Source organism: Anaerococcus sp. Marseille-P3915, assembly GCF_900258475.1.
Taxonomy (GTDB): Bacteria; Bacillota; Clostridia; order Tissierellales; family Peptoniphilaceae; genus Anaerococcus; species Anaerococcus kampingae.
Genome location: NZ_LT984887.1, coordinates 57,672 through 115,342 on the forward strand (window position 1 = coordinate 57,672; position 57,671 = coordinate 115,342).

A 57,671-nucleotide genomic window follows, 5' to 3' on the forward strand; every position below is an offset into this window, starting at 1 on the left:
TCCTTAGTATTATTATTTGATCCACATCCTGTCATTAGTCCTGCTAATAGGACACCGATTAATAGTTTTTTCATTATAAATTCCTTTCTTTTTTGGGCATAAAAAAAGCTCCTCCCTCTAGGGACGAGTTTACCGTGTTGCCACCCAATTTCTCTTATTTCTCACAAAATAAGACTTAATAAGTACTATCATACCTTATGCTGTAAGGGGCACACCCCTAAGGCCCTACTCTTATTTCAGGTCTTAAGCTCAAAGACTCTCTTCATCTTACCCTTACCTGTCTTCTTCCACTGTACAAGACTCGCTAGAGGATTTATGTAAGATTACTCTTCCTATCATCGCTTGTTATGCTTTATTATATACCCTTTATTTTTCCTGTCAAGCTATTTAGATAAAGTATAGAAAAAATAATCATAAAGGATATAATAATTTTGAGGTATATATGATTAAAAAATGTTTTGCAAAAGTGAATCTAAGCCTTGATATTCTAAAGAAGAGAGCCGATGGCTATCATGATATAGATACAATCATGGCAAGGATTAGCTTATATGATAAGTTAGAAATTAAAAAGACAGGGACAAGTGAATTTGAGTACCAGTCTAATATAGATTTAGGTCATCTGACAGATAATTTGATCTACAAGGCTTACAAAAAATTAGCTCCTTTAGCTTATGAGAAGGGAGAAGACCTAGGAGTAGCTATCAAACTTAGGAAAAATATTCCCCTTGCAGCAGGCCTTGCGGGAGGGTCTACAGATTGTGCGGAAACCATTAAGGCCTTAAATGAGCTCTGGGACCTGGGTCTTTCAAAAAAAGAAATGGCTGAGCTTGGAAAAAGCCTAGGGGCTGATATTCCATTTTTCTTTGAAGAAAGCCTGGTAAGGGCTGAGGGAATTGGCGAGATAATAACACCTTTTACCAATAAAGTTAAGATGAAACTCCTCCTTATAAATGATGGGACAGAAATCGCATCATCTTATGTCTATAAGAGAACAAAAACCTATGGTCATATTGATAATGAGGCAATCATTTGTGGTTTAGAAAAGGGTAAGTCTGAGATAATCGATAGTTTTGAAAATGTGATGGAGGAAGTAGTCCTCAGAGATTTTCCTCACTTAAATACTATCAAAGAAAATATTTTGGCCAACGGAGCTTCTAGGGCCCTTGTTTCAGGTTCTGGAGCAACTGTATTTGGGATTTTCTTTGATGATGAGACTCTTGATAAGGCCTATGAGAATCTCAAAGATGTCTATGACTTTGTAGAAAAGGTGGACCTTATAGATGACTAATATAGGCGTGTTTGATTCAGGATTAGGCGGAATTGCTGTTTTAAATGAGCTAGCCAAGAAAAATGACGCCAATTTCTATTATCTAGGTGATAACCTAAGGGTCCCTTACGGCAATAGGCCAAAAGAAGAAATTAAAAAATTTGCTATAGAGCTTGTCACATTTTTAGAAAGATTTGATATAGACTTCTATATAATTGCTTGCAATACAATCTCAGTTACTTGCAAGGATTACCTTATAGAGCATTTCAAAAAGAAATTTATTGCCATTACAGATATGGCTGTTGAGGCAAGCCTTGAATATGAGGGAGATTACCTAGCCCTTGCCACCAAGGCCACAATATCAAGTCATTATATAAAAAATAAGATAGAGGCAAAAAAAGATGCCACAGTCTATGAAATGGCAGCTCTTAAGCTTGTAGATTTAATCGAAGAGGGATATCTTGAGGGACCTGACCTTGATGAGACACTTAGAGAATATTTATATCCTGCCAATGACAAGGCTCTTGAAAATATAATTCTAGGATGCACTCATTACCCGCTGATTAAAGACCAAATACAAAAAAATCTCACTTGCCAGGCAAATATCATAGATCCTGCAATTTATTTAGCAGATAAATTAGACCTAAGATCTGGCGAAAAAGGGGTAAATATATTTATGACAAAGAAATCAGCCAAGACAGAAAGACTGATTGACCAAATAATGGAAGTTGATTACAAATTAAATTACCTAGGAGATATCAAATGATTTATGCAATAATGGATATTGGTTCAAATACCGTAAGGCTATCAGTTTATAAGGAAAAAGATGGCGAAGCTATTAATCTATTTTCAGAAAAAGAGCAAGTTTCTCTAAAATCTTTCGTTAAAAAGGGCAGGCTTACAGAAAAGGGCATTTCAAGACTCTTACACACTTTAGGGAAATTTAAGGCAGTTGTGGATAATTTTGATGATATTGATGGTGTTTATCCTTTCGCCACAGCTACTGTAAGGGATGTGGCAAATAGGGCAGATGTCTTAAATCTGATCAAGGATAAGCTGGACCTAGATGTAGAAATACTTTCAGGCGAAGAAGAGGCTAAGCTTGCCTTTGTAGGTGCGGCTATTTCAACAGAAGTAGCAGAGGGTGTACTTACAGATATAGGTGGCGGTTCTTCAGAAATTGTCCTAATTGATCAAGGAAAGGTTATAAAATCAGTTTCCTTGTCAATTGGCTCTTTATCAGCCTTTAATGACTATGTCGATGGCTTATTTGCAGATAAATCTGATAAGAAAGAAATTGAAAAACGCATTGATCAGCTTCTTGAAGATAGCCTTATGTATGCAGAAGATCAAAAAATTCTTGCAGCAGTAGGTGGATCTGCTAGGGCTAGCTTAAAATTCTACAAGGAATATTATAAGCTTGATGATAGCGTTAGAAGCATGGATGCAAGCGAATTTAATAAGATGCTTAAGGAAATCTTAAAGGCAGATGACAGGTCTAAGCTAGATATGATTCTTGCTGTCAAACCTGATAGGGTTCACACTCTCTTGCCAGGAATGATAATTTTAAATAAAATTTGTAAATTTTTCTCAATCGATACAATAAATGTTAGCCAAACAGGTGTTAGGGAAGGGTATGTCTATAGCAAACTTTTAGGAAGGAAATAGCTATGACAGATATAAGCTTTACGCAAAATAGGGAGTTATCTTGGCTTGAATTTAACAAAAGAGTCATAGATGAAGCAAGGGATAAAAATGTGCCCCTACTTGAAAGGTTTAAGTTTTTATCCATATATGACAGTAACTTGGAAGAATTTTTTATGGTAAGGGTAGGATCTCTCACAGACCTATCTCACCTTAAAAAAGAACCTGTAGATGGCAAGTCAAAGATGACGGCCAGCCAGCAGATTGATGCGATTTTAGCAAAACTTGTACCAATGTATGAACAAAAGGATGATATCTACGAAGACCTTGTTTATGACTTGGCTGAAGAAGGGATAAAAATATCAAGAGTAAAAGATTTATCAGAAAGAGAGAAGAGTAGTTGTCAGATTTATTTTGATTCAAAAATCGAACCTATTCTTTCCTTTCAGATAATAGATAGGGTCCACCCAATGCCAAGACTCGCAAACTTAAGCCTTTCGGTAGTGTTTGATCTAGAAAAAAAGAAGGTTAAAAGTCAAAACCCAAAGGAAACAGTCGGAATAATTTACGTACCTGATAGGCTAGATAGGTTTGTTAGAATATCTGAATCAAATTATGTTTTTATCGAAGAGATAATCAAAGAATTTGGAAAAGAAGTCTTCGAAGGATACAAATGCCACAATTCCTATGTTATAAGCCTAACCCGCAATACCGATATAAGTTTTGATGATGATGATTACGATGTTGATATGGATTTTAGGTCCTATATGAAGGGAAAACTTAAAAAAAGAAAGAGGCTAGAACCAGTTAGGTTAGAGGTTGACAAGGACTTAAGTCTTCTAGATATAGATTTTTTATGCAAAAGCTTCGCTTTAGACAAAAAATCAATCTTCACATCAAGAACACCTATGCAATTAGGCTTTATCTATGATTTTATAAGTGCCCTTCCAGAAGATTTTCAAAAAGAACATTCATTTGAAGAATTTAGCCCACAAGCATCAGCCATGGTCGATCCTCAAAGGCCAATGATAGAACAAATTCTAGAAAAGGACCTAATTTTATCATATCCTTATGAGTCAATGGATCCTATGATAAGACTTTTAGAAGAGGCAGCAGAAGATCCAAGCGTTGATTCCATAAAGATAACCTTATATAGGATAGCCAAGGATTCAAAGATTGCAGCAGCTCTAATAAAGGCAGCAGAGGCAGGCAAGGAAGTCATCGCCCTAATGGAATTAAGGGCAAGATTTGATGAGAACAATAATATCTTGTGGTCATCAAGGCTAGAAGAGGCTGGTTGTAAGATTGTTTATGGCTTTGACCACTACAAGTGCCATTCAAAAGTATGTCTAATAACCAGGTATGAAAATGAAGAAATATCCTTTATTTCACAAATAGCTACAGGAAATTACAACGAAAAAACAGCCAAACTCTACACAGATTTTTCCTTCATGACAAGTGATATGGTAATTGGCCAAGATTGCAAAGATCTTTTTGATAATATCCTAATAGGAAATCTCGAAGGTACTTATAAAAAGCTCTTGGTTGCCCCAAAATCAATGCAAGTAGGACTATATGATCTAATAGATGATCAGATAGATAAGGCTCAAAGGGGAGAAGAAGCCTATATAAGGTTAAAAATGAATTCCATTTCTGATAGGGTTTTAATTAATAGGCTGGCAAGGGCATCTCAAGCAGGCGTTAAAATAGAAATGATGGTAAGGGGCATAACTTGCATCCTGCCAGGAATTGAAGGTAAAACTGACAATCTTGAAATTTACCAAGTAGTGGGAAGATTTCTAGAACATCATAGAATCTATCAATTTGGCAAGACTAATCCAAAAATTTATATATCATCAGCTGATTTTATGACAAGAAATATTAGAAATAGGATGGAAGTAGCTGTTCCAATAGAAGATTGTAGGATAAAGAAATATATATTAGACTTCACCAATCTAATGTTTTCTGATGATGTAAAGATGAGAAAAATGGATAGGTCAGGTTTTTATAAAAAGGTAGACAATATTAAAAATATTAATGCTCAAGAAGTTCTTATGATAAAATCCATTGAAGCTTCTAAAAATGTAAAAAATAAAAATCAATCAGACAATAATATAAATATAAATAAAAAGATTGATAAAAAATTGCAAGAGAAAAATATGAAAAACAGAAGCTTTTTAAGCTATATCGTATCAATTTTTAAGAAATAGTCAAAATAAAACTAAAAAATGTAAAAATCCGACAAATAAGTCGGATTTTTCTTATAAAACATCAAAAAATCCACATTTTGCCCTAGGTTTTTTTTCCAAAAGATGTTATAATGAATATAGCAAATGGTAAAACAGCGCTAAAGCTATGAATTGAAATATATTTATAATTATGCAAAATTTTACTTATCCAAAAGACTCACAAAAATATTGAAATAAATAGAGGATTGAAAATGTCAAACAAAGGAATAAGAGAGCTTAAGAGACGCAAAAGACGCGAAGCAAGAAAGAAAAGAAAAAGGGCGATTTTGCTTGGGGTAGGTGCACTACTTACAATCACCACCATCAAATTTGCCATACCTGAAAAAGATACCTACCAAATCAAAAGGCCAAGTGAATACAGAATGGCTTCAGGTGATCTTGTCAGAGAAACTAACGAAGATAAGAAAACGCAAGAACGTGATGTTCATGTAGCCACAGAGATTGGTTTTAAAGATACAGATATAGCAGATGAGCTAAAAATAGAAGATAGCTCATACCAAGATCAATTAATTGAATATGTAAAATGCATGCAAACCCAATATGCCTACCAATTTCCTAATGATTATTCAAAAACAGATAAATTCATTAAGGAAGGCGCATATTTAGGTTTTTATGGCTGTGAAAATGGCTTTGCCAAGGTAAAGATAGATGACACCTATTATTATGTAAATAAGTATGGACTTGCAAGGCTAGGTAAAAATGAACAGATAAAGGTTGTAAATGGCTTAGCTTATGTAAGTGAAGCCTACCCACTATCAGCTAATTTTGATCCAGGGGTAGATAAGACAGCCAGACGTGCTTTTGAGACAATGCGTCAAGATATGGCAAGGGAAAACCTAGACCTAAGGATAGCATCTGATTATAGAGGCTATGATCTTGAGCAAAAGATGTTTGAAGCAGGTGAGGTAGATGCCTCAAAACCTGGAACAAGTGAGCACCAACTAGGTGTGGCCTTCGATTTTTTTACCGAAGGCAGCAAATATAACGATAAATTTGAAGCGACAGCTCAATACAAGTGGCTAGCAGAAAATGCCTATAAATACGGCTTTATCGAGAGATATCCAAAAGGCAAAGAAAACATAACCCACCACAAGGCCCAACCATGGCACTTTAGATTTGTGGGTGTTGAAAATGCCAAAGAGATCTATGATAACAAGCTAACCCTTGAAGAATTCTTAAAAATTAACTAGGAGGAAATATGAAAGCAATCAATACAGAGAAAGCACCAGCAGCAGTAGGAGCATACGTACAAGCAATAGCAACAGATAATTTAATATTCACATCAGGCCAACTCCCATTAGATCCAGCAACAGGAGAACTTGAAAGTGATATCAAAAAGGCTACAAAAAGAGCTCTAGAAAATATCAAAGCTATAGTAGAAGAAGCAGGTTCATCAGTTGATAAAATAATAAAATGCAATGTATTTTTAGATAAAATCGAAGACTTCGCAGCCTTTAATGAAGTATACGAAGAATTCTTCGGTGACCACAAACCAGCAAGAAGCGCCCTAGAAGTAGCAAACATACCAAAAGGAGCAGTAATAGAAATCGAAGCTATAGCATTGTCCTAACGAGAACGAAGTTCGAGTTATGGAAATACTTATGCAGAGGTATGAACTTGTCCTCTTTTTCTGAAAGAAAATGAGCAGAAAGTTCCACCGATGCTATAGCCTTGTCCTAACGAGAACGAAGTTCGAGTTATGGAAATACTTATGTAGAGGTATGAACTTGTCCTCTTTTTCTGAAAGAAAATGAGCAGAAAGTTCCACCGATGCTATAGCCTTGTCCTAATTTGTCCTGAAGGAAAATTATGGAAAGACTTATGTAGAGGCATGAACTTATCTTTATTTTCTGAAATAAAATAATCAGAAAGTTCTGCCGATACTATAGCCTTGTCCTAGCGAGCACGAAGTGTGAGTTATGGAAAGACTTATGTGGAGGCATGAACTTGTCTTTATTTTCTGAAAGAAAATAAATAGAAAGTTCTGCCGACACTATAGCTTTAATTAAAAAAAGTTTTTGGCAAAAAGCAGTTGGTTGTGCCCAATTTTGAGCATATATTCTTAGAATTTGCGGATACATTTCAATAATTTTGTCAAAGCAATTTGAGTTTAAAAATACTTATAAAACGAGATTTTTAGCTTTTTTGATAATAAAATCATTTTATGATTTGTTTTATGATTCATTAAATAAATTGTTTAAAAATTCTCATTATATAAAAATCAAATCTAAGAAAAAACAAAGTTGACCCATCCGGGTCATTTTTGTTTTTGTGGAAATTGAAAATAGAGTTAGGGGAGATAGAGATGGATCAGGATTGTGGATTTAGAAAAGGTAATAAGCGGTTTAGGTATAGGGCGGCTGCCATTATAGTTGAAGAAGATTGCCTTTTGTTTGCGGGAAATGAAGTAGAGGACTATTACTATTCCGTTGGTGGCGGAGTACATCTGGGGGAAAGTTCTGAAGAAGCTGTAAAAAGAGAAGTATTCGAAGAAACAGGAATTAATTATGAAGTGGATTATTTGGCTATAATCCATGAGAATTTCTTTGTAGGAAGTTCTAATTTAGAAGGCGTCGATTGCCATGAGATTTGCTTTTATTACATGATGAAGCCTAAGGGCAATAAGAATCTTAAGAGTAATAGCTACACCATGGAGGGGCTTAAAGAATCTATGCACTGGATTCCAATTGATGAACTTGATAACTATAAAGCATATCCATCTTTTATTAAAGAATATCTTAAGTCAGATCATTGCGGCTTAGAACATATAATTACAGATGAGAGATCCTAAGATTTTTTGCCAATTTCTTAAGATATCCTCTTTATTTAGAAAAACTTTTCATTAATAAAAAAATTGATAAACTAAAAACTTATTTATAAGGAAAGTTTCGATTTTCATTGACAAAAAAATCATTTTATACTAACATAGGTATAGACAAGGGAGTTCTTTAAAGATCTGAGAGGAAGTTAATCTTCGACCTTAGCTGATTTGGATAATGCCAACGTAGCTAGTCGCAATCTTTTTTATGAGTTGATTCTTATCATGAATTTTTTTGAAACAGTCTTTGTGCTGTTTCTTTTTTTATTTCACTTTTATCTTTGATTAAACTTTCTTGTGAAGATCGTTTAGCGGTAGATCGGGCAGACCACTTTCTATCGCTTAAGAAAAGATGCTTACAAAGAAAGGTTGTAATTTAAAAAGAGATGAGCATTTACCACTTTAAATAATGCAGTGGAGGCGCTGGAATCTAAGTTTGTAGTTGACTTAGGTTTTTATAGGCTAGGTGGAGGATATAATTGTAGCAAGAATTTATTGCTATTTTTAATACCTTGCACCAAATTTCAAAGATATAGGAGGAGAATTTGTCGAGTCTATAGAAAAAATTAGCCAATTTATAAAAATTAGACCCAAACTCCTCAAAAGGAGAGTAAAATGAAAGAAAAAAACAAAACTTATATCATGATAACTTTATCCATGTTTGTAACAATTGGAGTAGTAATTTCACCCATCCTCAGATTTGAAGGCTTTGCGCCAACGGCTCACTTTGTAAATATAGTTTGTTCAGTCTTTATGGGACCTTGGTATAGCCTTGCAAATGCAATCCTCACTGCCTTTATCAGGATGACTTTTTTAAGTATTCCACCTCTTGCAGTGACTGGCCAAGTTTTTGGGGCGGTCCTTTCTGGAATTTTATATAGAAAGACTAAGGGTTCAATAATAGCAGCTGTAATAGGTGAGATTATAGGAACAGGAATAATCGGGGCAATAATATCAGCACCTGTAATGACCCTATTTTTGGGAAATAAAAATATTGCCTTATTCTACTATATTCCAAGCTTTTTTATAGCAACTCTCTTAGGAGGCTCAGTAGCTTTTATCTTCTTAAAGACCCTCCAAGGATCAAATATGCTGATAAAGATACAAAATTCTTTAGGAATCCAAGCTTATGAAAAATCTAAAAGACCTAGTAAAAATTAGGGCAGAGATAAGAAAAAAAGAACCCCTAATCCATGCCATTACCAATCCCATAGCCATAAATATGGTTGCAAATTCAATCTTATTTGTGGGTGCTAAGCCAATTTGCGCTGAGCATCCACAAGAGATGGAAGATATAACCCCAAAGGCAGATGCCCTATCAATAAATCTGGGCAATATCAACCAGCAAAGAATGGAAGCCATGGATAGGGCATCTTTTTTTGCAAGTAAGAAGGGTCTACCTATAGTAATAGACCTGGTAGGAATTGGGGCGAGCAAGTTAAGACTTAACTTTGCTAAAAATTTATTTGATAAATATAAATTTTCTTTACTCAAGGGTAATGCCTCAGAAATTATAGCCCTAGCTAAGGGAGCTTCTTCTGCCAAGGGAGTCGATGTTGGTAAAGATGATGAGGATAAGAGCCTAGAATATTTGATAAAAACTTGCCAAGCCTTAAGTAAGAAATACCAGGCGGCAGTTCTTCTTACTGGTAAGATTGATATTTTGGTAAAAGATAATAAGTATTACCTAATAGAAAATGGTTGTCCAGAACTATCTAATATAACTGCAACAGGCTGCATGCTTACAGGCTTAATTTCAGCCTTTATAGCGGTGACCGATGTCATAAATGCAAGCCTACTTGCCATGCTAATTATGGAAATCGGTGCAGAAATGTCGGATAAAGATAAGCCTTACAGCTTTTTTGTAGATCTTATGGATAAGATTGGGACAATAAGTGATGAAATTATAATTGATCATGCAAAAATCAAGGAGGGAGAAATTTGAAAAAATTATATCTGGTGACAAATTCTGATAAATACACAGAAGAAGAATTTCTTAGAAGAATAGAGGAGGCACTTAGGGGAGGAGTGGATATCCTCCAACTTAGGGAAAAGGAAAAAACTGATGGGGAAATACTTGACCTTGGCAAAAAGGTCAAGGCCCTTTGTGATAAGTATAAGGTCCCTATGCTAATAGATGATAAGCCACATTTAGCCTGGGCCCTGGCTTGTGGGGTCCATGTTGGAGAAGATGATATGCCAGTTGGCCTTTGCAGGAAGCTTTTAGGGCCTGATGCCCTAATAGGAGCAACAGCCAAGTCGGTAGAAAAGGCCAAAGAGGCAGAGGAAGCTGGTGCTGATTATTTGGGAGTGGGGGCGATTTTTGAAACCAAAACCCATGTCAAAACCAGAAGGACCTCTGTAGAAACTCTAAAAGAAATCAAGGAAAAAGTAGCTATAGATGTCTATGCTATAGGCGGCCTTAATTTTGATAATGTAGATGTTTTAGAAGGATCTGCTATCGATGGGATTTGTGTTGTAAGGGCTATAATGGATGCAGAAAATGTTTATGAAGAGACAAAGAAATTAAAGGGAAAAATAGAAGAAATTTTATAATAAGAACCCCAGGGCCAATCATTTTTAAGGATAGACCTGGGGTTTTGTTAATAAGAAAATATATTAGATTTCTGTATTTTTAATATCTTCAGCTATAACCTTAGCAAGTTCTTTAAGTTCTGCTATTTGTGGTTCTTTTACTGCTGAATTTATTTTTACATCTTCGCCGATGTATTTACATTTAGCCGGTTCTAAGATTTCTTTTGAAATCTCAAGGGATTTTCCGCCCCATGACCAGTTGTTTAAGAAAGAAACTGTTCTATTTTTATATCCTGTACCTACAAGCTCTCTTAGGAAGGCATCCATTTTGTAATAAAGACCAGCATTGTAGTTGATTGGTGCAAATACTTGGTGGCTGAATCTATGGCAATCTGCTATTGGATATGATGGGTCCCAATCACTTACATCATATAAAACTATGTCTTCTACACCAAGCTTAGCTAGCTCTGCGGCAAGGATATCACTTGCTTGTTCTGTATCTCCATACATTGATGAGAATACTATAGCAACACCCTTATTTTCTGGAATAAATCCTGCCCAACGGCTGTATTTTTCAAGGATAAATTCGATTGATTCCTTATCCTTATAAACAGGTCCGTGTAGTGGAAGGATAGTGTTGATTGGAAGTCCTTCAACCTTTTTAAATAGGTTTTGAACCATCTTGCCTTGTTTACCAACTATATTTATATAGTAACGTCTAGCTTGTTCTAGCCAGTCACCCTTGTGGATAACCTTGCTAGCTTCGATATTACCAGCTATAGCATTGAAAGCACCAAAGGCATCTGCTGAGAAGAAGAGTCCTTCGTTTGTTTCATAGGTCATAAATACTTCTGGCCAGTGAACCATTGGAGCAAAGACAAATTTAAGATTTCTCTTACCAATATTTAGCTCATCGCCATCTTTGATTTCATAATACCTATCTTTGAAATTATCATTATAGAATTGTTCGTATAATTTAAATGTTTTTGCATTACCAACAAATTTACAATTTGGGTATTCCTTTAGGACAAAGTCTATGTTTCTGCAGTGATCAGGTTCCATGTGGCTTATAACTATATAATCAAGATCTTCACCATCAAGGGCTGCCTTGATATTTTCTAGATATTGTCTAGTAAAGGCTCCCTCAACAGAATCCATTAGAACATTCTTCTCATCCTTGATTACAAAAGAGTTATATGAAACTCCATTTGGAACTTCAAACATATTCTCAAATCTTGCAATTCTGCGGTCATTTACTCCGACCCAGAATATATTATCAAGTACCTCTATTATATTGTACATACGCACTCCTTTATTATTATTTCAACTTAACTATACCTGTTTTTTGAGAAATAGAAACATTTTCTTGACAATAAATAAACAATTGCAAATAATTATCATTTTAATGTTTGGATTGATAAAATATGGGTATCATTTTATTAGGATATAAAAGTTATAATACTTTATACAATATAATTTATCTAATAAAAATAAAAGGAGATAATATGGCATTTAATTTACCAAGAGATCTAGAAGAATTTAGAAAAGTCGTTAGGGCTTTTGCTGAGGAAAAGGTTAAACCTATAGCCTTTCACTTAGACCAGACTAAAGAATTCCCTGCAGAAATTGTAAAGGAAATGGGTCAAATGGGCCTTATGGGAATACCTTTCGATGAAAAATACGGTGGAGCAGGCTTAACTAACGAACACTATTCTATAGCAGTCGAAGAACTATCAAGAGTAGATGGTGGCGTAGGTGTAATTTGTTCAGCTCATACCTCACTAGGTACATGGGGAATCAATGAATTTGGTACTGAAGAACAAAAAGAAAAATATCTAAGACCTCTTGTAGATGGAACTTATATCGGTGGTTTCGGTCTTACAGAAGACAATGCTGGTTCAGACTCAGCAGGAACAGAAACAACTGCAGTAGATAAGGGAGATTACTACCTATTAAATGGTAAGAAAATCTTTATAACAAACGCACCAGAAGCCCAAACCTATCTAGTAACAGCAGTTACAGAACCAGGCAAGGGTAATCACGGTATATCAATGTTTATAGTTGATAAGGACTTTGAAGGTTTTACCTTCTCAGAACCATACGACAAATTAGGTATTAGATCATCAATTACAGCTGAGCTTCACTTTAAAGATGTAAAAGTTCCAAAAGAAAACCTACTTGGTGAACTAAACAAGGGCTTTAAATACGCAATGATGATCCTTGATGGTGGTAGAATTGGTATAGCAAGTCAAGCCCTAGGTATAGCTCAAGGTGCTTATGAATCAGCTCTAGAATACTCAATGAATAGAATTCAATTTGGTAAGGCAGTAGGTCATTTCCAATACAACTCTTTCACCTTAGCACAAATGGCTACAGAGCTTAAGGCAGCTAGACTATTAGTTTATGATGCAGCTAAGAAGAAAGATGCTCACGTAAAAGGCTATGGTAAGGATGCTGCAATGGCTAAACTTTACGCATCAGACCTTGCTGAAAAACTTACATCTAAAGCCCTACAACTATATGGTGGTTCAGGCTTTATAAAAGGTGTAGATGTAGAAAGACACTACAGAGATGCTAAGATTACTCAAATTTATGAAGGAACAAATGAAATCATGAAACTTGTAATCTCAGGCTACATCCTTCCAAAAGATAAGACAGCTAAAAAGGTTGAAAAACCAGTAGCTCAAGAAGCAGAAAAGAAACAAGAAATCTTCACAGGAGATCCAAAAGAAGCAGCTAAGAAATTAGTAGCAGCTCTTGTAGCTGATGGTTATAAACTAAAGGCTGAACCAGTAGACCTAGAAGGCTCAGTTGAAGAAGCTGACAGAGTAGTAGCTATAGGTATGGGTATTGGTGAAGAAGGCAACGTAGAAATTGCTAAGAAGCTTGCAAATCTTACAGGTTCAGTTCTAAGCGGATCAAGACCAATAGCAGAAGTTAAAAAATATATACCACTTAGACAATATATCGGACTTTCTGGTAGGAAATTTAAGGGAGACCTATATATAGGAATCGGTATATCTGGAGCAATGCAACACTTAAAGGGAGTAGAAGAAGCTAAAACTGTTGTAGTAATAAACAATGATGAATCAGCTAAGTTCTTCAAACACGCTAAATACGGTATAGTTGGTGACTTCCACAAAGTTGTTCCTGCTCTAATCGAAGAAATAGAAAAACTATAAAAATCTTAAGATGGGCCCTCCGGGGTCCTCTTTTTTTGTCCACAAGGGGTAAAATAAGATTAGGTGATAAAATGAAAAGAAAAATAAAAATTACGGCTAAAAATTTCCCACTAGCTCTTGGAAATGTAAAAGCCAATCTTAAAAAAATAAAAGAAATAATTAAGAATTGTGAAGAAGAGAAAGTAAATATTCTATGTTTGCCAGAGCTTTGCCTAACAGGGGCAAGCCTTTACGACTCATATTTAGAAGGCGACCTTCTAGAGGCGGCTGAAAATGGCCTAAGGGACTTAGTAGAATTTAGTAAGAACTTTGATTTGGCCTTTACTATAGGTCTACCAATTAAGACAAAATTTGGTATTTACAATGCGGTAGCCCTAATTAAGGGTGGAGACCTACTTGGACTTGTGACTAAGTCTGAACTTAAAAATTATGAAAAATCCATATTTTCTGATAAGCCAGAGGGAACATTTAGGGCTTTTGACTACGAACTAGATTACGAACCTTTTGTAAATTTCATATCAGGCCTTAAAATAGGAATATCTGTAGGTGAAGATGACTTTGAATCCTACCCAAAAGCCTTTGACCTCAAAAAGATGGGAGCTGATATTATTCTGAACCCGTCAGCTTTTACTAGAACAATTGGCTCTGATGATGATCTTAGAAAGGATATAGAGTATTTATCAAAAGACCTTATATATGTTAACGCCTCAGCAGGCCCTGGTGAGTCTTCAACAGACTTTGTCTATAGTGGATCAAAAATTCTAGCCAAAGACGGTAAAATTTTAGAGGGTGATACAGGAATATTTCTCATGGACATCCAGGAAATAGAATATGAGCCAAACTTCCATAATTTTACAGAAGAGAAGGTAGATGTAGAAAAATTTCCATACCTACCTAAGGAAGAATTTTCTTATGAATTTATGAAGGAAACCCTAGAAATAGGTGCCCTTGGCCTAATAAAAAGACTTGAGGCAATAGGTGCTGATAGGGTATTTCTAGGCCTATCAGGCGGCCTTGATTCGACTATGACCCTCCTTATCATAAATAAGGCCTATGACCTAATGGGTCTTGATAAGGATAAAATAGGCATTTACACCATGCCAGCCTTTGGCACAAGTGATAGGACCAAGTCAAATGCCTATAAGCTTGCAAAAAGCCTAGGACTTGACCTAAAAGAAATAAATATTAGCAAGTCTGTAAGTGCGCACCTTGCTGACATTGGTCACGATGGGATAACAGCAGATACAGCCTATGAAAATGCCCAGGCCAGGATGCGTACCCAAGTCCTCTTTAACCTAGCCAATATGTATGGGGGTCTTGTAATAGGAACTGGAGACTTATCCGAGTGTATGCAGGGATTTGCCACCTACAATGGCGACCACATGTCAAATTATTCCTTAAATGCTACCCTAATGAAAACTGAGCTTAGGTATATAATTAAATCCTATGCCCACTTTACAGATAATAAGGACCTAGCAGAAGTCCTAACTGATATTTTAGAAACTCCAGTATCTCCAGAGCTTAAGAGCGAGGATAAGGGAGAAATAAGCCAAAAAACTGAAGAAATCATAGGGCCTTACGAGCTAATAGATTTCTTTATTTACCAACACTTGACCTACCATAAAAAGGCTAAGGAAATCCTAGCTGATGCAATAATTGCTTTTGCTGATAAATATGATGAAAAAACTATAAAAAAATGGTTGATATCATATTTTAAACGCTTTACAGCAAGCCAATTTAAAAGGTCATGTGCAGTAGATGGGCCAAATATCACAGGCAGGTCCTTTTCACCAAGAGCAGGCTTCAGGATAGCCTCAGATATGTCAGCTAAGATGTATTTGGAGGATTTAGCAGATGAAAACTAAAAATAAGGTAATTTTGGCAAGCCTTGCACTAGCGGCAGGGCTTGGCCTAAAATACAACCACGACCAGTGCTTTGTAGCCAGGGAAAAGACAGAAACTTTCTACTCTGATAAGGTCGAATCAGATATAAAAATAACCCATATAAGTGACTTCCACTCAAATGTCCTAGTGAATCTAGAGGAAGTTCTAGGAAATATAAAAAAATTTGACCCAGACTTAATATTTTTAACCGGGGATATGATAGATTATCCTACAGATTCTAAAATAGAAAGGACCATGTATTTTATCAACAAGCTAGATGAGCTTGGCATAAAAACATACTTTGTAAGCGGCAACCACGAAGAAGCAAGCCAAGATTCAGAAAAATTCTATGCCCAGATCCAGGATTTAGGCATAAGATTTTTGCAAAATGAGGGAGAAAAGATTAAAATAAGAGATAATGACCTATATATTTATGGGACAAGTTATTTTGGGGCAAATCTTGCAGCCTTTGATCCAAGTGAAAATTCCTTAAACCTAGTCTTATCTCATTTTTCAAAGAAAATCAGGGATAAGTATGACCCAAGAATTGATTTTATATTTTCAGGTCACACCCACGGAGGCCAGGTAAGAGCACCTTTTATAGGAGCACTAGTTGCGCCAGGTGAGGGTTATTTTCCAAAATACGATAGGGGAGAATTCAAATACGGCTCATCCACAATCTATATAGAAAGCGGCCTAGGCAACACCTTCTTGCCACTGAGGTTTCTAAACCCAATCTCCTACACAAACATCACAATCAAGCGTCCTTAGTTTAATGGCAAAATAGGGGTGTCCGAAGCCCAAGATCAGGGTTCGATTCCCTGAGGGCGTGCCAAAGAAAAAGAACTGCACAAAATGACCGAATCCCAAATCAGCAATACGGATGGGATTGGTCAGTTGATGCAGTTCTTTTATTTTGCTGGCCTAAAACCAGCTTTTTTTGCTTCTTCTTCGCTATCAAAAATTATGGCGTTTTTATCTTTCGTGTTTTTATAGCCATAACTTCCCTCTAGGTGGTAGAGGCCTGAGTTTTTGTTGGCTTTTACCTTTTTCTTGGTATTTTCCTCTCTACTTGACCAGATTCCTATAGCCTTATCCATGGCTTGATTTTCTAGGGCTTCTAGCTGGTCTTGGTATTTGGTATCTGGCTTATAAAAGTTTGAAAAGGCAAGGCCTTCCTTAACTAGGATTCCATTTAAAGTTTTTTTGCCAATATCATCTGTACTTGGGTTTACTACTGGCTCTTCTAGCCAGATATAACGCAAAAGTCTGTCGTACTTATCCCTGTCAGATATATCTTTTTCTAGGTAAATGTCCTTATCTTTTAGAGCTTTTTCTGTAAAATCTTTGGCTTCTGGCCCCATAAATTCATCTGGGTGGTCCCTATTTGCAATCTCGGGTGTATTAATTCCAACAAAGCGGACTTTTTCTATATTTCCGTTTATATTTACCCTGATTGTATCACCATCGATAATTTGAATGACCTGGGCTTTGACATAGGAACTTTGATTTTCTTCAACCTTGCTAGGTTGATTTTCTAAATCACAAGAACTAAGACTAAGCGCAAGGCAAAGGTATATTAATATCTTCCTAAGCATTTATCTTGGCCTGGCAGTCTGGGCAAATACCATAAAATTCGAAATTATGGCCTTCGATAATAAAGCCAGTTTCTCTTTCGATTTGGCCTTCAAGCTCATGAATTGGGCAATTTTCTATTGTAAATTTCTTATGGCAATGGCTGCAAGTTATAAAATGCTTGTGATTTTCCTTCTTTATTTGGTAATAATTTATTCCGTCAAGATCGCTTGTCTTAAAAAGAAGATTGCTCTCTTCTAAGATATTTAAGTTTCTGTAGATGGTAGAAAGGTCAATTGCAAGTTCATCTTTTATTCCGTCATAGATATTTTGGCTAGAAACAGGGCTATCAGCCTCTAAAATATATTCAAATATTATCCTCCTAGCCTTGGTAATTCTTAGGTTTTTGTCTTTTAAGAGTTCGTTAAGTTTCATATTATCACTCCTTAGGATATTATTATACTTTTTATTTGACAGAGGGGTAATTTATTATATAATACTTAATGCAAATAACTTGCATAAAGGAGAATTATATGAAAAATAAAAATATATTAATGTTAATGGCCCTAAGCTTAGCCTTCACAGCTTGTGGTAATCAATCACCAAAAGAAGCAGATACTAAGACTCAGGTAGAAGAGCCTCAAAAAACAGATAAGGAAGTAGCAAGCGATGAAATTTATGGATCTTTTTATCCAATCTATAATCTAACTAAACAAATAGCTGGAGATAAATTCAACGTAAAAGCTTTCAACTCTCTTACAAGCGAATCTCATGGCTGGGAGCCATCTGCTAAGGATATGGCAGAATTATCTGAAGCTAAATTGTTATTTATAAATGGTGCTGGCATGGAGGAATGGAAAGATTCTGTAGAAGAAAGTCTCGATATAGAAATGGTAGATACTTCTAAAGATTTAGATCTAATTAAGGCAAGTGAAGAAGACCACGACCATGACCATGACCACGAAGATGCAGACCACGATCACGACCATGAAGATGCCGACCATGACCACGAAGACGCAGACCACGATCATGATCATGAAGAAGGCGAAGAAGGTCACCATCACCACCATCATGGAGAATTTGACCCACACACCTGGCTATCTCCAGTAAATGTCAAAGCCCAAGCTAAGGTAATAGCTGATAAATTATCAGAAATTGACCCAGCAAATAAGGATTATTACCAAGAAAATTACGAAAAAATCGCAGCAGACCTTGATGGAATAATCGAAGAATACACAGACAAATTCTCTAAAGTAGAAAATAAGAAATTCATAGTTCCTCACCAAGCTTTCGGATATATAGCAAGAGACTTTGGCCTAGAACAAATTCCGCTTGCAAGCCTAACATCAACAGATGATCCAGATGCTAAGGCTATGAAGGAAGTTACAGACCTAGCTAAGGCAAATAAATTAAACACAGTATTTTATGAAGCAGGCGGTTCAGATAAAGCAGCAAAGACCATAGCTGATGAAATCGGCGCAAAAGTAGCTCCACTAAACACCATGGAATTTGCAAGCAAAGAAGAACTAGATAAGGAAGTTAAAATTCAGGATATAATCAAAGAAAACCTTGAAAATATCTACAAATCTCTAGCATAATCCTATATTAAAAGCATAATATATACATGAAGCTTATAGAAATAGAAAAACTAAAATTTGGATATAATGAAAATTTAATATTAAAAGATGTAAATTTAAGTCTTGAAAAAGGAGACTTTGCCGTAATTTCTGGAGAAAATGGATCAGGCAAGTCAACCCTCATCAAGCTAATTCTAGGTGGACTTAAAAAGGATGAGGGGTCCATTAGGCTTTTTGGTATAGACATAGAAGATTTTAAAAATTATAACAAGCTTGGCTATGTCCCACAGGTCAATGATTCTATAAAAATAGCCTTTCCTGTTACCTGCTGGGAATATGTAAGCCTAAACCTCTACAAGGATTTTAACATCTTTAAAAAACTTAAAAAATCTAACAAGGAAGATGTAGAAAATATCTTTACCAGCCTAAATATCAAAAACCTAATAGATAGGCCCTTCAACAAACTATCAGGAGGCCAAGCCCAAAGAGTAATGATAGCAAGGGCCCTAGTAGCAAACCCTGACCTTTTAGTCTTAGATGAACCAACAGTAGGTATTGACCAAAAGTCCAAAGACGACTTCCTAAAACTCTTAGTCCACCTAAACACCAATCACGGGATTTCAATTTTAATGATAACCCACGAGATGGAAATTTTAGGCGACTATGTGGATAAGATATTTAGATTAAGGGAGGGAGTCATATGTTAAACTATGATTTTATGAGAAGGGCCCTAGGGGTAGGAATAATGCTTGCCCTAATCATTCCCATGATAGGTATGGTCATGATAAATAGAAAGACATCCATGATAGGAGATGCCCTTTCTCACTCATCGCTAGCAGGTATAGCTATGGGATTAATTATGTCAATAAATCCCATGTGGACATCCCTTATAATCTGTATAATATCAGCCTTTGCAATAGAATTAATCAGGAAAAAATTTAAAGAATTTGGCGACATGGCCACAGCCATCATAATGAGCCTAGGCATAGGCCTTGCGGCAATCCTTTCAGACTTTGCCCCAGGAGGCAAATCCTTTGAATCATACCTATTTGGCTCAATAACAACAGTATCATCTAGTGATTTGATCATGGTTAGTATAATATTTGTCCTAGTAAGCCTAGCATCCTTCTACCTCTACAATGCCCTGCTTTATATATCAATCAACCCCCTAATGGCAAGGCTAGCAGGAGTAAGGGTGGCACTTATTAATTCAATATTTACAGCCCTAACAGCCCTAACAATTGCAATTTCAGCAAAGATAGTAGGAGCCTTGATGATCACATCCTTAATGGTAATACCGGTAGCAAATGCACTGATAATAGCCAAATCCTACAAGCAAACCTACATCATATCCCTAATATTTTCCCTAATATTCATGATTTTAGGAATTACCATATCCTACTACGGCGGCCTAAAACCAGGCGGAACCATAGTAGTACTCGCCATAATCTCATTAATGATTACAGGCCTAATAAAGTTAATAAGCGACAAGCTAAAGAAAAAGATCTCTAAATAAAAAGGGGTCTTTTTTGTGTCCTCATATGTTATAATATTAATATATAAAGAAAGGATTTTTATGAAGATTATTATTTCACCAGCCAAAAGTTTTAAACATTTTGATAATATAGATACAGAGGAACTGCTTTTTCCTAAGAAGACAAGGATTTTAGTTGATAAAATTAAGAAGCTTTCTATGAATGAGATGGGTAACCTCAATAGGACCAACGATAAATTGACCGAGAAGGCCTATTATGATTTCCAAGATTTTGATTTTGACAAGTTAAAAAATCCGGCACTTTTTTCCTATGATGGCCTTGTTTTTAAGCAATTTAAGATGGATGATTTTGATGATTTAGCTTATCTAAACGATCATGTTTATATCCTATCAGCTCTATATGGCCTTCTTAGGCCGATGACAGGGATTCGTGATTATAGGCTTTATTTTGACAATACTATGTATGACCTTTACGAATTTTGGGGCAAGGATCTTTATAATAAGCTTTTTGAAGATGATGACCTGGTTTTAAATCTGGCATCTAAGGAATATACCAAGACCATCAGGCCATTTCTTAAAGATGAGGATAAGTTTATCACTGTTGATTTTAAGGAAAATCGTGATGGCAAGCTTAAATCAATTGTCTCCTACATGAAGCAGGCTAGGGGAGTCATGCTTAGGGAGATTATTAAAAATAAAATCGAAGATATTAACCAGGTTAAAGAGCTTGTTATCAATGATTATAAGTATGACCCTTATTATTCTACGCCTGATACCCTTACTTTTGTGAGGGATAAGAGATGAAACTCCTCCACCTATCTGACCTTCATATTGGCAAAAGTCTGGGTAATTTTTCACTCTTGGAAGATCAGAAATATGTTCTTGATCAAATCTTAGAAATTATTGAAGAGAAAAAGGTCGAAGCTGTCATGATTGCAGGAGATATTTTTGATACAGCCCTTGCAAGTGCAGAGGCTCTAGACCTTTATAATTATTTTATAGAAAAAATCGTCTTTGATCTTGATATCCCAGTCCTTGCCATAGCAGGTAACCACGATTCAGCCAAAAGGCTTGATGTCAACAAAAGATTTTATAAGACTAATAAATATTACCTAGCAGGTGAATTTAATAGGGATAAGGTCACACTTTTTGATGATGAGGGCCCTCTTAATTTTTACCTTTTGCCTTTCATGTCCCTAGCCAAAGGAGAGGTTCTTTTTGGGGAAAAGCTTGATGATTTTACTAGGCTTTATGAGCTTGCACTTGAGGGGATAGATTATAATGATAGAAATGTCTTAATCACCCACTGCTATGCTTCTTATAGTGAAAGTACTCTAGAGACAGCCTATAATGAGGGCCAAAAGCCCCTAGTTATTGGCGGGTCTGACATGATGGATGCTAGTCTTTTTGATAGATTTGACTATGTGGCCCTAGGCCACCTTCATTCTGCCCACTTTGTTAAGGAAGAAAAAATAAGATATGCCGGGACCTTTATGCCTTATTCCTTTGATAAGAAGGATATTAATAAGTCTGTGACCCTAGTTGACCTAAAAAAAGATAGTCTAGAAATAGAAAAAATTCCTATAAAGCTTCTTAGAGAATTTGAAGTAAGGCAGGGGCTTTTTGATGATTTGATTAGAGAAGATCCGTCAGATTCTTATATCAAATTCATCCTAGATGATGAGGCGACAGTTGAAAATGCCATGGCAAAATTTAAGGCCAAATTTCCAAATGCAGTCCTTATAAATTATGCAAATAAGTCTGTCTTTGACCTTGACGGGGAAAGTCTTGATATAGACCTAGACAATAAAAACCCCCTAGAGCTTTTTGCTGACTTTGTTGACTTTAAAGACAGCAGAAAGCTTACAGAGGCAGAAGTTGAAATCTTGAAAGAAGTGATTGGAGAAGATTTTGAAGGCTAAGAGACTAAAAATGCGAGGTTTTCTGACCTACAAAAATGAAATAGAAATAGATTTTACCAAGTTTTTTGATAAGAAAATCTTTCTAATATCAGGCCCTACAGGGTCAGGTAAGACTACGATATTTGATGCCATATCCTTTGCCCTTTATGGGTCTATTCCAAGAGAAATAAGCCAAGAAAATATGAGGAGTGACTATCTTAAGGAATATGATCCGGACACTTTCGTTGAATTTGAATTTGAAATTGGGTCAAAGACTTATCTTATAGAAAGATACCCAAATCAAAGGTCCATGGGAGCTAGGGGTCCAAGGAATTTAAGCCATAAGGCAAGTCTTTTTGATATAAGCGATGAGAAGAAGCTTTTAGCAGATAAGCCAAGAGATGTAGAGCCCATGGTTAAGGAGATAGTGGGTCTTGATGTAGACCAATTCTCAAAGGTAATGCTCCTAGCCCAGGGCAAGTTCCAGGAGTTTTTATCAGCTAAATCAGATGTAAAGGCAGCCCTACTTTCTGATATTTTCAAAACCAAAAAATACAGGGATATTACAGGTAGGCTCAAGGAAAGGGCCAAGACAAGCAAGAATAAAATTAAGGAAATTGATGATAAATTATTAAATATTATCTCCTATGATGAAATCTTAAAAGAATCGATCAATGAGGATTATATACTAGCTCTTGATTTTAAAAATATCCAAAAAATTATAGAGGACAATGAAAATGACCTTGGACTTAAGCTAGATGAGTTAAAGAAGGAAGAAGAAAGACTAGATAAAAATATAAAAAATTCTTATAGGAACTTGGAGAAGTCTAAAAATACTAATGAGAATATAAGCTCTTATCAAAAATCACAAGCGGCTTACAATCTTTTGTATAAGAATTTTGAAGAAAAATCTAAAGAAAAATCTGACCTAGACCTAGCTAGCTTTGCCAAATCAATCAAAATCTATGAGGAAAGAATAGAAAAGACTCAGGATTCTGTAGAAAATTTGACCAAAAACCTAGAGGCAGATAAAAATCTTTTGGAAGAGAAAAATGCTGAAGCAAAAAATCTAGAAAAAGACTTGGCAAAGATAGACGACCTTGCCAAAAATTTAGATAAAAACAAACTTGCCCTAGCAGAAAAGGAAAAGACCTACCAAGCTCTTGGTGAATTTTTATCAAATAAAAAAGCCTACGAATCTATAAAAACTATTGAAAAAGAAAAGCAAGACTTAGAGGAAAAGATAAAAAATATAGATGAGAATCTAGAAAACTTAAGAAAAACCTATGGACAAGCCCGTGAAGATAAGGCGAAACTTAAGGAAGAGGGCCTAGAACTTAAGGAAAAATTAAGGGCCAGAGAAGATAAGCTTCTTAGCCTTAAGAAAGACCAGGCAAGGCTTCTAGAAAACAAGGCCTATGAGAAAGATATTGAAAGCTTAAGCAAGGAAAGAGAAAATTATCTTAACTTAAAAGATAAAGCGAGCCTAGATAGGGAAATTGACCAGCTGAATTATTTTATTGAAAGGCTAAATAAAGATGGGATATGCCCTGTTTGTGGGACTAGGCATGAAGAAAAATTCCCCCTTCACAAGTCAGAGGGCTTAGATTTTGATAAGATAGTTGAAAAGCTAAATGACCTTAACCTATCCTTTGAAAAGATTAGGCTACTTATTGATAAAAATATCAAAGATTTGGAAATGGACGATAGTCTTGAAAATATAAGGGGTCTTATAAAGGAAAATGAGGACCTTATCAAATCTTATGGGGATCTATTAGCTAAAAATCAAAAGGAGATTGACCTTAAAGATAAGTTATTACAAAAGACAGAGGAAGAGGGGAAGACCTTGGGCCTTGAAAAAGAAAATCTAGGCCAAGCTTTAAAAGAAATAAATATTAAGCTAGACCGACTCCAAGAGTTAAAAATCGCCTACCTTAGCCAGAAGGAGAAAATGGAGGGCCTTAAAGAAGAAGCCCTATTAGCTGAAATAAAGTCATTTGAAAAAAATATAAAAGAAGCAAGTGATTTTATAGAAAAGACTAAGTCCCATGATCAAGAAATAAAACTTGCCCTTTCAAGTCTTAAGGCAGAAATTGGATCTTTTGAAAAAACTCTTTCAGAAAATAAAGAAAATCTCACAGCCTACAAAAAAGAATTTAAGGACAAAGTATCTGAAAAATTTGAAAATGAGGATGTCTACAAGGGTTATCTTGATAAATTTGATGAGTTCGACCTTTTAAAAAGAGCAAACGAAGAATATTTTAAAAATCTTGATAGACTAAAGGCTAATCTTGATAATCTAAAGGATTTTAAAGACCTTGAAATCATAGATTTAGAAATCTTTAAAGAAAAAATTATAGATCTTGAAGAAAAGGCAAAATCTCTGGCTGATAGAAAACTATCTCTAAATCAAGGCTTATCTTCCTTTAAAAGGGCGGGCCTTGAGATAAAGGCCATAAGCCATGAATTTGAAAAGGAAAAGAATAAGTCTCTTAGTCTTACAAGACTTGCTGATCTTGCAAGCGGGACAAGTGGAGCCAATAAGGGAAGGGAGAGGATTGATTTTGAAACCTACATCCTAAGTGTCTACTTTGATAGGGTTCTTAACTTTGCCAATAAGAGGTTTAATAAGATGACAGATGGTCAATTTACTATGATAAGGAAAAAGGAAGCGACCGATAATAGGTCCAAGGCAGGTCTTGATATAGAAATCCTAGATTCAAATACAGGTAAGCGCCGCCCAGCCACAAGTCTTTCAGGTGGGGAATCCTTCCTTGCAAGCCTATCCCTTGCCCTTGGCCTTTCTGATGAAATTGGAGCAGAAAATGGGGGAATCAGGATAGATACCCTATTTATAGACGAGGGATTTGGAACCCTTTCTAAGGAATTTCTGGATAATGCCATAAGGGCTATTGAAGAAATTTCTAAGGATGACAGGTTTGTTGGCCTAATTTCTCACGTGGATGAATTAAAAGATGCCATTGATGCCAAGATTTTGATAAGTTACGAGCCAAGCGATGGATCAAAGATAGAGGTGAAAGCATGATTTCATTAATACTAGCAAAAAAAGAACAGGATAAGAGCCTATATATTTACAAGGAAATAGAAAAAAGGCTTGAAGCTGGTCAAAAATCAATTCTTATAGTTCCTGAGCAATACACCCTAGAAACTGATATAGACTTCATAAACAATATCAGATTTTCTTCAGTAATGGATGCTAAGGTCCTTTCCTTTTCATCCTTTGCTGCATTTTTCCTAGATAGGGCGGGCCTTGATAAGCTTAAATTCCTAAATAAGGAAGGCAAGCTCATGATCCTTACAAATATAATGCACGATTTAAATGATAAGCTCACTCTTTTCAAAAATTCCTATGGAAATATCGACTTCATCAATTCGATTACAGATTTGATTGCAAGTTTTAAGGATAATAATTTTGACCAAGATTTTTTTGAAAGTATTAAGGATGCTGAAATAGATGAGGCCAGCAGGATAAAATTTGAGGAAATAAGGCTAATCCTTGATGCCTACCAGGAAGCTCTTTCAGGCAAATTCATTGATGGTGAGGATATGACCTCTCTTTTAGCAGAATCCATTAAGGATGCAGACTTTCTAAAGGACTATCACTTTTATTTTGATAAGTTTGACTATATGGAAGAAAGGAAACTTGAGCTTATATCTGCCCTTGTAAGGGAAGAAATTGACATCACTATTGGCCTTAATCTAGATCCTAAAAATCTAAATGAAGCCCTTCCAAGAGCAGAAATATTTGACCCAGCCTTTGGCTTTTATAAAAAACTTAGATCTAATTTTAATTGTGAAATTATAGAAATGGAAAATACGGAAAATAAGGCAGACCTTGACCACTTCTTAGATAACTTTGATATTTTTAACCCAAGGCCATATCTAGATAAGCCTAATAATATTAGGGTTTTAGAGTCTATATCGACAAGGACTGAGGTGGAAAATATTGCCCTTCTTATCAATAAATTAATAAAAAGTAAGGACCTAAGATATAATGATTTTGCCATCTACATGACAGAAAATAGCGAATATGAAAATATCCTAGCTAAGACCTTTGATAGGTATGACATCCCTATATTTTTGGATAAGCGTAGGAAGATGAGTGATAATCACATTATAAAGACCTTTCTTGCCCTCCTTAGGCTTAGGGTTAATAAATACAGAAAAGAAGACCTCTATTATATCCTAAATTCTAAGCTAATTGATTTTGGTGAAACTTACGAGGAAGATTGCCACATCTTCATCAAATTTATTGGCAAAAGAAATATAGCGGGTGCCATGTTTGAAGATGATAAGTATTTTATTCTGGATTATGATTTCTATGAAAAGTTTTTGGAAAATGATCCAAAAAGAGAAGAAAAGCTTAAGAAAAAGGAAGAAGAATACCAGGCCATAAATAGGGTAAGGGATAAGATTTTAGACCTTTTAGGAAATTTAGCTAATGAAGGGAAGATACGAGACCTTGTTGAAGGTATCTATAAGATGATTTCTGATTCATCAATAAGACTTGCCATTACAAGTTTTCAGGAAGAATTAAAGGACCTTGCAGCCCTTGATGATTATAGAGAAAATGAGCAAATTTGGGATAAATTTATAGAGATTTTAGACCAATTAGTTTTAATTATGGGTGAGAGAGATACAAGTCTTTCTAGGATTTATAGCCTAATAGAAGCAGTGACTAAGGATATTAAAATTGGCCTAATTCCACCATCTAAGGACCATCTTATAGTAAGTGATTTTAAGAGGGAGAGGGTTTCAAATAAAAAGATAAATATAATTTTAGGCCTTAATGATGCCTATTTTCCATCGGGAGAGTCTAGGGATTTTATCATAAATGATGATGAGAAGGAAGACCTAAAAAAGCGTGGGATTGACCTTAAATTATACGATAAAGATAATGAAAGTCTTGAAAAGCTAAGTCTTTATAAGATAATTGTAGGATCTGACAAGCTAATATTTTCCTACGCTCTTTCTGATAAGTCAGGAAAAGAACTCAAGAAAAGCTTGGTTTTAAATGATATTTTAAATATTTTCCCTCAGATGCAAGTAAAATCAATTACAAAACTTGAGCCTAATCTTGCCGCTTATTCTAAGGAAGGCCTTAAGAAATTTGCCCTAGAAAATCTAGAAAAGATTAAGAAAAACGAAAAAATAAGCAAGGAAGATTTGGACTTAAGCCTAGATTTCATCAAGTATTTAAAAGATAATTTAGAAAAAAACGACAATCAGAAAATCTATGATTCAATTTTCAAGGGACTCTTTTTTACCAATGACAAGGCTCCGCTTAATTTAGACCTTGCTGGCAAGCTTTATGGGAAAAGGGCATATTCAGTTTCAGAAATTGAAACTTATTCACGTTGTCCTTACAAATATTTTATCTCCTACGGCCTAAGACCTGACGTGGAAAATGATTTTGACATTGACCAGATGGAAATAGGAAATATCGTCCACAAGTCACTTGAAGAGCTTTCAAGATTATTAAAAGAAGAAAATATCGACGATATCACAGATGAAAAACTAGATACGCTTTTAGAAGAAAATTTCAAAGAAGGCATAGATTTAAACCTGGAAGCTTTGAGAAAAGATTCGCCTAAAAATGCCTATATCCTTGAAAATATGCTAAATTCTGCTAAGAGAAATGCAAGGGAAATCAAAAGAGGTCTTAAAAGGTCAGACTTTAAGCTCTTTGCCTTTGAGGAAAGCTTTGATAAGGGAGGATTTTTTGACCAGGTCGATATAGATGGGGAAAACTACCTAAGGGGTAGGATTGACAGGATAGATAAGGCAGGAGATTTAATTAGGATTATAGATTATAAGACAGGGGCCAAGAGCTTTAAACTTGTAAATGTCCTAAATGGTCTTGATCTCCAGCTTATTGTCTACATGATGGCAGCAAGTGATAAAGATTTTAAACCTGTAGCCTCTTTCTACTTGCCACTTAGGGATGAGATTGAAAAGATGGATAAGGTTTCACTTACAGATCAAGAAAATCTCAAGGAAATCCTAGCAGATAAGTTCCAGATGACAGGCCTTTTGCTTAAGGTTAATGAAGAAGTTATAAGGCTTATGGATAGGGATTATGACAAGGATAAGCTTGCTGTCTTTGACCCAAAGAAAAATGAAATTGTAAATCCTGAAGACTTTGAGGTTTTGACACACTTTACCAAGGATTTGATAAAACAAATAATTGAAAATATCAAAAATGGCCTAATCGACCTAAGGCCTGTCAGGGAAGATAAGCAAAGAAAAGAATGCACCTATTGCGATTATAGGGGCATATGCAAGTTTGATGAGATAATTGATTCAGATAGGTTTAGGGATATAGACAAGTCCCTAAAGATAGAAGATGTAAAGAGGGATGCTTATGACAGAGATTAAAAAAACCAAGGCCCAAGAAGCTGCCATAGACACAGAAGATAAAAATATAATAGTTTCAGCTGCAGCAGGATCCGGCAAGACCTTTGTCCTAGTTGAAAGAATCATCAGCCTAATGAAGAAATATCATATAGATATTGATAAGATGATAATTGTAACCTTCACCAACAAATCTGCAATCGATATGAAAAATAAGATAAGGGCAAGGCTAGAAGAGGCGGCAGATGACTTTGATCCAGATTTTCTTAGAAGACAGATAAGGCTCTTAAAGACTGCCCAAATTAAAACCCTCCATGCTTTTTGCTCTGATATGATTAGGGAAAATTTCTATTATTTTGATAAGTTAAGTCCTAATTTTAAGGTCCTAACAGAAAATACATCTATTATTATGAGGGCAAATGCCATAGATGAAATATTTGATGAAGAATATGAAAAGATGACAGATGGCTTTAGGATCTTTTTAGAAAATTTCGCCCAAAATAGAAATGATTCTCCTGCCAAAGGTCTTATTCAAGATACTTACAACATGATAATCGGCCAAATTGACCCACTTGCTTGGCTTGATAAAAATACAAGGTCAGCAAATATCGGTGACAAGCTTAAGGAGATTTCAAAAAAATCTCTGAGGGACATGAAAGATAAGGCTTTTAAGCTAACAGTCATGGCCAATGAAAATGACATGAGAGAAAAACTCCAAGAGCTTGTGACAGAAGATTATTCAATATTTTTAGACCTTGAAAATAATCTTGACTCTTGGGATGAATTTTTAGAAAAAATAGAAAAGGTAAAGTTTGGCAGACTTTCTTCATCCAAAAATGATGATAAATTCCTTTACAATATCCTAAGAACTGACAGAAATTCCTATAAAAATTCTCTGGATAAGCTCAAAAATCTGGTAAGAAATACATCTTCTGACCTTATAAGCCTTACAAGCCATAAGGAAGAAATCCTCTTAGGAGAAATTAATAGGCTTACAAGGCGTTTTATGGAAGTTTTTGATCAGAAGAAAAAGGCCAAATCTTATCTAGATTTCAACGACCTCGAGCAATATTTTATAAGGCTATTAGATAATGAAACTGCAAGAAATAAGCTTGTTGATAAATTTGAATATATCTTCTTCGATGAATACCAAGATTCAAATGAAATTCAAAACTATATAATAGAAAAGCTTAAAAGGGAAAGAAGGCTATTTTTCGTAGGAGACGTCAAGCAATCAATCTATGGTTTTAGGAGGGCAAGGCCTGACTTATTCCTAGAAAAGCTTGATATATACGAAAGGGAAGAAGATTCTGTTAGGATAAATCTAAATGAGAACTTCAGAACTGATAGGCTACTCTTAGATTTTAATAACTATATCTTTGATAGGATAATGACCAAAGAGACAAGTGGCATTGACTATAAAAACGGCGGCCACAGGTTAAATTTCGGAAGAGATAAGGAAAATCCAAATGCCAAAGTAGGCCTTACAGTTCTTGATAAGGCAGTAAATGAGGAAGATTACCTAGTTAGACTCATAAGAGATTTAGTAGGGGAAGGCTATGCCTATAAGGATATAGCAATCCTTTTAAGAAGCGGAAATAAGTCATATGTATATGAAGAAGCCTTCAAAAGAGCAGATATTCCTTATTTTAACGACATATCAAAGGTATCATTTTTGGCAGCAGAGGTTAATTTTTTCATAAATCTTTTAAAATATCTGGCCAATCCAAATGATGACATTGTTCTGCTTTCTGTCCTTAGAAGCGAAATTTTTAATTTCAGCGAAGATGACCTGGTAGAAATAAAGCTTTATTCTGATTCCTTTAGGTTTTATGATTGCTTTGATAATTATGATGGGAATGAGCAAATAAAGGCAAAAATTGATAATTTTAAGCTGGTCATAAAGGATTTAAAAAATAAACTCGCCATCTACTCTCTTTTCGATTTTGCTAACTACCTTTTTGAAAAAACTGGCCTTTACGACTTCCTCATGGCAAGGGATTTGGGAGCTGATAGGATAAATAATATAGAATCCCTAATCGACCTCATGGCAGAATACGACTCAGCCAATGACAATGGTCTTTATGGATTTTTAACCTATTATGAAAATATTTCAAAGACCCAAAAAGATAGCATAGACCAGTCAAGAGATTTATCTGAAGAAGAGGACCTGGTAAGGATAATGACCATCCACAAGTCAAAAGGGCTTGAATTTAAGGTGGTAATCCTTGCAGATTCATCAAGATTAATAAGAAATATGCATTCGAGAAATCTTGCAATATTTGATGATAAGCTTGGCATTGGAATCGATGTTGCAGATTATGATAGAAAGGTCAAGGTCTCATCAATAAATAAAAAGTTAATTGAAAATAAGCTTGTAGAGGAAGATAAGAAAGAAGAGATGAGAATCCTCTATGTAGGTCTAACCAGGGCTGAGGAAAGGCTATATATAACAGGAACTAAGTCACAAAGCTCTTTAGCAAAGCTTTATCAAAATGTAGATTATCTTGAAATGTCAAGCCACCTAGACTGGATCCTCTCAAGCCTATCCTTCGATAAGATAGGTGAGGAAATTTTTGCTAAAGACTACTTTACAGATGATTTTGATAAGCGAGTAGATATATCATATCTTGAAAGCCTAGAAGAAGAAAAAGTCAGGGAAAGTAGGGATATAGGTAAAATATTTGAGGATATCAAACCTAGTGCAAATTATAAAAAAATAGAAGACCTAATGGATTTTACCTACAAGGGGGTAGATGATATAGGCGAAAGCCTTAAAAAATCAGTAACAGAGATAGCAAAAGACTTCAACAAAGAAGAGGAAGGCTACGAAAGATCATCTTTTGGGGAAAATTATTCAAATATAGACTTCAAGAAACCAGCCTTCATAGAAGAAGAAAAAACCTACTCAGCCACAGACAAGGGAAGCCTAATCCACAAAGTCTTTCAGAAACTCCCAATGAAAGAATATGATAGAGAGAGTCTTAAAGCAGAAATAGAAATCTTAATAGAGAACCAAATAATAGAAAAAGAAGGGGCAAAACTTTTAGAAGTGGATAAATTTTTAGGATTTTTCCAAAATGATCTGATAAAAGAATTAATCAAGGAAGAAACACCTTACAGAAAAGAAGAATCCTTCCTAATGCAGTATGAGGATTACTACGTAAATGGTCAGATAGACCTAATCTTTGAAAAAGAAAACGAAATAATCCTAATAGACTTCAAGACAGATAGGATAAAAAGAGAAGAAGCCTACAAAAAGCAGTTAGAAATCTACAAAAAAGCTTTAGAAGAAGCCTTGGGCAAAAAGGTAAGCATGGGGCTTATATATTGGTATAATAGTGGGGAGATTAGTGTTTACAATAAATAATGGGTATTTTAGGGGAGCTTCCCCTAAAACCCCTTTTTTTATTATCCAAGATAATAGTATTTTAGACTTTGATTCTTCGTAACTTAACCATTTAATATTTAATTTCTATTTACTATTGAATCTTCGTAATAAGGGGAGGCCCAAGGACCCTTTCGCATGGGTCCTCATCGGCCTCCCCTTAAACCCCTCCCCGTTACACCCCACAAGCGACTCCTTAGCGGAGTGCGAACAGAGAAGATTGCCTAACGGCAATCCTATCTTGGTAGACAAATCTCTTTGTTTTAGATTTCCTTATTCTTACTGATTTTGACATTCTGATGCCTAAAAATCTCAATCTAGTCCAAATATTTATTTTGTATACACTCTACATCTCAGCACTTACAAAATTTAATTTGTACTCGTGCGTCAGGAGATTTTCTTAACGGCATCTCCATTTACAAAATATTCCGACCATGGGAGAATTATTCTGTATTCTGAGAGGATATTGACATCTAAGTAAGTATTGGTCTCGTTTGCCATTGGCAAACATTGCTATTGGTGGGTCTAAGTAAGAGAGCTTTGATATTTACTGAATTAAAATCGTCAATTATTTTAAATAGAGGAAGCGTTAAGAAAATTTTGTTGAGCGTAACGAAGTGAAGCGAATCTAAATTTTTAGCTGACGAGATTTGAAATAATAGATTTTGAACCAGGATGAATAGCCGTCAGGTCTAATATAGAAGATTGCTAGAAGCAATCTTCAGTTTGCCCTCTGCAAGAGTCGCTTGCGGGGTGTAACGAAGAGGGGGTGTAAGGGGGAGGGCGATGAGGACCCATGCGAAAGGGTCCTTGGCCCTCCCCCTTTGGCGAAGTCATCAGCTTGATGACAATTATTTATTATGAGATAAAATTACAAGAATAAAAGTAAATAATAATTTTATCTTGGATAAAAAACCCCTAATAACTAGTATATCAATTACTGTAATTAATAAAACCCCCCATTTATATGAATAATATCCCCAGTTATATAAGAAGCCTCATCAGAGATCAAGTACCTCACTAGGCCTGCGATTTCTTCTGGCTTTGCTAGTCTTTTTATGCCTACTTCTTCTTTTAACTGATTTATTTCTTCTGGGCTAAAGTCTCTTTTCATCATGTCTGTATCTACCATGCCTGGGGCTATGGCGTTTACTCTTATATTTGATGGGGCTAATTCTTTGGCCATGGCCTTGGTGAAGGTATTTATGGCGCCCTTGCTTGTAGAGTAGGAAGATTCCATGCTTGCTCCGAAGTCTCCCCAGATTGAGCTGATATTTATGATTACTCCCTCTTTTTTCTCAATCATTTTTGGTATGGCTCTTTTGGAGTTTAGAAAGACCGAATTAAGGTTGGTATTTATTACATCCAGCCACTTGTCAAAGGGAGTGTCTTGGATTAGGCCAAAGTAGGATATACCTGCGTTATTTATTAGGATGTCGACATTTTTGAAATTGTCTTCAATGATTTTAAACATCGCTTCTACCTGGTCTTCATCTGATACATCTGCCCCTATGGCTATTACCATGGGATTTATTTCTCTTAATTCTTTTAGAAGGTTCATGGCTTCATCTTTGCTCTTATTATAATTTATTACGATTTGATAATCTTTTGCGAGGTTTTTGGCAATTGCAGCACCTATTCCCCTGGAAGATCCTGTTATTAATACTGTTTTCATAACTTTATTATAACATATTTGTTAAATAGGGTATAAATTTATTGATGGTATGATGATTAGAATTCTAAGGAGTAGATATGAAATATTTTAAATTAAATGATGGAACTAAGGTTCCTGCAATTGGTTTTGGTACTTTTAAGATTACTGAAGAAGCTGATATGGAAAGGTCCATTGGCTCTGCAATAGAAGCAGGCTATAGGTATTTTGATACTGCAAAATACTATGAAAATGAAGACTTAGTTGGTAAATACCTTAAGGGTTCTGGTCTTAAAAGGGAAGAAATACAAGTAGCTACAAAGGTTTGGCCTGTAGATTTTGATCCAGAGGCTTGCAAAAGATCAATTGAAAATTCTCTAAAAAAGCTTGACCTCGATTATATAGATGTTTTATTGCTTCACTGGTATGGAGAAGATTTTGATAAGGCTTGGAAAGTTTTTCAGGCCTATAGGGACCAAGGCCTTGTTAAATCTATAGGTGTGTGTAATTTTACAATTCCACAGCTTACAGAACTTATAAGTCTTGGCGAAAAGCCAGTCCTTGACCAATTAGAAAGTCATTTATATTTACAAGATACAGATAATAAGAATTTCCTAATGGAAAATGGCATCCTCCACCAAGCTTGGGGACCACTTTCTCAAGGTAAGTCCAATCTTTTGGATGAGCAAATCCTAAAAGAAATAGGGGATAAGTACGGAAAAACTCCTGCCCAAATTGCCCTTAAATGGAATATAGAAAGGGATACTATGGTCCTTGTAAAATCTTCAAATGAGGGAAGGATTAAGGAAAATATTTCGATTTTTGACTTTGACCTTAGCGAAGAAGACATGAACGCCCTTGCCAGCCTTGATAGGAAGGAAAGATTTTCAAATGACCCAGAAAATAAGGAGTGGCTTGATAAGATAAGAAGAGGATAGGAAAATATATTTAAGGAATCGGCGATTATACTTGCCGGGTTTTTAATAAATATAAAAGGAAGAAATATGATTTACAAAAATGATCTAGCAATTTTGGAGTTTGACGATAATATCGAATCGGTGATTATGCCGAATCACGAAAATCTAGACATAAATTTACCTGTTAAATGCGTTTATGCTTTTTTGGAAGATGAGATTGACAGATATGTCGTGAGAAATGAAGGGGAGATTTTAGGTCATTTTGAATCGGCAACAAAGACTTATCCTATTTATAAAATTAATCATAAGGGCCATGACCTTTGTCTTGCTCAAGCCCCAGTTGGCTCTGCTCCAGCAGCCCAACTTTTGGATTGGCTTATTGGCTATGGTGTAAGGGAAATAATTTCCACTGGAACCTGCGGATCTCTAATAGATATAGCAGAGTCGACTTTTCTTGTTCCTGTGAGGGCCTTAAGGCAGGAAGGGACAAGCTTTCATTATGTTTTGCCATCTAGGTATATTGACATAAATCCTAGAGCAGTTTCAGCTATAGAAAGAGTATTTAGACAAAGAGGACTCAAATATAAGGAAGTCATGACCCGGACTACTGATGGATTTTATAGGGAGACAAAAGATTTGGTAAATTATAGAGTTGATGAAGGCTGTGCTGTTGTTGAGATGGAATGTTCTGCCCTTGCAGCTGTTAGTCAAATGAGAAAGGCTATCTGGGGAGAAATTCTTTTTACTGCTGATACCTTGGCAGATGTAGAAAATTATGATCAGAGAAACTGGGCTAGAAATTCCTTTTCCTATGCTTTAGAGCTTGCTATGGATGCAGTGATTGAAATTTAAATAAGGATTATTCCAATTAAAAAGGCGAGGATTTTAGTCCTTGCCTTTTCAGATGTTTAATTTTATTAGTCTATAAATTTTTTAGCAAAGTCTACGAAAGCATCGCATGCGCTCTTTACAAATGGTCTAGTTTCTTCGATTAGTTTGCCGTCTTTATCAAATAATTCGTTAATCTTAGCTAGGTATACTTCTGGTTTACTCATGGCTATGAGGTCTACACAGGTGAAAGATTGCTTTAGGGCAAGGTTACTTGATACACCGCCCATTGTACCTATGGTTGAGCTAAATACTGTAGCAGGTTTTCCTGCCCAAAGATTACCTTCTGGTCCACGAGATGCTATATCGATTGCATTTTTTAAAACTGGGGCAAGGGATCTGTTGTATTCTGGTGTGATAAAGATAAAGGCATCACATTTTTTGACATCTTCTCTAAGTTTGATGTAGGCTGGGTGAATTTCGCCCATGTCTAGGTCTTGGTTATAAAAAGGTGTCTCGCTTAGGTCGATCTTATATGTTTCAACATCAAGCAGTTCTGCTACTTCCTTGGCAAGTTTTTTATTCCATGAAATTGTCTAAGTGATCCTACTAATAATCCTATTTTCATTGATAAATCCTTTCTTTTTTCTTTAATTAAATTATACCCTAAAGTATAAATTATAAGCAAAAAGAGCCAGCTAAAGCTAGCTCTAATGTTTAATCATTTTTATTTCTTATATATTTGTCAATATTAGCTGCAGCTTTTTTACCTGCTCCCATGGCAAGGATTACTGTAGCTGCGCCGCTTACAGCATCACCACCTGCAAAGACCCCGTCTTTTGTGGTCATGGTTGTATCATCAATTATGATTCCGCCCCAAGATTCTGTTTCTATGTCTGGGTTGGTGTGTTTGATAAGTGGGTTTGGAGATTGGCCAATTGAAATTATCACTGATTCAAATGGGACTTCTTCATATTCTCCAGTTGGAAGTGGTCTACGTCTACCTGATGCATCTGGCTCACCTAGGACCATTTTTTCTACCTTAACAGCCTTTACCCAACCATTTTCGCCCATAATTTCTACTGGATTGTGGAGGTTCATGAAGTTGATGCCTTCTTCAATGGCGTGATGGCTTTCTTCAGCCCTTGCTGGCATTTCTTCAAAGCTTCTACGATATACTACTGTCACATCTGCCCCAAGTCTTTTGGCTGATCTTGCAGCATCCATTGCCACGTTTCCACCACCTACTACACAGACTTTTTTGCCTACATGGACTGGTGTGTCGTATTCTGGGAACTTGTAGGCCTTCATGAGGTTCATACGGGTTAGAAATTCATTTGCTGAGTAGACTCCATTGTAATTTTCTCCTGGAATGCCTAAAAATGAAGGAAGACCTGCACCTGTCGAGATATAAATTGCTTCATAGCCCTTTTCCTTTAGGTCATCAAGGGAGAGGGTTCTACCGACTATGACATTTGTCCTAAGCTTAACACCTAGGCCAATTACGTTTTTAAGTTCTGTATTTACAAGATTTTTAGGAAGTCTAAATTCTGGTATACCATACATCAATACTCCTCCAGCTGTGTGGAAGGCATCAAAGAGGGTTACCTTGTAGCCAAGTTTGGCAAGGTCTGCTGCAGCAGTTAGGCCAGAAGGTCCAGCACCTACAACAGCTACCTTTTCCTTGTTAGCATAGACTTCTACTGGTTTTTTATATTTTAAATTATTGTGATAGTCTGCGACAAATCTTTCAAGCCTACCGATTGCAACAGGTTCGCCTTTTTTGCCTCTAGTACATACTCCCTCGCATTGGTTTTCTTGAGGGCAGACCCTACCGCAGATAGCTGGGAGGTTGTTGGTTTCAGAAATTTTTTGGTAGGCTGCCTCTATATCTCCTTCTGTGATGAGGTGGATAAATTCTGGAATCTTTACAGAAACTGGACAGCCATCCATACAAGGTTTGTTCTTGCATTGAACACAGCGCATGGCTTCTTCTTGAGCCATTTCAAGAGTATAACCTTGGGCTACTTCTTCAAAGTTTTTGTTACGAACATTTGGGTCTTGTTCTGGCATTTTGACTTTTTCTTGACTCATATTAAATTTGGCCATTTCTTACCTCCCCAGTCAGGTTGCAGATGTGTTCTCTTTCTTCTGTAGCATAGTTTCTGGCTCTATTCATAGCTTCATCAAAGTCTACTAAAAATCCGTCAAAGTCAGGTCCATCTACGCAGGCAAATTTCATTTCTCCGCCTACAGTTAGCCTGCAACAGCCACACATGCCAGTTCCATCTACCATTATAGAGTTCATTGAAACTGTTGTAGGAATATCGTGTGGTCTTGTAACAGCTACAACATTTTTCATCATAATAGCAGGGCCAATGGTTAGGACGTGGTCGTATTTTTTGCCTTCATTTATAAGATCTTCGAGCACTTGGGTTACAAAACCTTGTCTGCCATAAGATCCATCGTCTGTTGTTATGTATAAATTATCAGAACAAGCCTTTAGCTCGTCTTCTAGTATGATTATGTCCTTATTTTTAAAACCCATTATTACATCGACATTAGCTCCGACCTCGTGAAGGTATTTAGCTTGTGGATAGGCTATAGCTGTACCAAGTCCTCCGCCCACAACGCATACATTTTTGCCCTTAAGGGAATCTAGGTCTGTTGGCACACCAAGTGGTCCTACAAAGTCTAAAAATCCATCGCCAGCCTTAAGATTATCCATCCTCATAGTTGTACCACCGATAATTTGTACAATGATAGTTACGTTTTCTTCGTCAGTTGATGATATGGTAAAAGGCACTCTTTCGCCCTTTTCATCAAGCCTTAGGATAATAAATTGGCCTGGGAGAGCTTTTCTTGCAATCTCTGGGGCTTTAACAACAAATTTGATAGTGTTAGCATTCAAATTTGTCTTTTCAATAATTCTTGCCATTATTCCTCCTCAAATTGAAATTAAAAGCTAGTAGATATAAGCTTTTCTTTACTGATAATATACTATTTTGACAAGGATTAAGCAATGAGCCTGTAAAAAGCAATTTGAGGTGATATATTTATAAAATATAGTATTATAAAGCTATTGTTAATAATAAAAGAAGGGAGTTTTATGGAAAAGCAAAAGAGAAAATACACAACCAAATACCTTTTGAAACGCTTCATACCATATTATAAGCCATATAAAAAGGTACTTATACAAGATTTAATAGCGGCAAGCCTTACAACCCTATCAGAGCTAATCCTTCCAATTTTATTATCCTACCTTACAGATTGGGCACAAATTGGGATTTTGGATGGGCCAAGGATAGTAAAGGTTGCTATAATATATGCCATAACTAAGTCAATATCAGTAATAGCCAGATACTTCATGCAATCAAGGGGCCACATAATGGGAGCCTTCATCGAAAAGGACATGAGAAGGGACATTTTTAACCACCTCCTAGAGATGGATACAGAATTTTTCAACGAATCAAAGGTCGGTCAGCTAATGACTAGACTTACCTCAGATTTGTTTGAAATAACAGAATTTTCCCACCACGTCCCAGAAGAATTCTTAGTCGGGGCAATCAAACTAATTATATCCTTTATAGTATTGATAAATATTGATATCAAGCTATCTTTAATAATATATTTGATGATTCCAATCATGTATATCATGTCAAGAAGGTCCAGGGAAAAATTTAGACAGGCTACATTTGAGACCAAACGTCAAATAGGGGCAATCAATGCAGGAGTAGAGGATACTTTGCTTGGCATAAGCGTAGTAAAGTCTTTTGCCAACGAAGGAGTCGAAAAGGGTAAATTTGCCAAGGAAAATTCCAAATTTGCCGATATAAAATCTGATAGATACTATGCTATGGCTAGATTTTTCATGGTCAAGGATTCTTTTTCAGGAATTATGTATCTACTTTTGATAAGTTTTGGTGGCTACTTTGTAGTAAGTGGAGAGATAAGTCCTGGAGATTTAATAGCTTTTACCATGTATCTAAACATGCTAATTGCAACAATTGAAAGGCTAATTAACTTCACCGACACCTTTGAAGCAGGAACTACAGGAATAGAAAGATTTGTAGAAGTAATGAGCCTAGATAAGGATATATTTGATAAGGAAAATCCAGAAAATCTTGATGATGTGAAGGGTAAGATTGAATTTGAAAATGTCTACTTCAAATATCCAAACACGCCAGATGAGGACCCTTATGTATTAGAAGATATGTCATTTAAGATAAATGTCGGCGAAAACATAGCCCTAGTAGGCCCATCAGGAGCTGGAAAGACAACTATCTCAAAATTAATCCCAAGATTTTATGATGTTGATAAGGGGTCTATAAAAATCGACAATACTGATATTAAGGACCTATCAATTGAGTCACTTAGAAATAATATAGGAATCGTCCAACAAGATGTCTACCTATTTTCAGGCACAGTTAGGGAAAATATCGCCTATGGTAAGGATGATGCTACTGAGGCTGAAATAATAGAGGCTGCTAGACTTGCTGGGGCAGATGAATTTATAAAAGATTTGCCAGATGGCCTTGATACCTATATAGGAGAACGTGGAGTGAAATTATCCGGCGGTCAGAAACAAAGGATATCAATTGCCAGGGTATTTTTGAAAAATCCACCAATCTTAATCCTAGATGAGGCTACAAGTGCTCTAGATAATAAGAGCGAGGCAATTGTACAAGCTTCCCTTGAAAAATTATCTAAGGGTAGGACAACCCTCACCATAGCCCACAGGTTATCAACCATAATTAATGCTGATGAAATCCTAGTTTTAACTTATGATGGCATAGTTGAAAGAGGAAACCACAAGAATCTTTTAGAGAAAAAAGGCGTCTATTATAATCTATATAATTCCAATAACACAGACTTATTTGGATAAAATTGGCGGAAGGAAGCTTCCGTCTTTTTATTGGTAAAAATCCTTTAAGATGTATAATAAAGGGAGAAAGGGTGACTTATGAAGAAATTTTTTGGAAAGTTCCTTCACGGACTTGCAACATTAATCGGGACTATTTTTACAGTCCTTATAAATTTTATGAATATTTTAGTAATGACCTTTGAGGGCATCAGATCTCTCCTTGCAGTCGTATTTATGCTGGGTTGTTCAACTTTTATATTTTTGCCAACCTTGCTCTTATTTTTACCATCAAAGGTGTGGATGGCAATTTTTGTAATCATGATAATACCAGTTCTTGGACCAAGTTTTATATCATTTTTAAGATATGGCAACTATGTCCTAACTGAATGGATGTATGACAGAGCCAACTCCCTAATTACAGGAGAAAAGCAAGGATTTGACTCTCTTGGTGATTATTCAGAAAAATATATAAATGATAGGCAAAAGGAAAGACAAAGAGCTGCCGAAGAAGAGGCTAGGGCACGCCAAGAGAGGATGAATGATTACTTTGAAGATATATTCGGTAACTTCACCTACTATGAAACAAGAGATTTTGGCCAAGGAGATTTTTCTGGCTTTGGTAACTATCAAAACCAAGGCGGATATCAAGGTGGATATCAGAATTATGGAGTAAATGACCTAGGTTTTAAGGAAAAATACGAAAAATCTTGTCAAACCTTAGACCTACCTTTAAATACAGACATTTACCAGGTTAAGCTTAATTATAGAAAGCTTGCAAAAAAATACCATCCTGATCTAAATAAAGAGCCAGGAGCTAAGGAGAAATTCCAAGAGGTAAATGCAGCCTATGAGTTTTTGAGTGAAGATAATATCAAAAAGTATAAGAATACTTACCTATAGGAAAAATTATGCATGATCAGATAAGAAATGAAGAATCAGCTGTCCTATTATCAGAAATAGCCAGCGATGCTGGTGCCATCATGCTTGAAAATGGTGCTGAAGTTTATAGGGTAGAAGATACAATTGAAAGAATTATAAGAAGTAAGAAAAATACTAAGGATGTGGATGTTTACTCAACTACCAATGTTATAATCCTAAGCTTTTCTTACAAAAATGAAGTCCATACCAATGTTAGGAGGGTCAAAGCTAGGTCAAATAACCTTTATTATATAGATAAGGTCAATAGCTTTTCCAGGTCCTTCTGTAGGGGAGAGATGAGCCTTGAAAATGCCCTAAGGGAGCTTAAAAACATTAAGGAATCACCAGATAAACCCCTAATTTTTAAGATTGTCGGTGCAGGAATTGCAGCTGCTGCTTATTCACTCCTTTTAAAGGGTGGTATAAAAGAGATGCTAATTTCCTTTATTGTAGGAAGCTTATCCTACTATTTTGCTCATTTTCTTGAAGAAAATAGCTTGGGATATTTTGTTGTTAATTACCTCTACGGAGTAATGGTTTCACTGGTAACTATCCTTGCCCTTAACTTTATTGGAGGGATTGAGTCATCTAAGGTTATAATTTCTTCAATGATGGCCTTTGTTCCTGGAATAATGCTTACAAATTCCATGAGAGACTTGATGAGTGGGGATTCAACCTCTGGTCTAACTGGAGCGGTTATTGCAATTTTAATTTCAACAGCCCTTGCCATGGGCGTAGGTACACCGATTACTATTATGAAGCTTTGGAGTTAAGATGTTATATATAAAAGAATTTATAATTTCAACTATATCTGCCTTTGGATTTTCATATGTGTTTAATTCGCCAAAAAAGTCAGTCTTAGTTTCAGGACTTAATGCGGGCTTTGGCTGGGTGATATTTAGGCTTGTTGAGCAATTTAGCGAATCTGTCTATATAGCTTCTTTTATGTCAGCCTTATTTATAGCCATAAGTTCAGAAGTTTTGGCAAGAATTTTTCATTATCCAGCCAGCATATTTATCTTCCCTGGCATAATAAATCTTTGCCCAGGAGAAGCAATTTACAATACTATGAGATATTTTATAGCAAATGAGACACCTATGGCTATAATTTCACTTTATAAGGCCCTTGGTATAGCAGCAGCCATTGCCTTTGGAGTCTTATTGTCATCATCATTTTCCTTATCTTTAAGGACTTATAAGGAAAGAAGCCACAGGAGAACAGATTTTTTAAGCATATTATTAGGGAGAAAAAAATGATAGAAGTATATTTAGCAGGTGGGTGCTTTTGGGGAGTTGAAGCCTACTTTTCAAATCTTGTTGGAGTAATTAAGACAGAAGTAGGCTATGCCAATGGTAAAACTGCCACAACAACCTATGAAGAGTTAAAAGTTACTGGTTTTGCAGAAACAGTCAAAGTCACTTTTGATGAAGAAATTATAAGTTTAAATGAAATATTTGAACATTTTTACTATATAATTGACCCAACTAGCCTTAACAAACAGGGCAATGATGTTGGAAGCCAATATAGGACTGGAATTTATTCTAGGTCTGAAGCAATTTTAAAGGCAGCAAGAAACTTTTTAAATATTAAGCAAGAAAAAGAAAAAGAGAAAATTATGGTGGAAGTTAAGGTCCTAAATAATTATATCAGGGCTGAAGAATACCACCAAGACTATTTAAAGAAAAACCCAGCTGGCTATTGCCATATAAATCTGGATGATGTATTGGAGATATAAAATGAAAATTAGAAAAATATTAGGCCTAGGCCTGGCCCTCCTTTTAGCTGGACCAAGTATTGCTTTTGCAGATGAAATAGTTTATTACGATAATAGCAATTTGGATAAGGTCTTAGTAGAAAATGGAATAAAGGTTGATACAAATAAAATTTCAGCAAGACGTCAAGCAGAAATAGCCAAAAATAATGATCAGGGCAGGCAAAATCTTACAAAAGAGACTAAAGAAGCAATTAAAGAAGTCAAAGAAGAAAAAGCTCCAGTTCTTTATCCAAAGACAGCAGTTTACTCAAATGTAGTAGATATTTCAGAGCACCAAAAGCCAAGTGCTATAAATTACGATAAGTTTGCCAAAGACATAGAGGGAGCCATCCTCCGTTCATCAATAACAACCTTTAAGGAAGATGAAAAAACTAAGGAAAAGACCTATTATCTTAGAAAAGATTTCACCGTGGATACCCATTATGATAATCTTAACAGAAGGGGAGTTCCAATTGGATTTTATCACTATTCAAGGGCTACAAACGAAGAAGAAGCTAGAAAAGAAGCCAACTTCGTCCTAGATTTTGTTAAAGGCAAAAATGTATCTCTTCCAATCTATATAGATATAGAAGATAATCTAAGGCAGGCCAAGGCAGGCAGGGAAAACTTATCAAGGGCAGCAGATGCTTTTATAAATACAATGAAAGCCAAAGGATATCTTGCAGGAATTTATTCCTATCCACACTTTGCCAAAAACCACCTAACAAGAGAAGTTAGAAATAATAATGAATTTTGGATAGCTGATTATAAGGCGAAAAATTATACAGGCTATACAGATACAGACTTTGATGTATGGCAATATGCCCACACAGGCAGGGTAAATGGCTACAATGGTAACATTGATAAAAATATCCTATACAGAGATTATCCATTAATAATCAAAGGCAGATCATATAAGGATATGGATAAGCTTGTCCAAGAAATTATGGATGGCTATTGGTCCTATGGTAAGGAAAGAGAAAGACGCTTGACTTATGCAGGCTACGACTATAATATAATACAAAAAGAAGTAAACAAAAGATTGAGAGGTTAATTATGGCAATTAAATATGATATAGTAGAAAATATCGGAGTATTATCGACAAATGCTAAGGGTTGGACCAAGGAGCTTAACCTAGTAAGCTGGAATGAAAGAGATCCAAAATACGATATCAGAGATTGGAATGAAGATCACACAAGAATGAGCAAGGGTATAACTCTAAGTGCTGAAGAAGCGGAAGTACTTAAAAATATCCTAGCTGACGAATTTGAAGACTAAAAGCCTCTCCCTAGCTGGGAGAGTTTTTCTATAAGGAGAAAAAATGGCATATTTTTACGCTTTAATATCAGCAATATTTGCTGCTCTCACATCAATCCTCGCCAAGGTTGGCATAGGAGATATTAATTCAAACCTAGCCACAGCCATAAGGACCTGCGTAGTCCTAGTATTTTCCTGGATAATGGTTTTTGTTGTAGGTGGCCAGCATGACCTAAGTCAAATATCCAAAAAATCCCTCATATTTTTGATTCTTTCAGGTCTTGCTACAGGCATTTCCTGGCTAGCCTTCTATAAGGCAATCCAACTAGGAGATGTATCAAAGGTTGTACCGATTGATAAGTTAAGTGTTGTCTTTACCATAATATTTGCCTTTTTATTTTTAGGAGAAGTAGCCAGCAAAAAGGCTATAATTGGGACAATTTTTATCACCATAGGCACGCTTGTCATGGTTTTATAAAAATTGGGTAAAAATAAAATAAAGGAGATTTTATGGAAAAAGAATTAAAAAATAAAAAAATATATTTACAAGTAAACACAAATGGGGCCTACATAGAAAAATTCACCTATGATGAGAAAGATGTATTTTACCCAAAATTTCAAAGGGAAATTAATGGCAAAAATAAAACAAGAGGTGGCAGTCATCCATGCCTTCCATCCTTTGGTCCAAGCGAGATAAACGACCTTAAAGATCATGGCTACGGAAGAGATTGCGAGTGGGAAATTAAGGAAATAGGTGAAGATACAATTGAGTTATATCTTGCAGGAAGGTGTGGCTATGAAGGAGTAGATTCCTTTATAAAGTATGCATTGGGAGATGACTATTTATTTGCAGAAATAAAGATGGTAAATAATTCTGACAAAGACCAGCCAGTAGCACCAGGCTTTCACCCATATTTTAAAGCAGGAGAAAGCTTTAAAGTAGAGGGCCTAGATTTTGGCGACTTTAACCTAGAAGATACTTACTTTTTGGATGCTAGTGAAGTAAAATTCAGGGCAGAAAATTTTAATATAAAAATCACAAGCGATAATTTCCACAAATTTGCCATCTGGACAGATTTCCTAGAAGATTATAGATGTGTAGAACCTTGCTACAATGGCAAGTCTTTCATCAAGGGCGGTGACCCATTTATCCTTAAATCTGGCCAAACTTTTAAGGCATCAATGAAAATTAAAATCGAAGAATAAGCAAAATATCCAGGCTCAGGCTTGGATATTTTAAAATCAGTAAATATTTTTTGTAAGAAATTTATGAAAAATCAAAGTAGAAAATGCCGCCTTAGGGCGGTTTTCATTTGTCTTAAAATCTTGATATCAAGCTTTATAAAAGTATATTGAGAGAATGAAGAAGATATATTTTGACTATGCTGCAACTAGCATTAAAAGAAAGAAAATTTTAGAAAAAATATTAGAAAATGCTGATAAGTTTGACGGCAACCCTGATTCAAGCCACAGCTTTGGCAGAGAGGCTAAGAAGATTTTGGAAGAATCAAGAGGGAAAATTGCAAAAAGTATAAATGCAAATCCATCTCAAATTATTTTCACATCAGGGGCAAGTGAGTCAAATAATACAGTTTTATCAGCCTTTGCTGATAAGAAAATCATTACAACAAATATAGAGCATGACTCTATAGAAAATACTTATAATCCAGAAAAAACCATCCTCTTGAAGATCGGTGAAGATACCAACATCCTTGATCAGCTTAAGGAAAAGCTTACTGATGAGGTTAAGCTTGTATCAATAATGATGGTTAATAACGAAACTGGTTTGATTTTTCCTATCAAGGAAATTGGAGAATTTTTAAAAGATAGGGATGTGTATTTTCATGTAGATTGCGTTCAAGCCTATGGCCACCTTGATATAGATGTTAATGATATGAACATTGATTTTTTATCTCTTTCTGGCCATAAGATTGGTGGGATAAATGGTTTTGGAGTGCTTTTTGCAAGAGAAAGTATCCCTTCTTTTATAAAAGGCGGCGAGCAGGAAAAATACCGCAGGGCTGGCACTTCCTTTGTAATGGGGGCTTATTCCATGGCCAAGTCTTTCCCTTATATGGTTGAAGAAAGGGAAATGATAAGAGAATTAAAGAAATATTTGATAGAAAGTCTTGGTAAAACTGGATTGGCTTTTGAAATAAATGGCAATCCAGAAAAAGATGTCGATCATATTATAAATATTTATTTTAAGGACTACAGGGCAGATTTTCTCCTTACCTATTTGGATATGCATGGTATAGGGGTTTCTGCAGGTTCTGCTTGCAGGGCTGGTGCTGTGATTCCTTCAAAGGTTGTTGAAAGAATTTATGGGCCAGAAAGGGCGAAAAAATCCCTTAGGATAAGCCTGGGTTTTGAAAATTCTAGAGAAGATATAGACAAACTCATAGAAGTGTTAGGAGCTTTGAGATGACAGATAAAAAAGATATAAAGGTAATAGTAGGTATCTCAGGTGGGGTGGATTCTTCTGTTGCAGCCCTTCTTTTAAAGGAAAAGGGATATGATGTGACAGGAATCTTTATGAAAAACTGGGATGATACCGATGAGAATGGCTTTTGTACTGCCGAAGAAGACTTTGAAGATGCGGTAGCTGTTTGCAATCAAATCGGTATTCCCTACTACTCAATAAATTTTGAAAAAGAATACTATGATAGGGTATTTTCCTATTTTCTGGAAGAATACAAGAAGGGTAGGACTCCAAACCCTGATATCATGTGCAATAAGGAAATTAAATTTAAGGCCTTTTTGGACTTTGCCAAAAATCTAGGAGCTGACTACCTAGCTACAGGACATTATGCCAGAGTTGATAGGTCAAGCGGAGAAACTAAGATGCTTAGGGGTCTAGATTCTAATAAGGACCAAACCTATTTTCTAAGCCAACTTTCCCAAGAACAGATAAAGGATGTTTTATTTCCTGTAGGAGATTTGCAAAAATCTGAGGTTAGAGAAATAGCTCAAAGAGCAGGCCTTGCTACAGCTAATAAAAAGGATTCGACAGGTATTTGCTTTATAGGTGAAAGAGACTTTAATGAATTTTTATCCCATTATTTGCCAGCTCAACCAGGAAATATTGTTGATACCAAGGGTAAGGTTTTGGGTAAACACGATGGCCTTATGTATCACACCATAGGCCAAAGACGTGGACTTGGTATAGGTGGAGAAGGTGAAGCTTGGTTTGTTTATGGCAAGGATTTAGAGAAAAACGAACTTTTAGTTTGCCAAGGCAAGAAAAATCCTCTCTTATTTTCAAATAAGCTTTTAGCTTCAGAATTTTCTACGATTTCTGATAAAGAATGTCCAAAAGAATTTGACTGTACTGCTAAATTTAGGTACAGACAAGCAGATATCAAGGCTCATGTAAAAGTTCTTGGAGATGGCAAGGTAGAGGTGACCTATGATGAAACCAAGGCAGTTACACCAGGCCAAGCTGCAGTTTTCTATGACGGGGAAGTGTGTTTGGGATCTGCAATAATCGACGAAGTATATATGAATGATAAGAAGTTAAGAGTATAAAAATAAACCTTGAAGGCCATTTTAAAATGGATGCTTCAAGGTTTTTTCTTATATGTTGATTTCTAGAACAATAGGTGTGTGGTCTTGCCTATCACCTGAGTTAATCATATCAGAATCTGTGATTAAATCCTTTATTCTATCAGAAACTAGGAAATAATCAATCCTCCAGCCTGAGTTGTTGATTTTACTTGTCTTTACCCTTTGGGCCCACCAGGTGTACTTGCCTTCGACATTGCCGTGGATGTGCCTAAAGGTGTCTGTAAAGCCCTTTGCTAAGAGGTTAGTAAAGCCTTCCCTCTCCTCGTCTGTAAAACCAGCTGACATGTGGTTGTTTTCTGGGTGGGCTAGGTCAATTTCCTCGTGGGCCACATTGTAGTCGCCACAGGCAATTACTGGTTTATTTTTGTCAAGACTAGATAGATAATCTGCATAAAGCTTGTCCCATTCTTGTCTTTCAGATAGTCTTGCAAGCTCACCACCCGCATTTGGTGTATAGACATGGGTGAAGTAATAATTTTCAAACTCTAAAGTAATAATCCTACCTTCTAAATCCATAGTAGATGGGGCCCCGATTACAGGAAAGTCTACCTCAGGCTTTAGTCCTTTTTTATAAAGGGTCATGGTACCTGCATAGGATTTGCGAGCGCCTTCCTGGCTTGATAGCCAAACATAATCATAATCAGGGAAATATTCGGCAAGTTTTTCCTTATGTTTCTTGCTAGGGCCTCCGTGAGGAAGTTTAGTCTCTTGAATGGCGATTATATCCGCATCTTCCTTGACGATAGTATCTAATACTAAACGGCTCATTACAGCCCTAGCTGAATCGCTTGTAAGGGCTGCATTTAGTGAATCTATATTCCATGAAATAAATTTCATTTAAATCTCCTTTGCTATTTTCTTCTTATATTAGTATACAACTTAAAAAAAACTTTCAAAATTTCTACAAAATTAACACAAATTTAACACCCTATTGGGTATTATATAATTAAGAAAGATACCAATATATTTTAAGGAGGGTGTCATGAAAAAATCTAAATTATTACTAGCCCTAGCAATCTCAGCTATGTTAATTAACACTGCTTTCGCTAGCGAACAAATCCAAAATCAAAAAGTAAATGAAATCGAAGCAGAAGACTCAATTACAAATCCAAAAGTAGCAGAATATAAGATTAAAAAGATTTATGAGGAAGGTGTTGACCTTGCAGCAGTTAATAACGAAGCAGAAGTCTACAATGTGCCAAAATCTTATTTTAAGGGAATGGACCTTAAGGAAGGAAAAGTATTTACCCTTTACACATCTTGGGAAATTCTAGAATCTGATCCTGCAAAATTTGCAAAAGTATATAGGGTCATAGAAGGTAAAGAAAGCCACGTAATAACTGACACTTATGTAATTAAAAAAATAAATGCAGAAGGGGTAGACTTATATAAAAAATCTAATCCAGATGATTTATATAATGTTCCTAAGAGTGAATTCAAAAATATTGACCTTGTAGAAGGTAAAGAAGTTGAAATAACAGCCGATGATATTCTAACAGCCTCTGACCCTGCAAAATTTATTAAAATACATCAAATAAAAGAAGTGAAATCTGAAGAAGAAAAAATTGTAAAAGATTATGTAGTAAAAGAAATTCACGAAGAAGGTGTAGATCTTTATGAACTAGGAAATGAAGCAAATGTCTACAATGTTCCTAAAAAAGAATTTAAGGACATGAAGCTTGAAAAAGGCAAAGTCTTTACAATTACAACTAACGATGTAGTTATGACTTCTAATCCAGCCCAATTTGGTAAAATCTATTCAATAGTTGAAAAAGAACAAGCTAAAAAAATGACCAAAGAATATGTAGTAGAAAAAATAAATGGAGACTTTGTAACAGTCTATGAAAAAGGAAACAAAGAAGACAAATACAATCTAAATAAAAAAGATTTTGGAAAAGTAAATCCAGAAGTAGGCAAAACTTACAAGATAGAAACATCTGAAGAAATCCTAACATCAAATCCAGCTCAATTTGCAGCTGTATATAAGGTTGAAGAAGTAAAAGAAAAACAAAAAAAGGAAGAGAAAAAAGAAAAAGCTAAAGAAACTATGCTTACAGACACCTTTGTAATAGAAAAAATCGATGAGGAAGGAGTCACAGTAGCTAGAAAATCAAATAAGGAAGATAAGTATTTAGTCCCTAAAAAAGAATTTGGCAAAAGCGAATTAAAAGTAGGAAAAGTCTATAAAATCACGACAGATGATGTAATCCTAACTTCTTATCCAGCCCAATTTGGCAAAATCTTTAAGATAGAAGAAGTAGAGGCAAAAGATAATAAAAAGGAAGATAAAAATTCTAAAAAAGAAAACAAGTCTTCTGCTAAAAACCCAAAGACAGGTCTAATCGGCTCATCAATGGCCCTAATTGGACTAATCGGTGCAGGTCTTGCTTATAAAAAAACTAAATAAGAGATAAATGTTTAACTTTATTACAATCCATTCCTCAGGGGTGGATTGTTTTTTTGCTTATTTACGATAAAGTTATCTTAAAAGAAGGGCTAGGCAATGAAAAAATCACTTAAAATTTTTATAATAATATTTATAAGCATCATTGGTCTAATTGCGATTTTCAACCTAGCTTTAAATATACTTAGGGAAAATTCTCAGCTTAAAGACCTAAAAGAAATAGGAGATAGGTTGTCTTCTTATAAGTTAGAATATTATAGTGAGCGTGGCTTTGGAAATGATAGGGAGGATGTATATTCCTTTAGCCTAAAAGATGCAGATGATATAAAAGATTTTAAGGAAGTTAATGAATTTTTTGAAAAACGCTATGAAAATCTCACTGACCTTATAAAAAGAGAAAATCCTGACCACCATATCCTCAATGACCTTGAGAAATTTAGGCAAAATTACGATATTTATTATATGGACCTAGATCTAATGAGTGAAGAAAAATTATATTTTTATTCTCCAAAGACTAATAAGGGCTTCCTAATTATTTTCACTATCTAGACTTTGATAAGCATAATGTGATAAGATTAGTAATAAGGAGAATATATGAAAAAGATTTTAAAACTAAGTCTACTAATACTGGGACTTTTTATAAGTTTTGGGACAAGGGCCTTTGCAGATGAAAATACTTTAAAAAATGACATTTACGATGCAATATATAAAAACATTGATGGAAAGCTTACTTATGACATAAATATAAAATCAATCGGTGGAGAAAGTGATGTTGATATAAGGATGTCAAATGCTGATACGCCTTATCTTCCATCAGCATCGACTATAAAAATTTTCATAGGTCTTGCCATGAGAGATGCCATATATGATGGAGATTTTTCTTATACTGATGATATAAAAGAAGACCTTGACCTAGCCTTAAGAAATTCAGATAATGATGCAACAAACCGCCTCATAGAAAAATTAGGTTTTGATAGGATAAATAGAGCGATTTTTAAATATACTTTGTCAGATAAAACTAGGCTTAATAGGCTAATGCTTGGCCAAGGAGATGAAAATATAACAAACTCTAAGGACCTAACTAAGGGACTCATTGAAATTTATAAGTCAAATGATGAAATATCTAAAGATATGATAAAATCAATGGAAGATTCATCATCAAAAAGAGTCAAGCTTTTAAAAGATATAAATCCAAGCTTATATTGCCTAAACAAAACAGGCGAGCTAAAAAATATTGAAAATGACCTAGCCCTTATAAATACTGGAAAGTCTAGCTTTATAATAAGCCTTTTGACAGAAGATAGGGCAAATCTTGGTCGTGATATGCAAATAAAGCTCATAAATAACTTAGGTTTAGAAATAACAGAGGCCTTCGTTAATTATGATAAGAAGATGACTCTTCTTAAGGAGCAAAAAGAAAGAGCAGAGATTTCTAGGATGGATACGACAGAGAAGAAACTAGCCTATGCAATTTATAAAAATCAGATAAGTTATGATGCAGCAAGCCTTTTATTAAAGACAAATTCTGTTGATAATATTAGAGAAAATTTAGAAAAATCAAATAAGAAATCAGAATATCTAGTAATAAGAGCAAGTGATTGCCTCGCCAAGCTTACAAAAAATAAAATAGAAAGTAAGGATGATAGGACCCTTAACCTAATTAGACTTATTTATACAGATAAAAAAGATTTAAGACAAATAAATACCAGCCTTGCCCTAGCCTTTTATAACAACAACAGGAGCCTAGAAGCTGCAAAGACTCTTCTAGAAAAATCTCCAAGGGCAAGTCTTGATATTAGGTCAAAGCTATTGGCTAATATCAAAAACTCAGAAGAAATGGTAGAAAAAGCCAAAAAAATCCTATAGAAAAGAAATAAACATGATATTAATTGCAGATGATACGATAAGAGTAGATAAGTATATATCCGACGAACTTGATGAAATACCAAGGGAGAAGATAAAAGACTTTATCAAGGATAAGCTTATACTAGTAAATGAAAATCAAATAAAACCATCTTTCAAGCTAAAAGAGGGCGATGAAATCTTTATCGACGATAGCCTATTTGAAGTACCTGAATTAATAGCAGAAGACATCCCCCTAGATGTGGTCTATGAAAATGATGACTTAGCAGTCATTAACAAGCAAAAAAATCTCATAGTCCATCCGGCAGGATCAATTGTGACTGGAACCCTTGTAAATGCCTTGCTTTTTAAGTATGGTTATGACAATCTCTCCCACATTGGTGGCGAAGATAGGCCAGGCATTGTCCATAGACTTGATAAGGATACGACTGGTCTTATGGTAATTGCCAAAAATAACGACTCCTACCGCTACCTTAAAAATCTTTTTGAAACTAGGAAGGTCAGAAAAGAATATCTGGCAATAGTCTTTGGGAATTTTAGGGAAAAATCAGCCAGGATAGAAAATTTTATGGGCAGAGACCCCCAAAATAGGAGAAAGATGGCGGTTTTAAATTCAGGGAGAAAGGCCATTTCTGAATATGAGGTCCTAAGTGAGGTCGAGAGATTTTCCCTAGTTAGGGTTCATATAATAACAGGCAGGACCCATCAGATAAGGGTCCATATGACAGATATAAACCATCCCCTCCTAGGAGATCCAGTCTATGGTAATTTCAAGCACAAATTTAACCTAGACCACCCACTTCTTCACTGCACCTACCTTGCCTTTGAAGATAAAAATGGAGAAAAATTAGAATTTAACCAAGACCCACCAGAAGAATTTATGAAGTATCTAAATATCTTAGGCCTTGATAAAGAGAAGATAAAAGTTGAGTGAAAGCTCAGCTTTTTTATTTAATTAAAAGTCTTAAATTATATGATATAATTATATAAGACAGGGGGTTAATATGTATTCAAAAACTAATACAACTTCACTAATTGGCCTTGAAGGAAGGCTGGTGGAGGTTGAAAGCGATATAACAAGCGGCTTGCCAAAATTTAATATAGTTGGTTTGCCAGATTCATCGATAAATGAAGCCAAGGATAGGGTGAGGGTTGCCCTAATAAATTCTGGCTACAAATTTCCAGCAGGTAGGATTACCATAAATTTATCACCAGCTGACTTAAAAAAGGAAGGCACACAACTAGATTTGCCTATTGCCATTTCCCTTCTAAGTTCTATGGGCATCATTGAAAGGATAAATGATGACTTCATCTTTCTTGGAGAACTTTCTCTAGATGGGAGGATTATGCCAATTAGGGGAGCTCTTGCCATGGTCATTTCTATGAGGGAAAAGGGCTTTAATAAATTTATAATTCCTTACGAAAATAGGGATGAATGTGCCATTATATCTGACATAGAAGTCTATCCTTTTATGAAATTAGAAGAAATTGTCGGATTTTTAAATGGAGACATTAGTAAAAGCCCTTATAAGATAAATCCAGCCCTTCTTGAAGATAAGGTATCCTATGACTATGATTTTAAGGACCTTAAGGGCCAGGAAAATCTCAAACGTGCACTTCAAATAGCAGCTGCTGGAGGCCATAACCTACTCATGATAGGAGCTCCGGGATCTGGAAAGACCTTCTCAGCCAAGCATTTACCAACAATTCTTCCAGATATGAGCTTTGAAGAAAGGGTGGAGGTTACAAAAATTTATTCTATAATGGGACTTCTTGATAGCGGTCATCTTGTAAATGAAAGACCTTTTAGGGCACCCCACCACTCATCAAGCCAGGTAGCCCTCATAGGCGGCGGCCATTCTGTTCCAAAGCCTGGTGAGATAACCCTAGCCCATAGGGGAGTTTTGTTTTTGGATGAGTTTCCAGAATACCAGAAAAATGTTATCGAAGCTTTGAGAGAACCCCTAGAAAACAAGGAAATAAACGTGGCTCGTGCCCAGGCAAGCGTCAAATATCCTTCAGATTTTATTCTAATTGCAGCCATGAACCCATGCCCATGCGGCAATTATGGCAATCCACTTAAGGAATGCACTTGCTCCATAAATGAGATTAGAAGATATTTAAATAAAATTTCTTCCCCAATCCTAGATAGGATTGACATCCACATAGAGATAAAACCTGTCAAATACGATGATTTAAGGGGAGATACTAAGTCTAAAACATCAGCTGAGCTAAAAAGTGAGGTAGTAAGGGCAAGGGAAATTCAAAGTGATCGATACAAGGACGAAAAAATAAAAACAAACGCCCTACTTTCAACCAGGCAGATGAAAAAATATATCAAACTTAGCCCAGACGTTGAAAAAATTGGTCAAGTAGCCTTTAACAAATATAATTTTTCGGTAAGAAGCTATAACAAAATCCTTAAGATGGCAAGGACTATAGCAGACCTTGAGGCAAGCCCAGAAATTACTCAAAAGCACCTCTTAGAAGCCATCAGATACAGGTCCTTGGATGATAAGTATTGGAGCGTATAATGCTTGACCAAAGAAAGATTTTATCCGATATAGATGGCTTTATCAACGATTTATTAAGCCACGCTATAAGGGAAAATGCATCTGATATCCATATTCAACAAGAAGAAACTTATGGCAAGATTAGATTAAGGATAGATGGGATTTTGTTTGATATAATGAGGATCAATAAAACAAATGCCAAGATGCTTATATCGAAAATAAAAGTGGAAGCCAAGATGGATATTTCAGAAAAACGCCTCCCTCAAGACGGGGCCCTAAAGCTAGATAATTTTGAAAACATCGATTTTAGGATATCAACCCTTGCCACAGTCAATGGTGAAAAGCTAGTCCTAAGAATCCTTTCCTTAGAAAGATTTAAAAATAGGGGAAGGCTTCTAGGTTTTTCTGACAATTCTAAGGAAAAATTGCAAAAGGCAATCAGCAAGAAAAGCGGCATGGTCCTAATAAGTGGGCCCACAGGTTCAGGAAAATCCACCTCTCTCTACAGCCTTTTAGAAAGCCTAAATACAGAGGAAGTAAACATAGTTTCAATTGAAGACCCAGTTGAATACAAGATAGAAAATATAAATCAAATATCAGTAAAGGAAAAAATCGGCTTAACCTATCCTAAAATCCTAAGGGCTATCCTCCGCCAAGACCCAGACATAATAATGATTGGCGAGATAAGAGATAAGGAGACAGCAGCCATAGCCATAAGGGCGGCCATAACTGGTCATTTAGTCGTGAGCACAACTCACACGACTGATGCCCTCTCAGCCTTAGTGAGACTAAAAGACCTAGGAGTAGAGGAATTTCTCATAAGATCGGCCATAAATGCCCTGGCCAGCCAAAGGCTAGTCAGAAAATTATGCACCTGCAAAAAAGCCGACACCATGACAGACTTCGAATATGAACTAGTAAGCAAATACCTAAGGGTAGATAAGAATACAAAAATTTACAGGCCTGTAGGCTGCCCAAAATGTAAAAAAGGCTACCTAGAACGCCAGGCAGTAGAAGAAGTAATCCTAATAGATGATGAATTTAAAGACATCCTCAAAAACTACGGCCTAGAATCAAAGGAACTAAAGGATAAGCTAAAAAAAGAAAAATTCAGACCAATGCTAACAAATGGCCTAATCCAAATAATGGAGGGTGAGACTTCTTTTGAAGAAGTGTTAAAGGTCCTAGACTATTGAGGCTAAATTATGAAAAAACATAAAAAAATATTAACACTTGCAATTGCTCTTATAATTGGTCTTTCTCTATCATTTATTTTAAGAGATAGGAAAGAGCATTTTGATTATGAAATTGACCCTAAATATTATTCCAAAAGCCAGAGCTCCTTTGAAAATGACTTTGACTATGCCTTTGACACTCTAGAAAAATACTATGCACTGTTTTACAGGAATGGGACCTATGATTTTTTGAAAAGGCGAAATGACTATAAGAAAGAAATCAAAAATATAAGTACAGATAGGGAGTTTTTTGACAGGATGAATAAGATTTTAGCAGACTTGGGTGATGGTCATACCAATCTCTTAGATAATGAAGAATCTTATGACATGAAGGCGACCTTTGTCTTATCCAACAAGGAGGAAAAGGGAGAAGTAAATGTTGATTTGATAAATTATTTGTTTGGGACAAAAATCTCACGTTACTTCGAAAAGGTTTTTAAAGAATCTAAGGCTGCTACAAAAAATCTAATTACCCAAGACATAAATAAGGACATAGCCTATTTAAAAATTAGGGCAATGATTGACCCAGGTACAGCAGATTTTGAGGAAGACTTAGACCTTTTAAAAACTTACCTAAAAAAATCAAAAAATAAAAAGGCTTTAATTATTGATCTTAGAGGCAATGGTGGGGGTAATTCTGCTTATACAGATAGCTATTTGTATCCGATGATTTTGGGGAAAAGAGAGTTTAAAGATAGCCATGAGTATATCCTATTTAGGTCAGAAGAGGTCTTTAAGTATGATCCTCAGTATCCGGAATTAAAGGATTCCATAAAGAAAATTAAGGAGTCAGATTATAAATATTTGGAAGATAATATTCCTTTTCTTAAGAAAGATAAGAAGATGATGGAGAATATCAGAAAAAACTACACTCACATCATCTTTAATCCTGGTCTTGAAAATACTGGCGAATTTGGAGATGACTATAAATTTAATGGCAAGCTCTATCTTTTGATAGATGAAGATGTTTATTCATCAGGCCAAATAGCAGCCCACTTTTTTAGCGATAATAAGCTTGGAACAATTATAGGGGAAAAGACAGGAGGAGATGGTATAGGGACAACACCAGCCATGGTAAAACTCCCAAACACCAAATACATCCTAAGATTCTCCCATGAACTAGGCCTTAGGGAAACAAAGTCAATGGAAGAATCAACCTATACAATCCCAGATATAGAGATTTCCAAAAAAGATCAATCAGAAATTCCTTCTAATGATGGGTGCGTCAAAAAAGTAATAGAAATAGAAGCTCAAAAAAATTAGCCTACAAACTTTAAAATAGTCTGTGGGCTTTTTTACATTATGGAAAAAATTTCCTTGTACCTATCCTCAGCACCCAGCTTACTTGTTTGAAATTTGTTTATTTCAAGATTTGATCTTGTAAGGATATTCATAAATTCTATATAATTATCTTCATTCATATTTATTTCAAGAATGCTTCTATCAGGATTTTCCTCAAATTTAAATTTTTCATTCCTTTCCAAGATGTTTTTAAAGACTGTAAGATTTTCATGATTTTTAAATCCTAACAATACTTTTAATTTCTTAAAATCATTAATATTTTCATAAATAAGTCCACCATCTTTTATAAAGAGGATATCATTTGTAACCTGGTCTATTTCTAGTAGAGAGTGTGATGATATTATTAGGGTCTTACCATTTTTATGAAGGTCTGTAATAATATGTCTTGTTTTTAGGATGCTTGTAGGGTCTAGGCCATTAAGAGGTTCATCCATTATTATAAGGTTATCATCCGGCATTATAGCCATGGCAAGGAGGAGGTGTTGTTTCATACCTAGAGAATAGGAGGCAACTTTCTTGTCGATATAAGAGCCAATATCTAAAAAATCAATCACATAGGAAATTCTATTTTCATCAAGCTTATGGCTTTCTTTTATAAATTTCAGATGGTCAAGACCAGTCAGATAGGGATATAGTATCGTATTATCTTTAAGGATTGACATTTTTTGAAAAACATCAGGCTTTTTATTGGAAATGCCAAAAATATTT

At 35.5% G+C, this 57,671-nt stretch carries 51 protein-coding genes, 1 tRNA gene and 1 other annotated feature (2 of these 53 cut by a window edge); of the genes, 42 read left to right on the forward strand and 10 right to left on the reverse strand.

Features of this window, described 5'->3' with window-relative positions; translation table 11 throughout:
- Positions 1 to 74 carry the 5' portion of a transporter substrate-binding domain-containing protein gene (locus C8269_RS00210; protein WP_106459881.1) on the reverse strand. The gene continues 694 nt to the left of window position 1, outside the view, so only the first 74 of its 768 coding nucleotides appear in the window; the start codon lies at positions 72 to 74; its stop codon lies beyond the left edge, outside the window.
- Between the two features lie 42 nt (positions 75 to 116).
- Positions 117 to 348 (reverse strand) — a binding site (T-box leader).
- Between the two features lie 94 nt (positions 349 to 442).
- On the opposite strand from C8269_RS00210, the gene ispE reads away from it, so the two are divergent.
- The 10 genes from ispE to thiE all read left to right on the forward strand — a co-directional run bounded on the left by ispE (position 443) and on the right by thiE (position 10,534).
- Positions 443 to 1,288, forward strand: a complete 846-nt coding sequence (ispE, locus tag C8269_RS00215) for a 4-(cytidine 5'-diphospho)-2-C-methyl-D-erythritol kinase (protein WP_106459882.1) — start codon at positions 443 to 445, stop codon at positions 1,286 to 1,288.
- Entirely contained in the window at positions 1,281 to 2,033 is a 753-nt protein-coding gene (murI, locus tag C8269_RS00220) for a glutamate racemase (protein WP_106459883.1), read from the forward strand. Before ispE ends, murI begins: the two co-directional genes overlap by 8 nt.
- Positions 2,030 to 2,935 (forward strand): Ppx/GppA phosphatase family protein, encoded by a 906-nt coding sequence (locus C8269_RS00225; protein ID WP_106459884.1) that lies wholly within the window; start codon positions 2,030 to 2,032, stop codon positions 2,933 to 2,935. The genes murI and C8269_RS00225 overlap by 4 nt, the downstream gene beginning before the upstream one ends.
- A 2-nt stretch (positions 2,936 to 2,937) precedes the next feature.
- Entirely contained in the window at positions 2,938 to 5,121 is a 2,184-nt protein-coding gene (gene ppk1, locus C8269_RS00230; protein WP_106459885.1) for a polyphosphate kinase 1, read from the forward strand.
- A 230-nt stretch (positions 5,122 to 5,351) separates the two neighbouring features.
- Positions 5,352 to 6,350: a M15 family metallopeptidase gene (locus tag C8269_RS00235; protein ID WP_106459886.1), complete on the forward strand. Its 999-nt coding sequence runs from the start codon at positions 5,352 to 5,354 to the stop codon at positions 6,348 to 6,350.
- An 8-nt stretch (positions 6,351 to 6,358) separates the two neighbouring features.
- Positions 6,359 to 6,730, forward strand: coding sequence for a RidA family protein (locus C8269_RS00240; RefSeq protein WP_106459887.1), 372 nt, complete (start codon positions 6,359 to 6,361; stop codon positions 6,728 to 6,730).
- A gap of 735 nt (positions 6,731 to 7,465) precedes the next feature.
- Complete coding sequence (locus C8269_RS00245; protein WP_106459888.1) at positions 7,466 to 7,951, forward strand: NUDIX hydrolase; 486 nt, start codon at positions 7,466 to 7,468, stop codon at positions 7,949 to 7,951.
- A gap of 642 nt (positions 7,952 to 8,593) precedes the next feature.
- Positions 8,594 to 9,139 (forward strand): energy coupling factor transporter S component ThiW, encoded by a 546-nt coding sequence (gene thiW, locus C8269_RS00250; protein ID WP_106459889.1) that lies wholly within the window; start codon positions 8,594 to 8,596, stop codon positions 9,137 to 9,139.
- A complete protein-coding gene (gene thiM, locus C8269_RS00255) occupies positions 9,108 to 9,923 on the forward strand; it encodes a hydroxyethylthiazole kinase (protein ID WP_106459890.1) in 816 nt (271 codons plus the stop codon). The genes thiW and thiM overlap by 32 nt, the downstream gene beginning before the upstream one ends.
- Positions 9,920 to 10,534 carry a thiamine phosphate synthase gene (thiE, locus tag C8269_RS00260; RefSeq protein WP_106459891.1) on the forward strand — a complete coding sequence of 205 codons (615 nt, stop codon included), beginning with the start codon at positions 9,920 to 9,922 and terminating at the stop codon, positions 10,532 to 10,534. The genes thiM and thiE overlap by 4 nt, the downstream gene beginning before the upstream one ends.
- A 63-nt stretch (positions 10,535 to 10,597) precedes the next feature.
- On the opposite strand, the gene C8269_RS00265 is transcribed toward thiE, so the two are convergent.
- A complete protein-coding gene (locus C8269_RS00265) occupies positions 10,598 to 11,815 on the reverse strand; it encodes an FprA family A-type flavoprotein (RefSeq protein ID WP_106459892.1) in 1,218 nt (405 codons plus the stop codon).
- Positions 11,816 to 12,018: 203 nt separating this feature from the next.
- Between C8269_RS00265 and C8269_RS00270 the strand changes: the two genes are divergently transcribed.
- From C8269_RS00270 to C8269_RS00285, 4 genes are all read left to right on the forward strand, one after another.
- On the forward strand, positions 12,019 to 13,695 hold the full coding sequence (locus C8269_RS00270; RefSeq protein WP_106459893.1) for an acyl-CoA dehydrogenase family protein: 1,677 nt from the start codon (positions 12,019 to 12,021) through the stop codon (positions 13,693 to 13,695).
- Positions 13,696 to 13,766: 71 nt separating this feature from the next.
- The gene (gene nadE / locus C8269_RS00275) at positions 13,767 to 15,560 is read left to right on the forward strand and encodes an NAD(+) synthase (protein ID WP_106459894.1); all 1,794 of its coding nucleotides are present in this window, start codon (positions 13,767 to 13,769) and stop codon (positions 15,558 to 15,560) included.
- Positions 15,550 to 16,350, forward strand: a complete 801-nt coding sequence (locus C8269_RS00280; protein ID WP_106459895.1) for a metallophosphoesterase — start codon at positions 15,550 to 15,552, stop codon at positions 16,348 to 16,350. Before nadE ends, C8269_RS00280 begins: the two co-directional genes overlap by 11 nt.
- A tRNA-Arg gene (locus C8269_RS00285) sits at positions 16,341 to 16,414 on the forward strand. The genes C8269_RS00280 and C8269_RS00285 overlap by 10 nt, the downstream gene beginning before the upstream one ends.
- A gap of 76 nt (positions 16,415 to 16,490) precedes the next feature.
- On the opposite strand, the gene C8269_RS00290 is transcribed toward C8269_RS00285, so the two are convergent.
- Positions 16,491 to 17,177, reverse strand: a complete 687-nt coding sequence (locus C8269_RS00290; protein WP_106459896.1) for a thermonuclease family protein — start codon at positions 17,175 to 17,177, stop codon at positions 16,491 to 16,493.
- Positions 17,170 to 17,589 carry a Fur family transcriptional regulator gene (locus C8269_RS00295; RefSeq protein WP_106459897.1) on the reverse strand — a complete coding sequence of 140 codons (420 nt, stop codon included), beginning with the start codon at positions 17,587 to 17,589 and terminating at the stop codon, positions 17,170 to 17,172. Before C8269_RS00295 ends, C8269_RS00290 begins: the two co-directional genes overlap by 8 nt.
- 98 nt (positions 17,590 to 17,687) lie before the next feature.
- On the opposite strand from C8269_RS00295, the gene C8269_RS00300 reads away from it, so the two are divergent.
- Genes C8269_RS00300 through C8269_RS00335 form a run of 8 tightly spaced genes read left to right on the forward strand, consistent with a single transcriptional unit; the run spans position 17,688 to position 31,872 of the window.
- A complete protein-coding gene (locus tag C8269_RS00300; protein WP_106459898.1) occupies positions 17,688 to 18,752 on the forward strand; it encodes a metal ABC transporter solute-binding protein, Zn/Mn family in 1,065 nt (354 codons plus the stop codon).
- A gap of 26 nt (positions 18,753 to 18,778) precedes the next feature.
- A complete protein-coding gene (locus tag C8269_RS00305) occupies positions 18,779 to 19,438 on the forward strand; it encodes a metal ABC transporter ATP-binding protein (RefSeq protein WP_106459899.1) in 660 nt (219 codons plus the stop codon).
- Positions 19,432 to 20,247, forward strand: a complete 816-nt coding sequence (locus C8269_RS00310) for a metal ABC transporter permease (RefSeq protein WP_106459900.1) — start codon at positions 19,432 to 19,434, stop codon at positions 20,245 to 20,247. The genes C8269_RS00305 and C8269_RS00310 overlap by 7 nt, the downstream gene beginning before the upstream one ends.
- A 60-nt stretch (positions 20,248 to 20,307) precedes the next feature.
- Positions 20,308 to 21,030, forward strand: a complete 723-nt coding sequence (gene yaaA, locus C8269_RS00315; protein WP_106459901.1) for a peroxide stress protein YaaA — start codon at positions 20,308 to 20,310, stop codon at positions 21,028 to 21,030.
- The gene (locus C8269_RS00320; RefSeq protein WP_106459902.1) at positions 21,027 to 22,148 is read left to right on the forward strand and encodes an exonuclease SbcCD subunit D; all 1,122 of its coding nucleotides are present in this window, start codon (positions 21,027 to 21,029) and stop codon (positions 22,146 to 22,148) included. The genes yaaA and C8269_RS00320 overlap by 4 nt, the downstream gene beginning before the upstream one ends.
- Positions 22,138 to 25,173: an AAA family ATPase gene (locus C8269_RS00325; protein WP_106459903.1), complete on the forward strand. Its 3,036-nt coding sequence runs from the start codon at positions 22,138 to 22,140 to the stop codon at positions 25,171 to 25,173. The genes C8269_RS00320 and C8269_RS00325 overlap by 11 nt, the downstream gene beginning before the upstream one ends.
- The gene (locus tag C8269_RS00330) at positions 25,170 to 28,526 is read left to right on the forward strand and encodes a PD-(D/E)XK nuclease family protein (protein WP_106459904.1); all 3,357 of its coding nucleotides are present in this window, start codon (positions 25,170 to 25,172) and stop codon (positions 28,524 to 28,526) included. Before C8269_RS00325 ends, C8269_RS00330 begins: the two co-directional genes overlap by 4 nt.
- A complete protein-coding gene (locus C8269_RS00335) occupies positions 28,513 to 31,872 on the forward strand; it encodes a UvrD-helicase domain-containing protein (protein WP_106459905.1) in 3,360 nt (1,119 codons plus the stop codon). The genes C8269_RS00330 and C8269_RS00335 overlap by 14 nt, the downstream gene beginning before the upstream one ends.
- Before the next feature lie 964 nt (positions 31,873 to 32,836).
- On the opposite strand, the gene ymfI is transcribed toward C8269_RS00335, so the two are convergent.
- Entirely contained in the window at positions 32,837 to 33,565 is a 729-nt protein-coding gene (ymfI, locus tag C8269_RS00340) for an elongation factor P 5-aminopentanone reductase (protein WP_106459906.1), read from the reverse strand.
- 77 nt (positions 33,566 to 33,642) lie between these two features.
- Here ymfI and C8269_RS00345 point away from each other — a divergent pair, with 77 nt between their 5' ends.
- Together C8269_RS00345 and C8269_RS00350 are read left to right on the forward strand one after the other, a co-directional pair.
- Positions 33,643 to 34,479 (forward strand): aldo/keto reductase, encoded by an 837-nt coding sequence (locus tag C8269_RS00345; protein WP_106459907.1) that lies wholly within the window; start codon positions 33,643 to 33,645, stop codon positions 34,477 to 34,479.
- Between the two features lie 66 nt (positions 34,480 to 34,545).
- Positions 34,546 to 35,310, forward strand: a complete 765-nt coding sequence (locus C8269_RS00350; protein WP_106459908.1) for a nucleoside phosphorylase — start codon at positions 34,546 to 34,548, stop codon at positions 35,308 to 35,310.
- A 65-nt stretch (positions 35,311 to 35,375) separates the two neighbouring features.
- On the opposite strand, the gene C8269_RS00355 is transcribed toward C8269_RS00350, so the two are convergent.
- The 3 genes from C8269_RS00355 to C8269_RS00365 all read right to left on the reverse strand — a co-directional run bounded on the left by C8269_RS00355 (position 35,376) and on the right by C8269_RS00365 (position 38,224).
- A complete protein-coding gene (locus tag C8269_RS00355) occupies positions 35,376 to 35,879 on the reverse strand; it encodes an NADPH-dependent FMN reductase (protein WP_325034691.1) in 504 nt (167 codons plus the stop codon).
- 124 nt (positions 35,880 to 36,003) lie between these two features.
- Positions 36,004 to 37,395: an NADPH-dependent glutamate synthase gene (gene gltA, locus C8269_RS00360; protein ID WP_106459909.1), complete on the reverse strand. Its 1,392-nt coding sequence runs from the start codon at positions 37,393 to 37,395 to the stop codon at positions 36,004 to 36,006.
- Positions 37,382 to 38,224 carry a sulfide/dihydroorotate dehydrogenase-like FAD/NAD-binding protein gene (locus C8269_RS00365; RefSeq protein ID WP_106459910.1) on the reverse strand — a complete coding sequence of 281 codons (843 nt, stop codon included), beginning with the start codon at positions 38,222 to 38,224 and terminating at the stop codon, positions 37,382 to 37,384. The genes gltA and C8269_RS00365 overlap by 14 nt, the downstream gene beginning before the upstream one ends.
- A gap of 171 nt (positions 38,225 to 38,395) precedes the next feature.
- Here C8269_RS00365 and C8269_RS00370 point away from each other — a divergent pair, with 171 nt between their 5' ends.
- The 11 genes from C8269_RS00370 (at position 38,396) to mnmA (ending at position 47,607) form a co-directional block, all read left to right on the forward strand.
- The gene (locus C8269_RS00370) at positions 38,396 to 40,171 is read left to right on the forward strand and encodes an ABC transporter ATP-binding protein (RefSeq protein WP_106459911.1); all 1,776 of its coding nucleotides are present in this window, start codon (positions 38,396 to 38,398) and stop codon (positions 40,169 to 40,171) included.
- Between the two features lie 78 nt (positions 40,172 to 40,249).
- A complete protein-coding gene (locus C8269_RS00375; protein WP_106459912.1) occupies positions 40,250 to 41,050 on the forward strand; it encodes a J domain-containing protein in 801 nt (266 codons plus the stop codon).
- Positions 41,051 to 41,058: 8 nt separating this feature from the next.
- Entirely contained in the window at positions 41,059 to 41,841 is a 783-nt protein-coding gene (locus C8269_RS00380) for a threonine/serine ThrE exporter family protein (protein WP_106459913.1), read from the forward strand.
- Position 41,842: 1 nt separating this feature from the next.
- Positions 41,843 to 42,325, forward strand: coding sequence for a threonine/serine exporter family protein (locus C8269_RS00385; protein ID WP_106459914.1), 483 nt, complete (start codon positions 41,843 to 41,845; stop codon positions 42,323 to 42,325).
- Positions 42,322 to 42,804, forward strand: coding sequence for a peptide-methionine (S)-S-oxide reductase MsrA (gene msrA, locus C8269_RS00390; protein ID WP_106459915.1), 483 nt, complete (start codon positions 42,322 to 42,324; stop codon positions 42,802 to 42,804). The genes C8269_RS00385 and msrA overlap by 4 nt, the downstream gene beginning before the upstream one ends.
- A 1-nt stretch (position 42,805) precedes the next feature.
- Positions 42,806 to 43,876, forward strand: a complete 1,071-nt coding sequence (locus tag C8269_RS00395) for a GH25 family lysozyme (protein ID WP_106459916.1) — start codon at positions 42,806 to 42,808, stop codon at positions 43,874 to 43,876.
- 2 nt (positions 43,877 to 43,878) lie between these two features.
- Positions 43,879 to 44,100 carry a YdbC family protein gene (locus C8269_RS00400; protein WP_106459917.1) on the forward strand — a complete coding sequence of 74 codons (222 nt, stop codon included), beginning with the start codon at positions 43,879 to 43,881 and terminating at the stop codon, positions 44,098 to 44,100.
- A 43-nt stretch (positions 44,101 to 44,143) separates the two neighbouring features.
- Positions 44,144 to 44,557 (forward strand): EamA family transporter, encoded by a 414-nt coding sequence (locus C8269_RS00405; RefSeq protein ID WP_106459918.1) that lies wholly within the window; start codon positions 44,144 to 44,146, stop codon positions 44,555 to 44,557.
- A 32-nt stretch (positions 44,558 to 44,589) separates the two neighbouring features.
- Positions 44,590 to 45,285 (forward strand): aldose epimerase family protein, encoded by a 696-nt coding sequence (locus C8269_RS00410; RefSeq protein WP_106459919.1) that lies wholly within the window; start codon positions 44,590 to 44,592, stop codon positions 45,283 to 45,285.
- A gap of 154 nt (positions 45,286 to 45,439) precedes the next feature.
- Positions 45,440 to 46,507 (forward strand): cysteine desulfurase family protein, encoded by a 1,068-nt coding sequence (locus tag C8269_RS00415; RefSeq protein ID WP_106459920.1) that lies wholly within the window; start codon positions 45,440 to 45,442, stop codon positions 46,505 to 46,507.
- A complete protein-coding gene (gene mnmA / locus C8269_RS00420; RefSeq protein WP_106459921.1) occupies positions 46,504 to 47,607 on the forward strand; it encodes a tRNA 2-thiouridine(34) synthase MnmA in 1,104 nt (367 codons plus the stop codon). The genes C8269_RS00415 and mnmA overlap by 4 nt, the downstream gene beginning before the upstream one ends.
- 48 nt (positions 47,608 to 47,655) lie before the next feature.
- Here mnmA and C8269_RS00425 read toward each other — a convergent pair whose 3' ends face one another.
- Positions 47,656 to 48,483 carry an exodeoxyribonuclease III gene (locus C8269_RS00425; protein WP_106459922.1) on the reverse strand — a complete coding sequence of 276 codons (828 nt, stop codon included), beginning with the start codon at positions 48,481 to 48,483 and terminating at the stop codon, positions 47,656 to 47,658.
- Between the two features lie 145 nt (positions 48,484 to 48,628).
- On the opposite strand from C8269_RS00425, the gene C8269_RS00430 reads away from it, so the two are divergent.
- The 7 genes from C8269_RS00430 to C8269_RS00460 all read left to right on the forward strand — a co-directional run bounded on the left by C8269_RS00430 (position 48,629) and on the right by C8269_RS00460 (position 56,924).
- On the forward strand, positions 48,629 to 50,053 hold the full coding sequence (locus tag C8269_RS00430) for a hypothetical protein (protein WP_106459923.1): 1,425 nt from the start codon (positions 48,629 to 48,631) through the stop codon (positions 50,051 to 50,053).
- A gap of 96 nt (positions 50,054 to 50,149) precedes the next feature.
- On the forward strand, positions 50,150 to 50,599 hold the full coding sequence (locus tag C8269_RS00435) for a hypothetical protein (protein ID WP_106459924.1): 450 nt from the start codon (positions 50,150 to 50,152) through the stop codon (positions 50,597 to 50,599).
- A gap of 45 nt (positions 50,600 to 50,644) precedes the next feature.
- Positions 50,645 to 51,916 carry a serine hydrolase gene (locus tag C8269_RS00440; protein ID WP_106459925.1) on the forward strand — a complete coding sequence of 424 codons (1,272 nt, stop codon included), beginning with the start codon at positions 50,645 to 50,647 and terminating at the stop codon, positions 51,914 to 51,916.
- Between the two features lie 13 nt (positions 51,917 to 51,929).
- On the forward strand, positions 51,930 to 52,847 hold the full coding sequence (locus C8269_RS00445; protein ID WP_106459926.1) for an RluA family pseudouridine synthase: 918 nt from the start codon (positions 51,930 to 51,932) through the stop codon (positions 52,845 to 52,847).
- Positions 52,848 to 52,917: 70 nt separating this feature from the next.
- The gene (locus C8269_RS00450; protein WP_106459927.1) at positions 52,918 to 54,447 is read left to right on the forward strand and encodes a YifB family Mg chelatase-like AAA ATPase; all 1,530 of its coding nucleotides are present in this window, start codon (positions 52,918 to 52,920) and stop codon (positions 54,445 to 54,447) included.
- Positions 54,447 to 55,622 carry a GspE/PulE family protein gene (locus C8269_RS00455; protein WP_106459928.1) on the forward strand — a complete coding sequence of 392 codons (1,176 nt, stop codon included), beginning with the start codon at positions 54,447 to 54,449 and terminating at the stop codon, positions 55,620 to 55,622. The genes C8269_RS00450 and C8269_RS00455 overlap by 1 nt, the downstream gene beginning before the upstream one ends.
- 9 nt (positions 55,623 to 55,631) lie before the next feature.
- Positions 55,632 to 56,924, forward strand: a complete 1,293-nt coding sequence (locus tag C8269_RS00460; RefSeq protein ID WP_106459929.1) for a S41 family peptidase — start codon at positions 55,632 to 55,634, stop codon at positions 56,922 to 56,924.
- A gap of 32 nt (positions 56,925 to 56,956) precedes the next feature.
- On the opposite strand, the gene C8269_RS00465 is transcribed toward C8269_RS00460, so the two are convergent.
- Positions 56,957 to 57,671, reverse strand: partial view of an ABC transporter ATP-binding protein gene (locus C8269_RS00465; RefSeq protein WP_106459930.1) — the 3' portion only. It continues 173 nt past the right edge of the window; 715 of the gene's 888 nt are visible here — the last part of the coding sequence; the start codon falls outside the window, past its right edge; it ends in the stop codon at positions 56,957 to 56,959.

What these genes read in the sequence shown, in the direction of transcription:
- C8269_RS00440 (WP_106459925.1), top strand. Translation starts at nt 50,645, where the DNA reads ATGAAAAAGATTTTAAAACTAAGTCTACTAATACTGGGACTTTTTATA.
- ymfI (WP_106459906.1), bottom strand. Translation starts at nt 33,565, where the DNA reads ATGAAAACAGTATTAATAACAGGATCTTCCAGGGGAATAGGTGCTGCA.
- nadE (WP_106459894.1), top strand. Translation starts at nt 13,767, where the DNA reads ATGAAAAGAAAAATAAAAATTACGGCTAAAAATTTCCCACTAGCTCTT.
- C8269_RS00240 (WP_106459887.1), top strand. Translation starts at nt 6,359, where the DNA reads ATGAAAGCAATCAATACAGAGAAAGCACCAGCAGCAGTAGGAGCATAC.
- C8269_RS00280 (WP_106459895.1), top strand. Translation starts at nt 15,550, where the DNA reads ATGAAAACTAAAAATAAGGTAATTTTGGCAAGCCTTGCACTAGCGGCA.
- C8269_RS00415 (WP_106459920.1), top strand. Translation starts at nt 45,440, where the DNA reads ATGAAGAAGATATATTTTGACTATGCTGCAACTAGCATTAAAAGAAAG.
- C8269_RS00455 (WP_106459928.1), top strand. Translation starts at nt 54,447, where the DNA reads ATGCTTGACCAAAGAAAGATTTTATCCGATATAGATGGCTTTATCAAC.
- C8269_RS00370 (WP_106459911.1), top strand. Translation starts at nt 38,396, where the DNA reads ATGGAAAAGCAAAAGAGAAAATACACAACCAAATACCTTTTGAAACGC.
- C8269_RS00385 (WP_106459914.1), top strand. Translation starts at nt 41,843, where the DNA reads ATGTTATATATAAAAGAATTTATAATTTCAACTATATCTGCCTTTGGA.
- msrA (WP_106459915.1), top strand. Translation starts at nt 42,322, where the DNA reads ATGATAGAAGTATATTTAGCAGGTGGGTGCTTTTGGGGAGTTGAAGCC.
- C8269_RS00290 (WP_106459896.1), bottom strand. Translation starts at nt 17,177, where the DNA reads ATGCTTAGGAAGATATTAATATACCTTTGCCTTGCGCTTAGTCTTAGT.
- ppk1 (WP_106459885.1), top strand. Translation starts at nt 2,938, where the DNA reads ATGACAGATATAAGCTTTACGCAAAATAGGGAGTTATCTTGGCTTGAA.
- ispE (WP_106459882.1), top strand. Translation starts at nt 443, where the DNA reads ATGATTAAAAAATGTTTTGCAAAAGTGAATCTAAGCCTTGATATTCTA.
- C8269_RS00425 (WP_106459922.1), bottom strand. Translation starts at nt 48,483, where the DNA reads ATGAAATTTATTTCATGGAATATAGATTCACTAAATGCAGCCCTTACA.
- C8269_RS00445 (WP_106459926.1), top strand. Translation starts at nt 51,930, where the DNA reads ATGATATTAATTGCAGATGATACGATAAGAGTAGATAAGTATATATCC.
- C8269_RS00405 (WP_106459918.1), top strand. Translation starts at nt 44,144, where the DNA reads ATGGCATATTTTTACGCTTTAATATCAGCAATATTTGCTGCTCTCACA.
- C8269_RS00430 (WP_106459923.1), top strand. Translation starts at nt 48,629, where the DNA reads ATGAAAAAATCTAAATTATTACTAGCCCTAGCAATCTCAGCTATGTTA.
- C8269_RS00310 (WP_106459900.1), top strand. Translation starts at nt 19,432, where the DNA reads ATGTTAAACTATGATTTTATGAGAAGGGCCCTAGGGGTAGGAATAATG.
- yaaA (WP_106459901.1), top strand. Translation starts at nt 20,308, where the DNA reads ATGAAGATTATTATTTCACCAGCCAAAAGTTTTAAACATTTTGATAAT.
- mnmA (WP_106459921.1), top strand. Translation starts at nt 46,504, where the DNA reads ATGACAGATAAAAAAGATATAAAGGTAATAGTAGGTATCTCAGGTGGG.
- thiW (WP_106459889.1), top strand. Translation starts at nt 8,594, where the DNA reads ATGAAAGAAAAAAACAAAACTTATATCATGATAACTTTATCCATGTTT.
- C8269_RS00245 (WP_106459888.1), top strand. Translation starts at nt 7,466, where the DNA reads ATGGATCAGGATTGTGGATTTAGAAAAGGTAATAAGCGGTTTAGGTAT.
- C8269_RS00410 (WP_106459919.1), top strand. Translation starts at nt 44,590, where the DNA reads ATGGAAAAAGAATTAAAAAATAAAAAAATATATTTACAAGTAAACACA.
- C8269_RS00235 (WP_106459886.1), top strand. Translation starts at nt 5,352, where the DNA reads ATGTCAAACAAAGGAATAAGAGAGCTTAAGAGACGCAAAAGACGCGAA.
- C8269_RS00320 (WP_106459902.1), top strand. Translation starts at nt 21,027, where the DNA reads ATGAAACTCCTCCACCTATCTGACCTTCATATTGGCAAAAGTCTGGGT.
- C8269_RS00335 (WP_106459905.1), top strand. Translation starts at nt 28,513, where the DNA reads ATGACAGAGATTAAAAAAACCAAGGCCCAAGAAGCTGCCATAGACACA.
- C8269_RS00460 (WP_106459929.1), top strand. Translation starts at nt 55,632, where the DNA reads ATGAAAAAACATAAAAAAATATTAACACTTGCAATTGCTCTTATAATT.
- gltA (WP_106459909.1), bottom strand. Translation starts at nt 37,395, where the DNA reads ATGGCCAAATTTAATATGAGTCAAGAAAAAGTCAAAATGCCAGAACAA.
- C8269_RS00345 (WP_106459907.1), top strand. Translation starts at nt 33,643, where the DNA reads ATGAAATATTTTAAATTAAATGATGGAACTAAGGTTCCTGCAATTGGT.
- C8269_RS00450 (WP_106459927.1), top strand. Translation starts at nt 52,918, where the DNA reads ATGTATTCAAAAACTAATACAACTTCACTAATTGGCCTTGAAGGAAGG.
- C8269_RS00350 (WP_106459908.1), top strand. Translation starts at nt 34,546, where the DNA reads ATGATTTACAAAAATGATCTAGCAATTTTGGAGTTTGACGATAATATC.
- C8269_RS00265 (WP_106459892.1), bottom strand. Translation starts at nt 11,815, where the DNA reads ATGTACAATATAATAGAGGTACTTGATAATATATTCTGGGTCGGAGTA.
- murI (WP_106459883.1), top strand. Translation starts at nt 1,281, where the DNA reads ATGACTAATATAGGCGTGTTTGATTCAGGATTAGGCGGAATTGCTGTT.
- C8269_RS00300 (WP_106459898.1), top strand. Translation starts at nt 17,688, where the DNA reads ATGAAAAATAAAAATATATTAATGTTAATGGCCCTAAGCTTAGCCTTC.
- C8269_RS00295 (WP_106459897.1), bottom strand. Translation starts at nt 17,589, where the DNA reads ATGAAACTTAACGAACTCTTAAAAGACAAAAACCTAAGAATTACCAAG.
- C8269_RS00305 (WP_106459899.1), top strand. Translation starts at nt 18,779, where the DNA reads ATGAAGCTTATAGAAATAGAAAAACTAAAATTTGGATATAATGAAAAT.
- C8269_RS00435 (WP_106459924.1), top strand. Translation starts at nt 50,150, where the DNA reads ATGAAAAAATCACTTAAAATTTTTATAATAATATTTATAAGCATCATT.
- C8269_RS00380 (WP_106459913.1), top strand. Translation starts at nt 41,059, where the DNA reads ATGCATGATCAGATAAGAAATGAAGAATCAGCTGTCCTATTATCAGAA.
- C8269_RS00225 (WP_106459884.1), top strand. Translation starts at nt 2,030, where the DNA reads ATGATTTATGCAATAATGGATATTGGTTCAAATACCGTAAGGCTATCA.
- C8269_RS00400 (WP_106459917.1), top strand. Translation starts at nt 43,879, where the DNA reads ATGGCAATTAAATATGATATAGTAGAAAATATCGGAGTATTATCGACA.
- C8269_RS00365 (WP_106459910.1), bottom strand. Translation starts at nt 38,224, where the DNA reads ATGGCAAGAATTATTGAAAAGACAAATTTGAATGCTAACACTATCAAA.
- C8269_RS00270 (WP_106459893.1), top strand. Translation starts at nt 12,019, where the DNA reads ATGGCATTTAATTTACCAAGAGATCTAGAAGAATTTAGAAAAGTCGTT.
- C8269_RS00375 (WP_106459912.1), top strand. Translation starts at nt 40,250, where the DNA reads ATGAAGAAATTTTTTGGAAAGTTCCTTCACGGACTTGCAACATTAATC.
- thiM (WP_106459890.1), top strand. Translation starts at nt 9,108, where the DNA reads ATGAAAAATCTAAAAGACCTAGTAAAAATTAGGGCAGAGATAAGAAAA.
- C8269_RS00330 (WP_106459904.1), top strand. Translation starts at nt 25,170, where the DNA reads ATGATTTCATTAATACTAGCAAAAAAAGAACAGGATAAGAGCCTATAT.
- C8269_RS00395 (WP_106459916.1), top strand. Translation starts at nt 42,806, where the DNA reads ATGAAAATTAGAAAAATATTAGGCCTAGGCCTGGCCCTCCTTTTAGCT.